Genomic DNA, 57,671 nt, shown 5'->3' on the forward strand with positions numbered 1-57,671 from the left:
ACTCGACACCGCTGCCCTGCGCCGCCCCGGCGCCGAACCCCACCCGCTGCTACGCGGTTTGGCGCCCGCCGTACGACGGCGTGCCGCAGCCGGCGCCGGGAGCGACTCCTCCCTCGCCGAGCGGCTCGCGCAGCTGCCCGCAGCCGACCGTGAGCGCATGGTCCTGGATCTGGTGCGCACCAACGTCGCCGAAGTACTCGGCTACGCCGCCCACGACACCGTGGACGACGACCGTGCGTTCAAGACACTCGGCTTCGATTCGCTGATGTCCGTCGAACTCCGCAACCGCCTCAACGCCGCGACCGGACTGAGCCTTCCCGCCACCCTGGTCTTCGACCATCCCAGTCCCGCGGTTCTCGCGGCCCACCTGGCGACGGAGATCTCGGGCACGGCGAGCGACCGGCTCCCGGCCCCGCGCGCCGCCGCCGTCGGCACCACCACGGAACCGATCGCGATTGTCGGAATGGCGTGCCGTTACCCCGGCGGGGTGAGGTCCGCGGACGACCTGTGGCGGCTGGTGGCCGACGGATCGGACGCCGTCACAGGCTTTCCCACGGATCGTGGCTGGGACCTGGCCGGCCTCTACGACCCCGACCAGGACCGGCCCGGCAAGACCTATGCCCGCGAAGGCGGGTTCATCGACGACCCCGCCGGATTCGACGCGGACTTCTTCGGCATCCCGCCGCGCGAGGCGCTGGCGATGGACCCCCAGCAGCGGCTCTTCCTGGAGACCGCCTGGCAGGCCGTCGAGCACGGCGGCATCGACCCGGAGTCCCTGCGCGGCAGCCGTACCGGCGTGTTCGCGGGCACGATGTACAACGACTACTACTCCCGGCTCAACGCCATCCCGGACGGCCTTGAGGGCATCCTCGGCATCGCCAACAGCAACAGCGTCATGTCCGGCCGGATCTCCTACCTTCTCGGCCTGGAGGGCCCGGCGGTCACGGTGGACACGGCCTGCTCGTCCTCCCTGGTCACGCTCCACCTCGCCTGCCAGGCACTGCGGCAGGGCGAGTGCGACCTCGCGCTGGCGGGAGGGGCCACCGTGATGGCGTCGCCGAACATCTTCGTCGAGTTCAGCCGTCAGGGCGGGATCGCCCGGGACGGCCGCTCCAAGCCGTTCTCCGCCGATGCGGACGGCACCGGCTGGTCCGAAGGCGTCGGCGTACTCCTCGTGGAACGGCTCTCCGACGCCCGGCGCCTGGGGCACGAGGTGCTCGCCGTCGTACGCGGTTCCGCCGTCAACCAGGACGGTGCGTCGAACGGCCTGACCGCGCCCAACGGCCCCGCACAGCAACGCGTCATCCAGGCTGCCCTCAGCCAGGCCGGGGTCCCGGCGTCCGACGTCGACGCCGTCGAAGCTCACGGCACCGGCACCAGGCTCGGTGACCCGATCGAGGCGCAGGCCCTCATCGCCACCTACGGCGAGCGGCGCGAGGAGGGCAGGCCGCTGTACCTCGGCGCGCTCAAGTCGAACCTCGGGCACGCCCAGGCGGCGGCTGGTGTCGCCGGCGTGATCAAGATGGTGCAGGCCCTGCGGCACGAGGTGCTGCCGAGGACCCTGCACGCGGACACCCCGTCCCACGAGGTGGACTGGTCGGCGGGAACGGTCGCCCTGCTGACCGAGGAACGCGAATGGCCGCGCGGCGAACGACCGCGCCTTGCTGGAGTGTCGTCGTTCGGCATCAGCGGCACCAACGCGCACATCGTCCTGGAGGAGGGCGACTCCGCGCGCGGACACGAGAGCGATACCGATGCCCACGTCGTCCCGGACGAGGGCGCCCTCCTGCGCGGGCACGAGCCCGCACCGGACGCGGAGCCCATGCCGTTCGTGCTCGCCGCCCGGACGCCCGCCGGACTTCCCGCGCAGGCACAGGCGCTCCGCGCCCACCTGCTCGCCCGTCCCGAACTCGCCCTGTCCGATGTGGCGTGGTCACTGGCCACGACTCGCTCCGCCTTCGACCACCGGGCCGTCGTGGTCACCGGGAACCGGGAGGAACTACTCTACGGGCTCGAAGCACTGGGCACCGCGGACGCGGTCAGGCCCGCGTCGGCGGTCGCCGACACGGTGCGCCGCGGCCGCGTGGCGCTGCTGTTCCCCGGCCAGGGATCGCAGTGGCTCGGCATGGCCCGTCGGATGCTCGCCGAGAGCGAGGAGTTCGCTACCGCCATGCGGGAGTGCGAGGAGGCGCTGGCACCGTGGGTCGACTGGTCCTTGTCGGAGGTCCTGTCCGGCGAGGATGACACCGCGCTGGCCCGCGTGGACGTGGTCCAACCCGCTCTGTTCGCCGTGATGGTCTCGCTGGCCAGGGTGTGGCAGCACTGGGGCGTGCCGGTGGAGGCGGTGGTCGGCCACTCGCAGGGTGAGATCGCCGCCGCGTGCGTCTCCGGCGCACTCTCGCTGGCCGACGCGGCACGCGTGGTCGCGACCCGCTCCCGGCTCCTGGGCGACCTGTCCGGGACCGGCGGGATGGCCTTCGTGGGCATGTCCGTGGACGCGATACGCGACCGGCTGGACGACCGGCTGTCGGTCGCCGCGGTCAACGGGCCCGGATCGGTCGTGGTGTCCGGCCCCGACGACGCACTTGACGAACTGGTCCAATCCCCGCCAGCGGACGGTGTCCAGGTCCGCCGGGTCGATGTGGACTATGCCTCGCACTCGGCTGCGGTGGAGGCGGTCCGGGAACGGCTGATCGCCGAACTGGAGGGCATCACCCCGCGCGAAGGGTCGATACCGCTCTACTCGACGGTGACCGGAACCCGGCTGTCCGGGCGCGAACTGGACGCGGAGTACTGGTACCGGAACCTGCGGGAAACCGTGCTGCTGCAGACCGCGGTCGAGGCGCTGACCGCCGACGGGTTCACGTTCTTCGGCGAGAGCAGTCCGCACCCCGTGCTGACGGTCGGCGTCCGGGAGACCCTGGACGCCCTGGGCACCGACGGAGTGGTCTTCGGCTCGCTGCGGCGCGACCACGGCGGCATCGACCGCATGCTGCTGTCGTTGGCCGAGGGGTACGCCTGCGGGCTGCCGGTCGACTGGGACCGGGTACTGGAGCCGGGCTGCCGGGTCGCCCTGCCCACCTACGCCTTCCAGCGGCAGCGATTCTGGCTCGACGTCGAGCAGGCGCAGGACCCGCTGCCCCTGGCCGAGGCGGACGCCTGGTTCTGGGAGGCGGTCGAGCGCGGGGACGTCGAAGGGCTCTCCGCCGAGATCGGCCGCGCGGACGGGCTCGCCGAGGTGCTCCCCGCGCTGGCGGCCTGGCGGCGCAAGAGCACGCTCCAGTCCGAACTGGACTCCCTGCGCTACCGGATCGACTGGCATGAGAGCCCCCTCGACGAGGGTGCGATCCCCTCGGGCCGATGGCTCCTGCTGACCGCCGACACACCGGAGGCCGAGCAGCTGCGGGCCCTCCTGGAGTCGCAAGGGCTCGACCTGGTGCCGCTGGCACTCGATACGGACGACGCCGACCGCACCATCATGGCCTCCCGCATCGCCGAAACCGTCGGCGACCGACGGAGCGAGTACCAGGGTGTCCTGTCCCTGCTGGGCCTCGACGAGCGGCCGCATCCGTCGTCGCCTGGGCTGACCAGCGGCCTCGCGCTGACCGTCGTCGCCGTCCAAGCACTCGGTGACCTGGGCCTGGACGCCCCCCTGTGGGTCGTCACCAGCGGCGCGGTCGGGATCGAGGAGGCCCCCGCGAACCCGGTGCAGAACCAACTGTGGGGGCTGGGCCGGGTGGTGGCACTGGAACACCCCAAGCGGTGGGGAGGACTGGTCGACATCCCCGAGAGCCTCGACGCCCGCACCGCCGCCGACCTGCTGCGCGTCCTCGCCGGGGACCACGGCGAGGACCAGTGGGCGATCCGGGGGTCCGGGACACGAGTGCGCCGGCTCGTCCGCGACGTTCTGCCGGCCGCGGCCACGGCGGCGGACAGCGCGTGGCAGCCGACGGGCACCGTCCTGATCACGGGGGCCAGCGGTTCACTGGGGCCGCACCTCGCCCGGTCGGTGGCCGAACGCGGGGCCAAGAGCGTGGTCCTGCTGAGCAGGCGCGGCCCGGAGTCGCCCGGCATGGCGGAACTGGTCGCCGAACTCGGAGAACTGGGCTGCGCGGCCACCGTGCACGCGTGCGACGTACGCGACCGCGACCGGCTGGGCACGGTGCTGCGAGAACTGGAGGAGGAGGGGCGTCCGGTGACGACTGCGGTGCACGCCGCCGCGTACCTGAACATCGCGCCCATGGAGACCGCGTCCCTGGACCACTTCTCCCAAGTACTGGACGCGAAGATCGCGGGCGCGGTCAACCTGGTCGACCTGCTCGACCGTGAACACCTGCACGAACTTGTTCTCTTCTCCTCCATAGCCGGGGTGTGGGGCAGCGGTGACCACGGTGCGTACGGGGCGGCCAACGCCTTCCTCGACGCGTACGCGGAGCGCTGCCGTGCCGATGGTCTCCCGGTCGCCTCGGTGGCCTGGAGCATCTGGGACGAGCAGATCACCAAGGAGCGCACGGACGCCGAGATCATCGTCCGCCGGGGCCTGCCGTTCCTCACCCTGTCCACCGCCTTCGAGGGCCTCTACCAGGCCATGGCGACCGACCAGGCGTTTCACGTGATCGCCGAAGTGGACTGGCCGCGCTTCGTGCCCGTGTTCACCTCCGTACGTGACAACCCGCTGATCGCCGACTTCGCCGAGGTCGAGGACGCACGCGAAGCACGGCCCGCGGACACGTCAGGCGAGAGTGCCGACGGCGGGGGGCTCCGCGACCGCCTGGCCGCCATGTCCCCCGCGGACCGGGAGCGCACCCTGCTGGAAGTGGTGCAGGTCAACGGCGCGGTGGTGCTGGGACGCGGTGCGGACGGCACACTCCCGCCGGACCAGGAGTTCCGCCAGGCCGGTTTCGACTCCCTTCTCTCCGTGGACCTGCGTAACCGGCTCGGCCGCGTCACCGGCCTCAGTCTGCCGCCCACCCTCCTGTTCGACTACACCACCCCGGCCCGGCTCGCGAAGCAGCTGCTCGCCGAACTCTTCGGCGAGGAGACCTTCTCGCCCGAGTCGGTCATCACCGAACTCGACCGGATCGAGGCGGACATCCAGGGCCTGGTGACCGCCGACGACTCGGCACGGCTGCGACTGGCGTCCCGCGTCGAGTCGCTCCTGCGGGCCGTCCGCAGTACGAGCGGCGCGGCGGACCGGACGCCGAGCCCGGAGTCCGCCGGCAGCACCGAGGAACTGCTGGACCTGCTCGACAGCGAGTTCGGTGAGATGTGAGCGGCGCGAGAGTCCGCGTCCCCGCCGCGGACCGCTTCGGCCTCGCTGTCATCCGCGGCGGCGAGGCGAGCGGCCAGAAGGTGTGCCCGACGGCGCGTCGAACGGGGTGAACGCACCGGACGAGCCACCCCGCGTCCCGGGCCACGCCGCACCCGGGCCCCGCCCACCGGCAGCCCCCAGCACTGACACCCCGAGGAGAGACACATGTTCCGTTCACTGCGAGGGCTGTCGGGGGTGCCGCGCCTGCGCGGCCTGCTGTTGCTGTCGTTGCTCGCCCGTATCCACATGAGCGTGCTGCCGGTGGCGCTGCCGTTCCTTATCTCCGGCTGGACGGGCACGTACGCGAGTGCCGGTGTGCTGTCGGGCGCGATGGCGGTCGGCCAGGCCGTGGCGGGGCCGGTACGGGGGCGGCTCGCCGACCGTGGCTCCGCGACCAGAGTCCTCTTCGTGGCCGGCGCGGGCTACACAGTCGGGCTCGGTCTGCTGATCGTGCTGGTCGAGCTGCTGCCGTCGGAGCTCTGGCCGGTCGCCGCGGTCGTCACGTTCTGCACGGGACTCATGCTGCCGCCGGTCTCCCAGATAGCGCGGTCGGTCTGGCCGCGGCTGGTGCAGGACGAGCAGCGCGAGACCCTGTACACACTAGACTCCACCGGGTACGAACTGGTCGCCGCGGTAGGCCCGTTGCTGGCGACCGCCCTGGTGACACTGTCGAGCGGTGCGGTGGCCGTGGCGGTGTGCGCGGTGCTCGCGGCTTGCGGCGCGGCGACCTTCGGTCTGGTGCTGCGGGCGGCCGGACTCGGCCGCGCGCAGCCGCGTGCCGGGGCGGGATCGGGTGAGCCGGTGGACCAGCGCTCGCTGTTGCGCGACTTCACCTTCCTGCGTGCCGTTCTCGTGCCGTTCTTCCTGATGGCGGCGCTGTTCTCGGTGAACCTCTCGCTCGTCGCCTGGGGCCGCGACCACGATGAGTCGGGGGCCGCCGCAGTGCTCATCGCCCTGTTCAGCCTGGGCGGGGTCATCGGCGGTCTGGTGTCGATCGGCCGCGGTCGCAGACGGAACGGCGGGCGGATCGCCGTCGGGCTGGCGGCCGGACTGGCCGTACTGGCCCTGCTGCTCCCGCCGTTCAGCGACCGCACCCCGCTGTGGATTCTCATCGTGGTGACAGTGGTGACCGGCACGGCGGTGGCCCCCAGCCTCGGTGTGGGCAATGCGCGCATCGGCGAACTCACCTCGCCCGCGCGGCGCGCGGAGGCCTTCGGCTGGCTTGCCACGGCGACCACGACCGGTGCCGCCCTCATGCTGCCGCTGACCGGTTGGCTGCTCGACCTGAGCGGGCCGACGGCGTCGATCGGGGTCGGCGTGGCCGCCGCGCTGCTCTCCGCGTTGTTGGCGTTCAGCCTGCCCGCCCGGACCGAGGAGAGCGGCGGGAGCGACGACGCCACCGCCTCCACGACCGCCGCAGAGGTGAAGTGACCGTGCGGGTGATGATCTTAGGCATCACGACCGGTCTCGGCGCCCGGCTCGCCGAGTCCCTGCTGGACTACGGCATGACACCGGTCGGGCTGGTCCGCAAGGCCGAGCAGGCGCCGGAGCTGAAGGCGGCCGGGGTCGAACCCGTCGTGCTCGACCCCGACAGCGGCGAGGTGGGTTCCGTCGTCATGCGGGCCATGAGCGGCGCGGGAGCGGTCGTCCTGGCCGCCGGCACCGGCACCGGTCCTGGTTCGCTCGGCGCGGCCACGGCCACGGCCTCTCCCGCCGCCCTGCTCAGCGCCGCCGCGGAAGGGGCGGGCGTCCGCCGCTTCGTGCTGGTGAGCGCCCTGCTGCTCGGCGAGGCCGAGCGAACCGCGCTTGGCGACGACCTGCCCTCCTACCTGCGGGAGAAGGCGAAGGCCGAACACGTCGTGTGCCAGCGGGACCTGGACTGGTGTGTGCTGCGGCCCGGACTGCTGGGCGACACACCACCCACCGGCCGGATCCTGCTGCGTTCCGGTGCGGATCCCGCCCCCGAGGGCCACATCGGCCGTACGGACCTGGCCCGGACCATCACGCAGGTGCTGTCCGCGCCAGGGGTGGTGCGCCGTGTCCTGGCGGTCTCCGCGGGCCCGCACGAGATCCCGGCCGCGCTGGCGGCGCAGGCGATCTGAATCTCCGAGACGAAGTAAATCCTCGTTCATCTCGGAGATCACCCCGGAAACCACCGTCCCTATTACCGCAGTCGGGGGGTGGAGAAAAATTAGAGGGCTTTAGGGGGATGGTCGGGGTGACGTAATGCAAGGGGGTTCTGTTGTAGTGAACAAAAGCGCTTTCGCGCGACGCAATCGTCCTGCTCGGCCAGCCTCCTCGGTGGTGAACGGGCGGCCGAAATCAAGTTGGCAGCCATCGAGGACGCGGCGGTATCGGCACGGCCCCGGCGTACGCAGATGCGGGGCTGCACGAGGACGCACGAGCTCTCCTGTCTGACAGCGAAATCGGTGAGTCGTGGCGGGCGTGACCCGCCCTGCCGTACCGAGGAACCGACCCCCGTGGAGTGAGAAGTGGCCAATGACCAGCCCGCCGACCAGGTCGGCACCGAGGAGCGTCTCGCCCGGCACCTGCGCAGGATGTCAGGCGCACTGCGGGAGAGCAGGGCGCGGGTGGCGGAACTGGAGGACCGGCAGCGCGAACCGATTGCCGTGGTGGGCATCGGCTGCCGCTTTCCCGGCGGTGTGAACAGCGTCGACGACCTCTGGCGCGTCGTCCATGACCGTCAGGACGCGATCTCGGGGCTGCCGGTCAACCGAGGCTGGGACATCGCCCGCCTGTACAGCCCAGACCCGGACGCTCCCGGGCGCAGTTACACCAAGTCGGGCGGGTTCCTTCACGACGCGGACCGCTTCGACGCGGAGTTCTTCGACATCTCGCCGCGCGAGGCCGCGACCATGGATCCTCAGCAGCGACTGCTCCTCGAGACCTCCTGGGAAGCGGTGGAGAACGCCGCGATCGACCCACGCTCGCTACGCGACAGCCAGACGGGGGTGTTCGTCGGATCGAACGTCCAGGACTACTCCGAGGTGCTCGCCACAGCACCCGAAGCGGCCGAGGGATACGTCGTCACGGGCACCACCGGGTCCATGGTCTCCGGCCGGATCTCCTACACGCTGGGGCTGCACGGCCCGTCCCAGATGATCGACACAGCCTGCTCCGCCTCGCTGGTCGCCCTGCACCTGGCCGTGCAGTCGCTGCGCAACCGGGAGTGCGTGGCGGCGCTCGCGGGCGGTGCCACCGTGCTCAGCACCACCCGGGCGTTGAGCGAGTTCAGCAGACAACGCGCCCTGGCACCGGACGGCCGCTGCAAGGCGTTCGGCGCGGGCGCCGACGGCTTCGGCTTCGGTGAGGGCGCGGCGATGCTGTACCTGGAGCGGCTCTCCGACGCGCTCCGGCACGGACACCCGGTTCTCGCCGTCATCCGCGGCTCCGCGGTCAACCAGGACGGCGCGTCCAATGGCATCACAGCGCCCAACGGTCCCTCGCAGGAACGGGTCATCAGGGACGCGCTGGCGGCCGCCGGGGTGACCGCGGGCGAGGTCGACCTCGTGGAGGCGCACGGCACCGGCACGAAGCTCGGTGACCCGATCGAGGCCCGTGCGCTGATATCGGTGTACGGATCGGCTCGGGATGCGGGCTCACCGCTGTGGGTGGGATCGGTCAAGTCCAACATCGGACACACCCAGGCCGCCGCCGGTGTCGCCGGAGTCATCAAGGTAGTCATGGCGCTGCGGCGCGGGACGCTCCCGCCCACGCTGCACGCCGACGAACCCACCCCCGAGGTCGATTGGTCCGCGGGCACCGTGCTGCCCCTCACCGCCGCCCGCCCCTGGGCCCCCGGCGAGCGTCCCCGGCGGGCCGGCGTCTCCGCCTTCGGTATCAGTGGCACCAACGCCCACATGGTCCTCGAAGAGGCCCCGCCCGCGCAGCCGGCCGATGAAGAGCCGGCCCGGTCGCACGCCTCGCCGCTCGTGCCGTGGCTGCTCTCCGGCCGCTCCGCGCAGGCGCTGAGGGCTCAGGCCGGAGCACTCCTGCAGCACACGGACGGCCTGTCGCAGGCCCGGGCCCCGGAGATCGCGCGGGCGTTGGCCGACACCCGCAGCCGGTTCGAGCACCGCGCGGTCGTCCTCGGCGAGGACGTCACCGCGCTGCGTACGGCGCTGGCCGCCGTGGCCGCGGGGGAGGAGCACCCGGACGCGGTCCTGGGCGAGGTCGCGGTGCCCGGCCGGGTCGCCTTCCTGTTCTCCGGTCAGGGCAGCCAGCGGCCACGCATGGGCGCCGAACTGTACGAGGCGTTCCCGGCGTACGTGACGGCCTTCGACGCGGTGTGCGCGGAGCTGGACCGGCACCTGCCGCAGCCGCTGCGCGAGGTCGTGCTGGCGGAGCCGGGAACACCGCAGGCGGCGCTGCTGGACACCACGGAGTTCACCCAGCCGGCGCTGTTCGCGGTGGAGGTCGCGATGTCCGCCCTGCTGGACTCCTGGGGCGTGAGGGCGGACCGGCTGCTCGGCCATTCGATCGGTGAACTCGTCGCCGCCCACGTCAGCGGGGTGCTGTCGCTGGAGGATGCCTGCGCGGTGGTGGCCGCCCGGGCCCGGCTGATGCAGGCGCTGCCACCGGGCGGCGCGATGGCCGCACTGCAGGCCGAGGAGGCCGAGGTCGCGGAACTGTTGCGGGGCCGCGAGGATCAGGCGGGCATCGCCGCTGTCAACGGACCGTGCTCCGTGGTGGTCTCGGGCGACGAGGACACCGTGGCGGAACTGACCGAACGCTGGCAGGCGCGGGGTCGGCCCGCCAAGCGGCTGAACGTCAGCCACGCCTTCCACTCGCCCCGCATGGACGCCATGCTGGCGGACTTCCTGACGGTCACCTCGTCGGTCGGCTACGGCACGCCGTCGATCCCGATCGTCTCCAACGCCACCGGCACGATCGCGACCGCGGAGCAGCTGAGCGATCCGGGCTACTGGGTCGACCATGTGCGCGGCACGGTCCGCTTCGCCGAGGGGATCCGCACCCTCCAGGAGGACGGTGTGACAGTCTTCCTGGAGATCGGCCCCGACGGCGTACTGACAGGCATGACCGCCGACTGCGCGGAGGGCCACGACGTGCTCACCGTGCCCTTGCTGCGCCGCAACCAGCCCGAGGCCCGGGCGGCGCTCGGGACCCTGGCCCGGCTGCACTGCCACGGAACGCCCGTCGACTTCGGCGCGCTGTTCCCCGCCCGTGGATCCCAGGCAGCGCTGCCGACCTATCGGTTCCAGCGCGAGCGGTACTGGATGGACCCCGAACCGCGGGTGAGCACCGAGCAGGACGCCCGTTTCTGGGCGCTGGTGTCCAGCGCCGGAGTCCCCGCGGTCGCCGGTGAACTCGGTGTCGGCGAGGACGCCGGCCTGGCCGAGGTGCTGCCGGCTCTGGCCCGATGGCGTGAGCGCGCCGTGCACGGAGTGCCGCAGGACGCGTGGCGGCACCGCGTCGTATGGCGGCCGGTGCCGGCCGAGGCCCGGCAGATCACCGGGTCCTGGCTGCTGGTGGGCGAGGACCACGGGCTGGCGGCGGTGTTGGCGGGGCTCGGCGCGAAGGTGACCCACGTGCCGGTCGTCCCGGGCACGGGCCGGGCCGGGATGGCCCGGCTGCTCCAGGACGCCCCGGCTGCGGACGGCGTGTTGTGCACGCTGGCGCTCGGCATCGGGGACGACGCTTCGGCCACGGCTCTCGACGTGGTCCTGGCGCTGGTGCAGGCACTGGGCGACGCGGACGTCACCGCGCCGCTGTGGTGCCTGACCCGGGGCGCGGTCGCCGTCGACGGCGAGGCCCCCGATCCGCGGACGGCGGCCGTCTGGGGGCTGGGCAGAGTCGTCGCCCTGGAGCACCCCGACCGCTGGGGTGGCCTGGCCGATCTGCCGCCGGACCCCGGTGCGGACTCCGCACCGCTGCTGGCCGCCGCGCTGGGCGACAGCGGCGAGGACCAACTCGCCCTGCGCGGCGGCACGGTGCTGGCCCGTCGCGTCGTCGGCATGCCGCCGCCTGCGGGACAGCCGCTCGACTTGTCCGGGACCGTGCTGATCACCGGCGGGACCGGCGGACTGGGGTCCCAGGCCGCGCTGTCGCTGGCCGCCCGAGAGGGCGTGCACCTGTTGCTGGTGAGTCGGCGTGGCGAGCAGGCCCCCGGGGCGGAGTCGCTGCGGGAGCGACTGGAGGAGCTGGGGGCGCAGGTGACCATGGCCGCCTGCGACGTCTCCGACCGGGCGCAGGTCGCCGCACTGCTGGCGTCGGTCCCGGCCGACCGGCCGCTGCGTGCCGTCGTGCACACCGCCGGTGTGCTGGACGACGGCCTGCTGGACGGACAGACCCCGGACCGGTTCGCCGCGGTGCTGGCCGCCAAGGCGTGGTCGGCGGAGCACCTGGACGAACTGACCCGGGAGATGGACCTGTCGGCGTTCGTGCTGTTCTCCTCGCTGTCGGGCGCACTGGGTAACGCCGGCCAGGGCAGCTACGCCGCCGCCAATGCCCACCTTGACGCCCTGGCCGAGCGGCGGCATGCGCTGGGGCTGCCGGCGACCTCGGTGGCCTGGGGGCCGTGGGCCGGAGCCGGCATGGCGCACGGTCTGGGCACCGACCACCTGCGCCAAGGCGGTCTGACACCGATGGACCCGGACCAGGCAGTCGAGGCGATGTGGCGGGCCGCGGGCGACGACGTGGCGACGGTGCTGATCGCCGATGTGGAATGGGCGGAGTTCGCCAGGAAGGTGATCACGGGCCGACCGGTTCCGCAACTGGCCGAACTGGTCGGCGACGCCGACCGGTCCACCTCACCGGACGCCGAGCCGCTGGCCCGTACCCTGCTGGGACTGACCGAGGAGGAGCAGCGCGAGTGCCTGCTGGACATCGTCCGCCGACAGGTGGCCCTCACCCTCGGACACCGCGAGGACCGGCGGTTCGACCCCCACCAGTCGTTCCAGAGCCTGGGCTTTGAGTCGCTGACCGCGGTGGAGCTGCGTAACCGCCTGCACGGCGTCACCGGAGTGACCCTGCCGGCCACCCTGGTCTTCGACCACCCCACCCCGGCCGCGCTGACGGAGTACCTCCGGGGTGCGCTGCACAGCGGGTTCGCCGCCGGACCGGAGCCCGCCCTGGCGGAGATCGACCGGCTTGACGCACTGGTCAGCGCACTGGCGCTGGACGAACAAGGCCGCGCCGTGGTCGAGGCACGGCTGCGCGAGCTGACCCGGTCGCTGGCACCCGCGCCGACCGACGGCGCCCCACCGGTCGAGCTGGCGGACGCCGACGCCGACTCGGTCATCAACTTCATCACCAGCCAACTCGGCATTGGATCCGAACCGAAAGCGGAATGATCATGGCCAGTGAGAGTGAGCTGCTCAGTTACCTGAAGAAGGTCAGTTCGGAGTTGCACGAGACCCGCGAACGACTTCGGGTCGCCGAGGAGAAGGCCGCGGAACCGATCGCCGTCGTCGCCATGAGCTGCCGCCTGCCCGGCGGGGTCGCTGACGCCGAGGACCTTTGGCGAGTGGTCGACGAGGGGCGGGACGTCATCGGCGACTTCCCCTCCGACCGGGGCTGGGACATCGAAGCGGTCTACAACCCCGACCCCACCCACCCGGACACCTCGTATGTGCGCACCGGAGGATTCCTCACCGACGCCCCCGGATTCGACGCCGAGTTCTTCGGTCTGTCGCCCCGCGAGGCCCTGGCGATGGACCCACAGCAGCGGCTGCTGCTGGAGACCTCCTGGGAGGTGCTCGAGGGCTTGGGGGCCGACCCGGCCACGCTGCGCGGTTCGCGCACCGGGGTGTTCATGGGCGTGGGCGCACAGGACTACATCAGTACCGCCGCGCTGTCAGCGGAGGAGGTGCGAGGCCATCTGGCCACCGGCAACGCGATGTCGGTCGCGTCCGGCCGCATCGCGTACACGTTCGGGCTGGAAGGCCCCACCATGACCATCGACACGGCCTGCTCCTCGTCGATGGTGGCGCTGCACCTGGCCGTGCAGTCGCTACGCAAGGGCGAGTGCGCGCTCGCGCTGGTCGGTGGCGCCACGGTGATCGCGAGCCCGCTGGTGTTCGTGGAGTTCAGCCGACAGCGCGGACTGGCACCCGACGGACGGTGCAAGCCCTTCGCGGCCAGCGCCGACGGCACCTGCTGGGCGGAGGGCATCGGGATGATCGCCGTTGAGCGGCTGTCGGACGCCCGGCGCAACGGCCACCCGGTGCTGGCCCTGATCCGCGGCTCCGCGGTCAACTCCGACGGCGCCTCCAACGGCCTCACCGCCCCCAACGGTCCCGCGCAGCAGCGGGTCATCCGGCAGGCGCTTGCGGACGCCGGCCTGTCACCCGGGCAGGTCGACGCCGTGGAGGCACACGGCACCGGCACCGCGCTCGGCGACCCGGTGGAGGCGCAGGCGCTGCTGGCCACCTACGGTCACCGCCCGGAGGGACAGCCGCTGTGGGTGGGCTCGCTGAAGTCGAACTTCGGCCACACCCAGGCCGCCGCCGGCATGGTCGGGCTCATCAAGATGGTGCAGGCGATGCGCCACGGCAGGCTGCCGCGCACCCTGAACGTCGACCGCCCAACCCCGCACGTCGACTGGAGTGCCGGCGACGTGCGGCTGCTGACCGAGGCCCAGCCGTGGCCCGCCTGTGACAGGACCCGCCGCGCCGCGATCTCCTCGTTCGGTATCAGCGGCACCAACACGCACGTCGTCGTCGAGGAAGCACCCGCACAGGACGCCCCCGCGCCCGTCGGTGAACCCGCCGCCGAGCCGGTGGCCTGGGTGGTCTCGGCGCGCACCGCGGCCGCCTTGCGGGAACAGTGCGCCCGGATCGCGCGGGCGGTGACCGAGGGAGCGGCGGCCGGCGCGGCCGCGGCCGATGTCGCCGCCACACTGGCGGGCCGGTCCACCCGGTTCGCACACCGAGCGGTCGTCCTGGGCGACGACCCGCGCACCCTCGCCACCCGGCTGGCCACGGCCCCCGACACCGGGATGGTCCTGGAACCGGCCGCGGTGACCCTACGGCTGGTCTGCGAGGGCCCGGTCGGCGTGTCCGAACTACGGGCGCTGGGCTACGAACTGCCGCCGTTCGCCGCCGCGTTGGAGGAGGTGACCGCCGAACTCGCCGAGGCGACCGGCCAGGAGACGGCCGAGGTGCTCGGCAAGGCGGCCCACGAGCGGCTGGTCTCCCTCGCGGGATGTCTCGCGGTGGCCCGGATGTGCCGCCACCACGGTGTGGAACCGGCCGCCGTCTCCGGCACCGGCGTCGGCGCCTTCGCCGCCTCCTACCTCAACGGCGACCTCACCCTCGCCGAGGCCCTCGCGGACGGCACACCGCAGCCCGAGCCCCCCGCCGACAAGGGCGAGGTGCTGGAGAGCGGATTCGGTACGCGGACACCGCTGGGGCGGGCGGGGTTCCTGGCCGACCTGGCCCGGCTGTGGACCAGCGGCGTGCCGGTGGACTGGACGCGTACGGCCACCGGGCGGACAGCGCGCCCGGTCCCGCTGCCGCCGTACCCCTTCCAGCACACGAGGTTCTGGCCGGACGAGGTGATCGCGGGCGACATCGCCTCCGCGGGCCTCGAACCCGCAGGGCATCCGCTGCTGGGCGCGCTGACCACGGCCGTCGACGGCACGGCCCGCTCAGCGTTCGGCCGACTGTCTCTGTCCGCGCAGCCCTGGCTGGCGGAGCATGTGGTGGGCAGCCGCGTCCTCCTGCCGGGCACCGCGTTCGTCGAACTCGCGCTGTACCTGGGCCGGGTGAGCGGCGCTCCGGGCGTCGCTGAACTCGTGCTGCAGAGCCCGCTGGTGCTCAACCCGGGCGACGCGCGGTTGCTGCGGGCCGAGGTGGGCGAACCAGACGAGCGGGGGGACCGTGCGATTGCGGTGTACTCGCGAGCCGAGGATGCCGGGGACACAGACGCCGACACCTGGACCACACATGCCACCGGCACCCTCACGGCCTCGCCCGCGCCCGCGCCCGCCCGGTCGCAGTGGCCCGCGCCGGGCGCCCAGCCGGTGGACCTGACCGGGCACTACGACCGGCTGTCGGCCGCCGGGCTCGACTACGGCCCGCGCTTTCGCGGGCTGACGGCGGCCTGGTCGGACGGCGACGTGCTGTACGCGCAGGTGGAGCTCCCCGAGGAGGCGCACGCCCAGGCCCTGCGGTTCGGCCTGCACCCGGCGCTGTTCGACGCCGCGCTGCACACCCTGGCGGTCCGGGGCGGGGACGAGGGCGTGCTGCCGTTCCTTTGGGAGGGAGTCAGTCTGCACTCCACCGCCGCCACCAAGCTGTGGGTACGGCTGCGGGGCGGCGTGGACGAACCCTGCACGCTGGAACTGGCCGACGGCGACGGTACGCCTGTGGCGACCGTGACCGGTTTGACGGTGCGCCCGATCGGGGCAGTGGACGCCGCCGAGTCCGTCGTGCGCGACAATCTGTTCAAGGTGGCCTGGGTTCCGGCCGGGGACGTGCCCGAGTGGGAACACCGGCGCTGGACGGTGGTCGGCGCCTCCGGCACCCCGGGCCGCTGGCGCGACGCGGTGCCGGAACTGCGCACCGCCACGTCGCCGGGCGAGGCGCTCGGCGCCGGTGAGCCTGTCGGTGAGGCCGTCGTCGTGTGGTGGCAGTCGGGGGAGGGGGAGCTGCCCGCAGCGGCGCACGAGGCGACCGGACACGCGCTGGAACTCGTACAGGAGTGGCTCGCCGACGAGCGCACGGGCGACAGCCGCCTGGTCGTCCTCACCCGGGGTGCGGTGGCGGCGACGCCGCAAGAGCAGCCCGACCCGACGCAGGCCGCTGTGTGGGGTCTGTTGCGGTCCGCGCAGTCCGAGCACCCCGGCCGGTTCGTCCTGGTGGACCTCGATGGGAGGGAGGCGTCGGCCGCCGTACTGCCCACCGTGCTGGCGCACGGGGAGTCGCAGTACGCGGTGCGGGATGGCGACGTATGGGTGCCGCGCCTGGTCGCCGCCGACCCGGCCGTTCCGCACGACGACGTGCCGCCGTCCGTGGCAGGTGACGACGTACTGGTCGCGGTACGGGCCGTCACGGGCGGCGGCGCGGCAGGTGTGGTGCTGGCCGTCGGCGTCGACGTCACCGGGTTCGTACCCGGCGACCGTGTGCTGACCGGTGAGCGGGTGGCGGACGAGCGTAAGGTCGTGCTCTCCGCGGACGCGCTGCGCGCCATGCCCTCCGGCTGGTCCTACGACCGGGCCGCGTCAGCCGCGGCCTACCTGCGGGCGGCCGGAATGCTGGCGCAGGCGCCCGCGGACCGGCCCGTGCTGGTCCACGACGCCGCCACTCTCACGGAGTTGGCCGTTGTCGCGCTTGCCCGGCACCGGGGAACGGAGGTCTTCGCCACTGCGGCGCCCGCCGTGCGCGGCGCGCTGCGGGCGCTGGGCCTGGACGCCGCGCACCTGGCCTCCTCGCGTACGGAGGAGTTCGGGCGGACCTTCGCCGAGACGCTCGCGGGCCGCCGGATTGGACTGGTCACCACGGGTGTCGGGGACGGCGACGCCGACGGGGCGCGGGCCGTGTCGGTGCGGGACGAGGAGATCTGTGCGCACGCGCTGTTCACCGACCCGGCTCAGGCCGGAGCCGGACCGCTGGCAGAGGCCCTGGAGGAACTGCCGGAGCTGCCGCGTCCCGAGGCCGGCCAGGAAAGCGTCGTCGACGGCGACCGGGTGCGCGCCGTCGCCACCGACTGGGACCCGAACGGCACCGTACTGATCACGGGCGGCACCGGCGGCCTCGGGCTGCGCGTGGCCCGGCACCTGGTCACCGAGCGCGGCATGCGCCATCTGCTGCTACTCAGCCGCCGCGGCACGGATGCCCCCGGCGCGGCGGAGGCCTGCGAAGAACTCACCTCGCTCGGCGCCGACGTACGCGTGCACGCGGGCGACCTCACCGACCCCGCGACCGTCACGGCGGCGCTCGCCTCGGTGCCTTCCGAGCATCCGCTGACCGCTGTCGTGCATGCGGCCGGTGTGATCGATGACGGTGTGGTGGCCGCGCTGACGCCGGAGCGTATGGCGACGGTACTGCGCCCCAAGGCGGACGCGGCGTGGGCGCTGCACGAGGCGACCCGGGAACTCGACCTCGCGGCCTTCGTGCTGTTCTCCTCGGCCGCCGGTGTTCTCGGGGCACCGGGGCAGGGCAACTACGCGGCGGCCAACGCTTTCCTGGACGCTCTGGCCCAGCACCGCCGCGCGACGGGGCTGCCGGCCGTGTCGCTGGCGTGGGGGCTGTGGCAGGAGACCAGCGGGTTGACCGCGGGTGTCACCGAGGTTGACATCCGGCGCATGGAACGTGCCGGGCTCGGGGCGCTGCCCACGCGCACCGGCTTGGGTCTCTTCGACGTCGCGACCACCTCCGACCGCGACGCGCTGCTGATCGCCGCGCCGTTCAACCTGCGCCTGCTGCGCGCCCGGGTGGACCAGCCGGGTCTACCGACCCTGCTGCACCGGCTGGCAGGCAAGCAGGACGGCCCCGGCACCGGACAGACCCCCGAACTGGCTGCCGAACTCGGGGGCCTGTCCGAGGCCGACCGGCGGATACGGCTCCTCGCGACGGTCCGGCAGCTGGCGGCGGCCGTGCTCGGATACGGCTCGGCCGGCGCGGTCCCGCCCGACCAGGCCTTCACCGAACTGGGCCTGGATTCGCTGGGCGCGGTGGAGTTGCGGACCCGACTGACGGCGGCCACCGGTCTGACCCTGCCGGCGACGCTGGTCTTCGACTTCCCCACCCCGGCCGCGCTCGCGGGCCGGCTGCTGGAACTCCTGGAGCCCGCCGAGGTCCACTCCCCGGTGCACGCCGGGATCGACCGGCTGGGCGAGCTGCTGTCGGCGCAAGAGCCCGACGACGCCGAACGGCAGCGCATCACCTCGCGCCTCCAGGCCCTGCTGTGGCGGTGGACCGACGGCCGCGACAACACCATGGGACAGCAGTCGGCGCCCGACATCGAAGACGTCTTCCAGAGGGAGAGCGACGACGACATCTTCGCGCTCGTCGACCGCGAGCTGGGCAGCGACTGACCTCCTCTCCCGGTCCGCCCCACAGCCCCCGGTCCGCCCCTCGCCCCCACACCGCACCAGGAGCCCACTGCTATGTCCAACGAAGACAGGTACCGCGACTATCTCAAGCGGGTCACCGCCGACCTGCGCTCCGCCAAGCAGAGCCTCCAGGAGGTGCGCGACCAGGCGAACGAGCCCATCGCGATCGTCGGGATGGGCTGCCGGTTCCCCGGTGGCGCCGATTCGCCCGAGCAGCTGTGGAACCTGGTGGCCGACGAGGTGGACGCGATCGGACCGATGCCCACTGACCGGGGATGGCCGGTCGACACGCTCTTCGACCCGGACCCGGACGCGCCCGGCAAGAGCTATGTCGCCGAAAGCGGGTTCCTGCGTGACGCCGCCGAGTTCGACGCTCCGTTCTTCGGCATCTCGCCGCGGGAGGCCCTGGCGATGGACCCCCAGCAACGACTGCTGCTGGAGACGTCCTGGGAGGCGGTGGAGAACGCCGGCATCGTGCCGACGGCCCTGAGGGGCAGCGATACCGGCGTGTTCGTCGGAGCCTCCGCGCACAGCTACGGCGCCGGACTGTCCGTCCCCTCACAGGTGGAAGGGCACATAGCCACTGGCGTCGCGCCCGCTGTCGCCTCCGGCCGCATTTCCTACACCCTGGGGCTGGAAGGGCCGGCCCTGACCGTGGACACCGCCTGCTCTTCGGCGCTGGTCGCGCTGCACCTGGCCTGCGAGTCGCTGCGCCGCCGGGAGACGGGGCTTGCGCTGGCCGGCGGTGTCGCGGTGATCGCCAGCGCGGCGGTCTTCAGTGAGTACAGCAGGCAGGGCGCGCTCGCCCCGGACGGCCGCTGCAAGGCGTTCTCCGCGGACGCGGACGGTACAAGCTGGTCGGAGGGCGCCGGCATGCTCGTCCTGGAACGGCTGTCGGACGCGCGGCGCAACGGGCACGACGTCCTCGCCGTCGTGCGTGGCACCGCGCTGAACCAGGATGGCGCCTCCAACGGCCTCACCGCACCCAACGGCCCGTCCCAGCGCAGGGTGATCGAGGCCGCGCTGCGGGCCGCCCAGGTCGCCCCGGACCAGATCGACATGGTCGAGGCGCACGGCACCGCAACCCCGCTCGGCGACCCCATCGAGGCGCAGACGCTGATCGACGTCTATGGCCGAGGCCGCGACGCCGGGCTGCCGCTGTGGTTCGGCTCGCTCAAGTCCAACATCGGCCACACCCAGGCCGCGGCGGGCGTCGGCGGGGTCATCAAGGCGGTGCTCGCGATGCGGCAGGGCATGATGCCCAGGACCCTGCACGTCACCACACCGACCCGCGAAGTCGACTGGGGCGAGGGGCAGGTGCGCCTGCTCACCGAGGCGCTGCCGTGGCCGGAGGTGGATCGCCCGCGCCGCGCGGCGGTGTCCGCGTTCGGCATGAGCGGCACCAACGCGCACGTGATCCTGGAACACGACGCCCGCCCAGCGCCCGACCGGACCGACCGGAGGGACGGGGCCGCGGTGGAAGCTGAGCCAAGGGCTGTTGCGGCGCCTGTGCCCGTGGTGCTGTCCGCCAAGTCCCCTGCCGCGCTGACCGCGCAGGCCGACCGGTTGCGAACCTTCCTGCGTACGACGCCGCAGGCGCACCCCGCCGACGTGGCGTGGTCGCTGGCGACCACGCGGGCGCTGTTCCATCACCGGGCCGCGGTGCTGGCCGCCGACCGTGACACGCTGCTGGCCGGTCTGGACGCGCTCGCGGAAGGACGCAGCCTGCCGCTCGGCACCGTCTCGGATGTGGCGGGCGAGGGCGGCGTGGTCCTGATGTTCCCCGGGCAGGGCGGCCAGTGGGCCGGCATGGCACGGGACCTGATGGCCCGGTCGCCGGTCTTCGCGGCCGCGCTGCGCGAATGCGCCGAGGTGATCTCCGGGCTCGTCGACTGGGATCTGCTGGAGGCGGTTACGGACCCCGACGGCGAGCTGCTGGACCGCATCGACGTGGTGCAGCCCGCGCTGTTCGCGGTCATGGTGTCCCTGGCCAGGCTCTGGCAGTCGTGGGGGGTGCGGATCGACGCGGTGGTCGGCCACTCGCAGGGCGAACTCGCCGCCGCCTGCGTCTCGGGCGCCCTCACCCTGGCGGACGCCGCGCTGGTCGCGGTCACCCGCTCCCGGCTGCTGGCCAAGCTGTCCGGCCGGGGCCGGGCGCTGTCCGTGGGGATGTCCGCGGCCCGCGCCCGGGAAGCGATCACTGCGTGGGACGGCGACCTGTCGCTCGCCGTGGTCAACGGACCCGACTCCGTCGTGGTCTCCGGCGAGGCGGAGCCGCTGCGTGCCTTCGCCAAGCAGTGCAAGGCCGACAAGGTGTGGGCCTGGTGGGTCGACGTCGACTTCGCCACCCACTCCCCGGCTATGGAGGACGTACGCGATGAACTGCTCGAACAGATCGCCGGAATCAGCCCGACGGACGGCGCCGTCCCGCTGTACTCGACGGTCACCGGGACCCGGCTCGCAGGGCACGAGTTGGACGCCGGGTACTGGTACCGCAACCTGCGGCAGACCGTGCTGTTCCAGGACGCGATCGAGGCGCTGGCCGCCGACGGGTTTCGGCTCTTCGTGGAGGCGAGCCCTCACCCGATGCTGGCGGTCGGCGTCCAGCAGACCTTGGAGGCGGTCGGCGCCGCGGGTGTGCCGGTCGGCACTCTGCGCCGCGACATCGGCGGACGGGACCGCGCTCTGCTGTCGCTGCTGGAGGCGCATGTCGCGGGCCTGGAGGTCGACTGGACCACGGTACTGACCCCGTGCGACCGGCTCCCGCTGCCCACGTACGCCTTCCAGCGCGAGCACTACTGGCTGGTGCCGGACGCCACCACCGCGACCGTGCCGCGGACCGAGGCGGACGGCCGGTTCTGGGACGCGGTGGAACGCGAGGACCTCGAACAACTCGGCAGTGAACTCGGCACCAGCGAGGGCCTGGACACTCTGGTGCCCGTCCTGGCGCGCTGGCGGCGCGAGAGCACGTTGCGGTCCGAGCTGGACGGCTGGCGCTACCGGATCGGCTGGGTGGCACCTGCCGACCCGCGGCGCGCCCCGAGGGTGGCCGGCCGCTGGCTGGTTGCGGCAGACGATGGGACGGACGCCTTCGACGGGCTGTTCGACCAGGCGGTTCCGGTGTCCCTGCGGGGCGCGGACCGCGCGGCACTCGCCACCGAACTGGGCGCGGCGGGCCAGGTGGACGGCGTACTGTGCCGCTCCCACCGCGCGGCTGATGTGCTGGTGCTCGTCCAAGCCCTCGCCGACGCCGGGATCGATGCCCCGCTGTGGTGCGTGACCAGCGGAGCTGTCGACACGGGCACCGACGACGCGCTCGTCGACCCGAACGGCGCCGCCGTATGGGGTTTCGGCCGGGTCGTCAGCCTGGAGCACCCGGACCGCTGGGGCGGCCTGATCGACCTTCCGTCCTCATGGGACACCGAGACCGGCGAACTGCTCGCCGGGGCCCTGGCCGCCCCGGGCCGAGAGGAGCAACTAGCCATCAGGAACGGCACTTTGTGGGTACGTCGGCTGCTACCCGCCCCGGCAGCCGTGCCAGGGACGCGGTCGTGGAAGCCCTCAGGCACGGTGCTGATCACAGGAGGCACGGGCGCCATCGGCGGCCATGTGGCCCGCTGGCTCGCCCGGCACGGGGACTGTTCGATCGTGCTGCTGTCGCGCCGGGGTGCCGACGCGCCCGGCGCCGCGGAGCTGCTGGCCGAACTGAACGCGGAGGGCGTGCCGGCCCGGGCCGTCGCCGCCGATGTCGCTGACAAGGCGGCGGTCGCCGAACTGCTCGCGAAGCTGGAGCGTGAGGGCACGCCGGTCCGGTCGGTCTTCCACGCGGCAGGTGTCACACAGGCCACCGCCGTGGACGCGATGAGCACCGAGGAGTTCGCCTCGGTGGCGTCGGCGAAGATCGACGGCGCCCGGGTGCTTGACGAACTGCTTGGCGCGGAACTGGACGCGTTCGTGGTCTTCTCCTCCATCTCGGCGACCTGGGGAAGCGCCCTCGGCGGCGCCTACGCCGCCGGCAACGCCTACCTCGACGGCCTCGTGAAGCGGCGCAGGGCGCGCGGAGCAGCAGGCACGTCGGTGGCCTGGGGCGTCTGGGCCGACGACGGCATGGTCGACCAGGACACCGCGCGGCAACTGCGCCGGATCGGTCTCGCGGCCCTCCGGCCGGCACACGCGATCGCCTCGCTCCAGCGGACGCTCGACAACGACGAGGCCACGGTCACCGTCGCCGACGTCGACTGGGCGCCCTTCCATGCCAGTTACACTGCGGCCCGACCGCGGCCGTTGCTCGACGACCTGCCGGAGGTGAGGGCCCTCCTGGCTGCCGGCGCCCAGTCCGACGCCGCCGCGCAGCCGGACACCGGGACCGCTGACGCGTTCCGCCGGGAGCTGCTGGAGCTGGACCCGGCCGCGCAGCACGCGACCCTGCTGGACCTGGTGCTCACCGAGACGGCGGCCGAACTCGGCTACGCCGACCGTTCGCAGGTCGAGGCGGACCGCCCCTTCCGTGACCTGGGACTCGACTCGCTGGCCTCTGTCGGCCTGCGCAGGCGGCTGAACACCCTGACCGGACTGAGTACCCCGGTGACGCTCATGTTCGACCATCCGTCCCCGACAGAGGTGGTCCAGTTCCTGCTGGAGTCCCTGCGCGCCGGGACCGATCCGGTCGGCTCGGCCGAGGAGGAACTCGACCGGCTGGCGGCCACGCTGGCCGGTCTGGAGACCGACTCGGTAGGCCGGTCGCGGATCACCATGCGTCTGAGCGCCATCCTCGCGCGCTGGAAGGCGGGCGGGGCGGCGGACACTTTGGCGCCCGAGGTCACCGAGGACGAAATCGACGGCGCGACGGACGACGAACTGCTGTCCATGCTGGGCCGCGAATTCGACATCTCGTGAACCGGCGCGTCTCTCCCTCGTGAACCGGCGCAGCCGTGCCCCGTGACCTTGTGAACCGGCGGCGCCCGCCCTGATTCCGCTTCATGAGCCCGAACTTCCCCGAAAGGTCCACCAGTGTCCGTACCCACATCAGACGGCTCGGCGTCGCCGGAGAACCGGACGAGGCATTTCCTCAAGCAGCTCAGCAACGAGCTGCGGCTCGCCAGACAGCAGCTGCGCGAGTACGAGGACCGGGACAAGGCCGATCCGATCGCCATTGTCGGTATGGCCTGCCGGCTGCCCGGCGGGGTACGCAACCCCGACGAGCTGTGGCAGCTCGTGTCCTCCGGCACCGACGCGATCTCGCTGTTCCCCGCCGACCGGGGCTGGGACACCGAGCGGATCCACGATCCGAGCGGCGTTCGGCCCGGCACCACTCTGACGTGTGAGGGCGGCTTCCTCTATGGGGCAGCGGAGTTCGACGCCCCGTTCTTCGGCATCTCGCCGCGGGAGGCCCTGGCGATGGACCCCCAGCAGCGGCTGCTCCTGGAGACGTCGTGGGAGGCGCTGGAGCACGCGGCGATCGATCCGGCCGGGCTGAGGGGCAGCCGTACCGCCGTCTATGTCGGCGCGTCCCCGCAGGGCTACGGCTTCGACGTGCAGGGCGGCGGCGTGGGCGTGGAAGGCTACGGGATCACCGGAGTCTCCACGTCGTTGATGTCGGGGCGGATCGCCTACACCCTGGGGCTCGAAGGGGCGGCGCTGACCATCGACACGGCTTGTTCCTCCTCATTGGTTGCGCTGCACCTGGCGGTTCAGGCGCTGCGGCAGGGCGAGTGCGATCTGGCCCTGGCGGGTGGGGTGACGGTGATGGCGTCGCCCAGCGGTTTCGTCGAGTTCAGCCGCCAGGGGGGCCTGGCCCCGGACGGGCGCTGCAAGTCGTTCTCCGCTGACGCCGAGGGCACTGGCTGGTCCGAGGGCGTGGGCATGCTGGTGGTCGAGCGGCTGTCCGACGCCCTGCGCCACGACCACGAGGTGCTGGCGGTCGTCCGCGGCTCCGCGGTCAACCAGGACGGCGCCTCCAACGGTCTCACCGCGCCCAACGGCAGGTCGCAGCAGCGGGTGATCCTGGACGCGCTGGCCAGCGGCGGCCTCACCACCGCCGACGTCGGCGTCGTGGAGGGGCACGGCACGGGGACCCGGCTGGGTGACCCCATCGAGGTGCAGGCGCTGTTCGCGACTTACGGCCGGGACCGGGCGGCCGAAGACCCGCTGTACCTGGGATCGTTGAAAGCGAACATCGGCCACACCCAGGGTGCGGCCGGGGTCTCGGGTGTCATCAAGATGGTGATGTCGATGCGGCACGGTGTCATGCCGCGCACCCTCTACGCCGATCGCCCCACAGGTGAAGTGGAGTGGGCCGGCTCCGGTGTGCGGCTGCTGGACCGTGAGCGCCCGTGGGCGAGCGAGGACGGTCCGCGCCGCGCGGGGGTGTCGTCGTTCGGCATCAGCGGCACCAACGCCCATGTGATTCTTGAGGAGTTCGCTTCGGAGCCCGCGACGGCGGACGAGGGCGACGCCTCCGCGGCGCCGGGTCCCGTGGTGCCGGATTCCGCGGTGCCGCTTGTGTTGTCGGCGAAGTCGGACGAGGCGCTGTCGGGCCAGGCGGCCGCCTTGCGCGATCACCTGACCGGGCACCCCGACCTCTCCCTGACCGACGTCGCCCGTTCGCTGGTGACCACACGGTCGTCGTTCGAGCACCGTGCGGTGCTGGTCGGTGACCGCGCCGAGATCCTCGCCGCCCTGGACCAGCTCGCTGCGACGCCGCCGGTCACCCCCAACGCCGGCGGGTCCTGCCGTGTGGCCGCCGTCTTCTCCGGACAGGGTTCTCAGCGCTGCGGGATGGGCCGGCGACTCGCCGCGGACTTCCCGGTCTTCGCCGACGCCCTCGACGAGATCTGCGCGGTTGTCGATCCCCTGCTGGGCCGCGGACTGAAGGAGATCATGTGGTCCGACGCCGATGACGCCGAACGGACGCTGGCCCGTACCGAGTACGCGCAACCCGCCCTGTTCGCCTTCCAGTTCGCCCTTGCCCGGCTGTGGCAGTCCTGGGGCATCCGCTTCACCGCCGTCACGGGCCACTCCGTCGGCGAGATCGCCGCCGCCGCCGTCGCGGGTGTGCTGACCCCCGAGGACGCCGCGCGTCTGGCTGTCACCCGGGGCCGACTGGTGCAACAACTCCCCAATGGCGGAGCCATGCTCGCCGTCAACACCACCGAGACCGAGGTCGCCACCGTGGTGGCCGGGGTGCCGGCCGTGGCGATCGCCGCTGTCAACGCGCCCGACTCCCTGGTCGTCTCCGGACCCGCCGAGGAGATCGACGGGCTGAACGACTTCTGGCGCGACAACGGTGTTCGCACCTCACGGCTCAACGTCAGCCACGCCTTCCACTCGCCGCTGATGGAACCCATGCTCGACGAGTTCCGCACCGCCCTTGAGCAACTCGACTTCCACGAACCCACCCTCGACGTCAGCCCCGCCGCCGACAGCGGCCACCCCATCCACACCCCCGCGTACTGGATCGACCACGCGCGTAACGCCGTCCGCTTCCACGACGCCGTCACCCAGCTGCCCCCCGCCGACGTCCTGGTGGAGCTGGGACCCGACGCCGTCCTCACGCCGCTGCTGGCGCAGCGCTACGCCGTCACCGCGAGCTGCCGACGCGGACGCCCTGAGGCCCGTACCGTCCTCGAAGCACTCGGCCACACCCATACCCTGGGCACCACCCCCGACTGGGCCGCCGTCCTCGGCACCGGCCGCCCCGTACACCTGCCCACCTACGCGTTCCAGCGCCAGTCCTACTGGCTGACGGCATCGCCGGTGGCCCGGACGGTTCGCGGCGACGGCGACGACCAGGCGTTCTGGGAGGCGGTGGAGAAGGAGGACCTGAGCACCCTGGCCGGAACGCTGGGTGCGCCGGCCGAGCTGGAGCCGGTGCTGCCGGCCCTGGCGCAGTGGCACCGGGACAGCAGGCGTCGGCACATGATGGACTCGTGGCGCTACCGCGTGGTCTGGAAGCCCGTCGACCGTGCCCCGGCCGCCCAGGTGCCGGGCTGCTGGCTGCTGGTGCTTCCGCGGGGCGGCGGTGATCCGGGTGCGCGGCGCGCGCTGACCCGGGTGCTGGCCGACGTGGTGACCGTCGAACTGGGAGAGGACCGGCCCGGCAGGCAGGCGGTGGCCGAACTGCTGACCGACTCGGTCAAGGGCGTGCCGCCGCTGGCGGGCGTCATCAGCCTCGTACAGGGTCCGGAGGAACTCCTCGTACTCGTCCAGGCCCTCGGCGACGTGGGGGTGACAGCGCGGCTGTGGTCCCTGACCAGCGGTGCGGTGGCCACCGTGGGGACCGAGCAACCGGACCCGGTACGGGCCGCGATCTGGGGTGTCGGTCTCGTCGCCGGCCTCGAACGCCCGGAGCGCTGGGGCGGGTTGATCGATCTGCCCGGCACGCTCGACGAGCGGTCCGTCGGCCTGCTCGCCGGGACTTTGATGGCCGACGACGAGGAGGACCAGATCGCCATCCGGCCCGCGGGCGTGCTGCGCCGCCGACTCGTACCGGCCCCCGCCGCGCCGGAACCGGAGCAACCGTGGCGGCCGGACGGCACGGTACTGATCACTGGCGGGACCGGGGTGATCGGAGCTCATGTCGCACGCTGGCTGACCTCGTTGGGCCCCTGCTCCCTGGTCCTGGTCTCGCGTCGTGGCCCGCAGGCGCCCGGAGCCGAGCGGTTGCGCGCCGAGTTGGAGTCACGGGGCGCGCGCGTACGTGTGGTGCCGGCCGACGTGGCCGACCGCGACCAGATGGTGGCGCTCGTCGCCGAGGCCGCCGCCGAAGAGGGACCGGTGCGCGCGGTCTTCCACGCGGCGGGCGTCGGCCAGAACACCCCGATCGACGCGATGACCCTTGAGGAGTTCCGCGCGGTCTACGGCGGCAAGGCGGACGGCGCACGCGTCCTGGACGAACTGTTCTGCCACGACGATCTCGGCGCGTTCGTGCTGTTCTCGTCCGCCTCCGCGACCTGGGGGAGTGCCCACTACGCCGCCTACGCGGCGGGCAACGCCCACCTGGACGCGCTCGCCGAACGCCGCCGCGCCCGTGGACTGGCCGCGACCTCGGTGGCGTGGGGCGTGTGGGCCGAGTCCGGCATGGTCGACCCGGACGGGGAGGCGCACATGCGCCGCCACGGCCTGATACCCATGGCGCCGGCGGACTGCCTCGCCGCGCTCGCGCAGGTGCTGGGCCGGGACGAGACTCGGATCACCGTCGCCGCCATGGACTGGGAGCCGTTCCTGGCCGGGTACACGGCGGTCCGGGCGCGGCCGCTGATCTCCGACCTGCCGCAGGCCCGCGCGCTGCCCACCGATGGCCCGTCCGATGCGCCCGCCGGCCAGGGCGACGTCCGCCGTCGGCTGGCGGGGTTGGCCGTGGCCGACCAGCGGGTCGTGTTGACCGATCTGGTGAGTGCCACGGTCGCCGAGGTGCTGGGGCACACCCACGCCTCGTCGCTCGACGTCGAACAGCCCTTCGTGGAGCTGGGCATGGACTCGCTGTCTGCTGTGGAGATCCGCAACAGGCTCACGGGCGCCACAGGTCTGGCGCTGTCGACGATGCTGGTGTTCGACCATCCGACGGTGACCGCTGTCTGCGAGTTCCTGCTGACCGCGCTCGCCGACGGAACGTCGGCGGCCGATCCGGCGGCCACGCGGGAACCGGTCGAGTCGGCGGAGTCGTTCGCGGCGATCTACCGCCGGGTCGCGCTGCGCGGCCGGATGACGGAGGTGGAAGCGCTGTTGAGCGGTGCGGCGGGCTTGCGTGACCACTTCACCGACCCCGGCCAGATCCCCGGCGGGCTCGGCTTCGTGCGGCTGGCCACCGGTGATGAGGGACCGGCGGTCATCTGCTTCCCGCCCTTCGCCCCGGTTGAGCAGTCATTGCAGTTCGCCCGGCTGGCCACGTTCTTCCGCGGCCGACGCGACCTGTCGATGGTCATGGTGCCGGGCTTCCTGCCGGACGAGCCGATCGCCGCGACGCGCGAGGCGCTCGTGGCGGCTCTGGCCCAGGCGACGCTGCGCTGCGCAGACGGCAAGCCGTTCGCCCTGTTGGGATACTCTTCCAGCGGCTGGCTCGCGCACTCGGTCGCGGAGAAGGTACAGCTGGACGGCTCCCCGGCCCGCGGCGTCGTCCTGCTCGACACCTATCTGCCCGACAGCATGTCGCTGAGCATGCGCCAGGCGATGACCTACGAGGTCAATGAGCGGCGGTCCCGGTTCACGACGATGAACCTCACCTCGCTGACGGCCCTCGGCTCGTACCGCAAACTGTTCCGCGACTGGAAGCCGGAGCCGGTGGACGCGCCGACCCTGTTCGTCCGCCCGGAGGAGTGCGTCCCGGGTGACCCGTCCGCGCCGCCGATGACCGAGGACTGGCGTGCGTACTGGCCGTTGTCGCACAGCGAGGCGACCGTCCCGGGCGACCACTGCACCATCGTCGCTGAGAACGCCGACGCCGTCGCCACCGAGGTGCACGCCTGGCTCGCCCGGCGCTGACCCACCTCGAAACGGTGGGGCGATTGACACCGCGGACAAGCGCCTGGGTTTCCACATGTGCCACGGCGTTACGACCGTGGCGAAAACGGAAGGGGCATGAACATGACCGTGAACACAGCCGACGAGATCGAGCGGGCCGTCCGCACGTTCCTGGCGACCGAGGATAGCGGCCCGCCGCCGGAGACCGACGAGGATCTCTTCGAGTCCGGCCGGATCGACTCGCTGTTCGCGATCCAGCTGATCACCTACATCGAGGGCGCCTTCCACATCGAGGTCGATGTGGACGAACTGAATCTGGCCCAATTCGCCACCATTGCCAAGATCACACGGTTTGTGGCGAGCAAGCAGCTCGAAGCGATTCAGTAGGTGATTCCAGAAATCGTCGTTGCGTAGCTATTTCCTCGGATCGAAGTCCGAGGAAAACGGTGAAATAGGGGGGAATGGCGTTCGCGGTACGCGGACTAGGGGGTTGAATCGCACCCTGTGCGAATGCGATTCTCGGCGTGCCCTGTCCAGGGACGTGCTCTTCCGTGGAGGCGGTCCGGGTGGGCAGGAAAAGACCGTTTTGCGAAAAAGTGGATCGGTCGGTGAGAAAGAGAAACAGAGGCGATGTGATCGTGGAATCAGTGACCGAATCCGACCTGTGGATCCGCCGCTACCGCTCGGGACCATCGTCCGCGACCCAGCTCGTCTTTTTTCCCCATGCAGGCGGTTCCGCCAGTTTCTATCGGCCCTACTGCATGGCCCTGTCCGATCGGTTCAACACGCTCGCCGTGCAGTATCCGGGTCGTCAGGACCGGCGCACCGAGCCGTGCGTGGCCGACCTGCACGTGCTGGCCGAGCTGCTGTTCGTCCAGTTACGGAAGCTCGCGGACCGGCCGATCGCGTTCTTCGGCCACAGTATGGGAGCGCTTCTGGCCTTCGAGGTGGCACGTCATTTCGAACAGCGGCTCGGTACCTCGCCCGTCCGGCTCTTCGTCTCCGGCCGGCGAGCCCCGTCGCGCCCGCGGGACGAGAGATGGCAACTGACCGGAGACGAGGGTCTGATCGCTGAGATCCGGGAACTGAGCGGCACCGATCCCACACTGCTGGGGGACGACGAGATGCTCACCATGATCCTGGATCCGCTGCGCGCCGACTACCGGGCCGTCGAGCACTACCGGTTCTCCCCTGAACCGAGCCTGCGCTGCCCGGTCACCGCCCTGACGGGCGCGTCCGACCCTCGTACGTCCTACGACGAGGCGTCGAGCTGGCGCGACCACACGACCGGTGACTTCGGCATACAGGTGTTCCCGGGCGGTCACTTCTTCATCAACGAGAACCTCGATGCCATCAGTGGTCTCGTCACCGAGCAGTTGTCCGCCGTGCGCCACTCCGGCTGAAGGCGGGTGACCGATGCGTTTGACGACCCCTGCCGACGACGCCCGCGGCCAGGTCGCGCAGCTCCGTGCCATCCGGGAGGCGGTACGGCGGGGACCGAGCGAGAAGGCGACCGCGGCTCAGCACGCCAAGGGCAAGCTGACAGCCAGGGAGCGGATCGAACTCCTCCTGGACGAGGGTTCCTTCACCGAGACCGAGTCGTTGCGGCGGCACCGCGCCACCGGCTTCGGTCTGGAGGCGAACCGGCCGTACACCGACGGCGTGATCACCGGCTGGGGCACCGTCCACGGCCGTACGGTCTTCGTCTACGCGCACGACTTCCGGATCTTCGGCGGAGCGCTGGGTGAGGCACACGCCGGCAAGATCCACAAGCTCATGGACATGGCCCTTACCGCCGGCGCGCCCCTGGTCTCCCTGAACGACGGCGCCGGAGCCCGAATCCAGGAGGGCGTCTCCGCGCTGGCCGGTTACGGCGGCATCTTCCAGCGCAACACCCGAGCCTCCGGCGTCATCCCGCAGATCAGCGTGATGCTCGGCCCGTGCGCGGGCGGCGCCGCCTACTCCCCGGCCCTGACCGACTTCGTCTTCATGGTCCGTGAGACCTCCCAGATGTTCATCACCGGGCCGGACGTCGTCCGGGCCGTGACCGGCGAGTGCATCAGCCAGAACGGCCTCGGTGGCGCCGACATACACTCCGAGGTCTCCGGTGTCTCGCACTTCGCCCACGACGACGAGCGCGCCTGTATCGAAGAGGTCCGCTACCTGCTGTCGCTGCTCCCGGGGAACAATCGCGAGATCCCTCCGGCGGTGCACTGCGATGACCCCGTCGACCGGCGGGGGGACGCGCTGCTGGACCTGGTCCCCGCGGAGGGCAACCGCTCGTACGACATGCGCCGGGTGATCGAGGAGATCGTCGATGAGGGCGAGTACCTGGAGGTCCACGAACGCTGGGCGCGCAACGTCATCGTCGCTCTGTCCCGCCTGGACGGCCAGGTCGTCGGCATCGTCGCCAACCAGCCGCAGACCCTGGCCGGCGTTCTGGACATCGAGGCCAGTGAAAAGGCCGCACGCTTCGTGCAGATGTGCGACGCGTTCAACATCCCCCTCGTCACCCTGTTGGATGTGCCCGGCTTCCTGCCAGGCGTGGGCCAGGAGCACGGCGGCATCATCCGACACGGCGCCAAACTGCTGTACGCGTACTGCAACGCCACCGTGCCCCGGATCTCCCTGATCCTGCGCAAGGCCTACGGAGGCGCCTACATCGTGATGGACAGCCGGTCCATCGGCGCCGACCTCACCTACGCCTGGCCCACCAACGAGATTGCCGTGATGGGCGCCGAGGCCGCTGCGGGCGTCATCTTCCGCAAGCAGATCGCCGGGGCCGACGACCCCGAAGCCATGCGTGCGCACTTGGTCAAGGAGTACAAGGCGGAACTCATGCACCCGTACTACGCGGCGGAGCGCGGCCTGGTCGACGACGTCATCGATCCGGCTGAGACCCGCGAGGTGCTGATCCGGTCGCTGGCGATGCTGCGCACCAAGCATGCCGACCTTCCCTACCGCAAACACGGCAACCCGCCCCAGTGAGGAGCCCGTCGGCATGCACGGACTCACCGCGGATCAATGCATCCCGTCAGCCGTAGTCATCCCCTTTAGGGGACGGTAGGGGCTGAAGAATTTCCTCGGTTCCGGGATCATGGAATGAAGGGCTTCGTGGACCGTCGTAAAAGCCTCGCGGATGCAGCAGCGAGCGCGGTGTCGGATTTCGGAGAATGTGGTGAATCACCGAACCTGCGGCTTGTTCTGGAAGCGTGGCAGGTCGGGTTTCGAACTCTTGTTCATGCAGGGATAAATCGGATCGCTCTCTGATCTTTTTCCGCCGTGCCGTCAACGCCTAGGAGCAACCAGTCCCATGCATCTTCTCGTCAAGGGAATCCAGCACCGGGTGACCGGTGAGGTCCTGGTGCCGAATTCCAAATACCACGCGCACCGCGCCCTGATCCTCGCCTCTCTCGCAGACGGCGAGAGCCGCATCCACGGGCTCACCGATGCCCGGCACGTCGAGTACACCGTGCGGTTACTGCGCGGACTCGGTGTGCGGATCACCCGCGACGGCGACACCTTCGTCGTGCGGGGGCTCGGTGGCCGGTACCGGCCACCGAGCGAGACTGTCTCGGCCGGCAGCTCCGGCACCACCCTCTACTTCATGATCGGGCTCGCCTCGCTCGCGGACCGCGCGGTCTCGATCACAGGTCAGAAGTACTTCAGGCGCCGTCCCGTGGGGCCGCTGCTGCGGGCCCTGGAACAGATGGGTGTCCGGTTGGAGTCGGCTGACGACTGCCCGCCCGTCCGTGTCCAGGGCAGGCGGCCCGCCGGGGGACACGTGACCATACCGGGCACCCTGTCCCAGTGGATTTCCGGAGTGCTCCTGCTGGCGCCCTTCGCCACCGGGCCCACCACCGTCGAGGTGCAGGGGGAGCTGAACGAGCGCACCTACCTGGAGCTGACCGTCGCGATGATGCGGCAGTTCGGCCTCGAAGTGACCGTGTCCCCAGACTGGCGGCGCTTCGACGTGGCCCCCGGTCAGGCCGCACGTCCTCTCGAACTGACGCTGCCCCCGGACGTCGGCTCCGCGGCCTTCAGCATCGCCACCGCCGCACTGCACCCCTCCGACGTACTGCTGCGCGGAATGACGAACCTCGAGGGCGGACCCAGCGACCATCCGGAATTCCACTTCCTCGACGTGGCCCGCGCCATGGGGGTGCCCATGGAGGTGGACACGGCGGCAGGCGGCGTACGTATCCAGCAGGACGCTCCGCTTCTCAAGGCCGTCGACCTCGACTGCCGTGACGTTCCGGACATGCTGCCGATCCTCTCCGTGCTCGGCACCTTCGCCCACGGCGAGTCGGTCTTTCGCAACATCGCGCACACCCGGCTCAAGGAGTCCGACCGGGCCGCCGCGATGCTCCAGCTCAACTCCATGGGCGGCGACCTTGAACTGACCGAGGACACCCTGAGGGTCAACGGTGTCGAGGATCTGGTGGGCGCGAAGCTGTCGTCGTACAACGACCACCGCGTCCTGATGTCGCTGTCCGTCGCCTCCTCACGGGCACGCGGTCACTCCACGCTGACCTATCCCAACGCGTATCGCATCTCGTACCCGGAATTCCTCGACACGATGAACGGCATCAGTGTGCCCATGTCGGTGGAGGAGGGAACCGGGCGGGTCACGAAGTCCGGCGACCGGCGGTCTCCAGATGCAGCGGAACCGGACACGGCCTGTCTCAGCCCCCTGCCCGCATGGCTGTCCTCACACGCCGCGTCCCGACCCGACGCCACCGCCGTCGTGGACGTGCGCCCCGACGGCGACCACATCGTCAGCTGGCGCGAACTGGCCGACCGGGTCGAGCGTGCCGCGGCGCTGCTGTTGCGCCTGGGCGTGCGGCCAGGGGAGAACGTGGCCTACCAGGTGCCGAACCGCCTGGAGTTCGTGGTGCTGTCGCTGGCGGCCCTGCGCATCGGCGCCGTCTGCTGCCCGGTCATCCCTTTCTTCCGTGAGCGTGAACTCGCCTTCGTGCTCCAGCGCTCCGAGGCGCGCGTCTTGGTGGTCATGGACGAGTACCGCTCACGGCGCCCCGCACAGGAAGCGCTGGACCTGGCCGCCCGGCTGGATCCGGAGTCGGGTCGGCCGCGGCATGTCGTCGCGCTGGCCCGGTCAGGTGGCCCCGCCCGGCTGCCGCGGGCATCCGTGGACGGGGTCTCCGTACACGACTGGGCGGCGGCCCTGGAGGCGACGGAGGTCGATCGCGCGGCGCTCGAGGCCATTCGACCGACGGCCGACATGACGGCTCAACTGCTGTTCACCTCCGGCACCACCGGCGAGCCCAAAGGCGTCACGCAGCCGTCTGCGAACCTCGTCAGAGCCGCTTCGATGGAGATCAGGCATCTCGGCCTCGGCGCCACGGACGTGATCTGGGTACCGTCGCCGCTCGCCCACCAGACCGGATTCCTGTACGGGATGGTGCTGGCGGCCGTGCTCGGGGTGCCGCAGATCCTTCAGTCCGAGTGGGACCCGAAGCGCGCCCTCATGTCCCTGAACACCCACAGGGCGACGTTCGTGCAGGCCGCCACGCCGTTTCTGTCCGACCTGGTGAAGGCCGTCGAGGACACGAGAGAGGTACCCCGCCACCTGCGGATTTTCGTGGCCACCGGCGCCACCGTGCCACGCCGCCTGGCGGAACGCGCGAGCCTGGTGCTCGGCGCAGAGGTGTGCGGCGCCTTCGGCACCACCGAGACCTGCCTCGGCGCACTCTCCGCGCCGACCGACGAGCCGGAGCAGCGCCGGAGCACCGATGGACGCGCGCTCGACGGCATCCGGCTGCGGGTCACCGACGACAGCGGCGATGAGTTGCCCGCGGGTACCGAGGGCAACTTCGAAATACATTCGCCCACGGTGTTCGACGGCTATCTGGGTCGGCCCGACCTCACGGCCGAAGCCTTCACTCCGGACGGCTGGTACCGCACCGGCGATCTGGCCGTGATCGACCAGGCCGGCTTCGTGCGGATCACCGGCCGGGTCAAGGACGTGATCAACCGCGGCGGCGAGAAGATCCCGGTCGCCGAGGTGGAGCAGCTGCTGTTCGCCCACCCCTCCGTCGACGACGTGGCCGTCGTGGCCATGCCCGATGACCGGCTCGGCGAACGGGCCTGCGCGTTCGTCGTGCTCAAGGACGGCGCGAGGCTCGGCTTCGACGCCATGCGCCGCTACCTGGATGAACACCAGGTGGCGAAGCAGTACTGGCCGGAACGTCTCGAATACCTCGACGCGCTGCCGCGCAACCCCGTGGGCAAAGTCCAGAAGTTCGAACTGCGCGCCCGGGCCGGCGCCCTGCGGCCGCACGACGAGGAGGCCGGGTGAACCCCGGCCGCCTCTCGCAGACGAAGGAAGAAGGCAGAAACGGCAGATGATGGACGAGCAGCAGTTTGACGGGCTCCGCCGCCAGGTCGAGCGGTGGGTGGCAGGGCCGGGTGAGCGCTGGGCCGAGCGCATCGAGGAGAGCGGGGAGGTGCCGGAGGAACTGTGGACCGAGTTGAACGAGCTCGGGTACCTGCGGATGACCGCTCCCGAGGAGTATGGCGGCCAAGGCGTCGGTTTCACACGGTGGATGGAGCTGATGGAGATCTTCTCCCGCTCCCACGGATCCATACGCATGATCGTGCACGTCGTCAACGGCATCTGGCGGGCGATGGACGGACACGCCTCCGACGAGCAGCGCAAACGGTTCGTCGTCCCCGCCGTCACGGGCGAGATCAAGATCGCCTTCACCCTGACCGAACCGGGCAACGGCACGGGAGCCGACATCACGACTTCCGTGGTCCGCGAGGGCGACACCTACTACCTGTCCGGCCGTAAACACCTGATCACGTTCGGCATGCGCTGCGACTACTACCTGCTCGCCGCGCGCGTCGAGGGCACCACCGGGCACGAGGGCACGGTCGCCCTGCTCGTGCCCCGTGACGCGCCCGGGGTGCGGGCCGAGGACACCTCCAACACGATGGGTGTCACCGGAACCGACCACGCGTCGCTCCACTTCGACCGTACGCCGGTCCCGGTGGATCACCGGCTCGGCGCGGAGGGCGAGGGGCTGGGGGTCTTCCTTGGCGGATTCCTCACCCCCTCGCGGATCTCCGTCGCGATGAGCTGCGTCGGGCTGGCCCAGCGCGCACAGCAGCTCGCCATCGGCTACGCGCGCGAGCGGGTCACCTTCGGCAAGGCTCTGACCCAGCGTCAGGCCATCCAGTTCATGCTCGCCGAGAACGCCGCGGACATCGAGGCGGCCAGGCAGCTGGTGCTGCACGCCGCCCGCCGCTTCGAGGAGGGTGCCGACGACGCGTCGATGCAGTCCTCGATGGCGAAGATGCACGCGGTGACGATGCTGACCGCGGTCACCGACAAGGCACTGCAGATCCACGGCGGTCTCGGCTACTGGAAGTCCCAGAAGATCGAGCGTGTCTACCGGGACGCTCGCGCGCAGCGCTTTGAGGAAGGCACCAACGAGGTGCAGAAGGCTGTGGTCTTCCGCGAACTGCTGCGACAGGCCGAGACCACCGTCCAGGAAGAGGCGGCGCGATGAGAGACAACCGGCGAGACACACGCACCGGACCCGCACAGGTCTCCCTGATCACCGGAGCCTCGCGCGGCATCGGCCGGTCGCTGGCGCTCACCCTCGCCCGCCGGGGCGGCACCGTGGTGGTCAACTACAAGAAGAACGCCGACCTGGCGGAGAAGACCGTCGTGGACATCGAGGAAGCCGGCGGCCAGGGCTTCGCCGTCCAGGCCGACGTCGAGACCTCTGAGGGCGTCACGGCGCTCTTCGACGAGGTGGCGCGACGTTGCGGGCGCCTCGACCACTTCGTGTCGAACGCCGCGGCCAGCGCCTTCAAGAACATTCTCGACCTCGGCCCGCATCACCTCGACCGGTCGTACGCGATGAACCTGCGGCCCTTCGTGCTCGGCGCCCAGCAGGCGGTCAGGCTGATGGACAACGGCGGGCGGATCGTCGCGCTGTCGTCCTACGGCTCGATGCGGGCCTACCCGACGTACGCCACGCTCGGCGCGATGAAGGCGGCGATCGAGGCGTGGGTGAGGTACATGGCGGTGGAGTTCGCGCCGTACGGCATCAATGTCAACGCGGTGAACGGCGGTCTGATCGACTCCGACTCACTGGCCTACTTCTACGGGGTCAAGGGCATGCCGGACATGCGGAGCGTGCTCGACCGGATCCCCGCGGGGCGCCCGGGCACGGTGCAGGAAGTCGCCGACACCATCGCCTTTCTGCTGGGCGAGGGGGCCGGATACATCACGGGCCAGACGCTGGTGATCGACGGGGGTCTCAGTGTCGTCGCACCGCCGTTCTTCGCGGACGCCGGCGACGAGCTCCGGCTGCCGCCCCGCCCGACCAGGGAATCCTGACGGAGAGGGCGCGGCATGTTCGACCACGTCTTTCGGCCTGGCGCCATCGGTACGCTCACGCTGCCGCACCGCATCGTCATGGGCGCCATGCACCTCAACCTCGAGACCGCGGACGACGGCGGCGAGGCCTTGGCCGCGTTCTACGCGGAGCGCGTGGAGGCCGGAGCGGCCCTGATCGTGACCGGCGGAACCGCGGTCAGCCCGGCCGGTGTGGGCGGCCCCGGATACGCGGTGATCGGAGACCGCACGGACATGGCGGCGTTGTCAGCAGCCGTGCGGGCGGTGCACGAGCGCGGAGGACGGATCGCCCTCCAGCTCTTCCACGCCGGGCGGTACGCGCCGCCGGGCGAGGACGGCGAGTCGCCCATGGCGCCGTCTCCCGTCCACAGCCGTTTCTCCCGCAGCACCCCACGGGAGATGACGTCCGACGACATCGCCGCGACGATCGGCCACTTCGCCGACGGCGCACGGACGGCGTGTGAACTGGGTTTCGACGCGGTCGAAGTAATGGGCTCCGAGGGCTATCTGATCAACCAGTTCACGGCGCCGTGGACCAATCGGCGCGAGGACGCGTGGGGAGGCGACGCCGAGCGGAGGCGCCGGTTCCCCTTGGAGGTGATGCGCGCGGTCAGGGCCGCCGTCGGCCCGGACTTCCCGGTGCTGTTCCGGATCTCCGGCGCCGACCTGGTAGACGGCGGCACTCCGCCCGAGGACGTCGCCGCGCTCGCGGTCGCGCTCGCCGGGGCGGGCGCCGACGCCCTGTCCGTCGGCATCGGGTGGCACGAATCGTCGGTGCCCACCGTTCAGTCCCAGGTCCCCGTGGGCACCTGGGCGGGCCGCGCCGGCGCCGTGAAGGGAGCGCTGCGGGCCGCCGGCCGGGACGACATCCCGGTCATCACGTCCAATCGCTTCAACCGGCTCGCGCAGGCCGAGGAGGTGCTGGCGGACGGCGAGGCGGACTACGTGGCCATGGCACGGCCGTTCCTCGCCGATCCGGAGATCGTCGCCAAGTCGGCCTCGGGCCGTCATGAGTCGGTGAACCTGTGCATTGCCTGCAACGAGGCCTGCATCGACCGCTCGTTCGGCGCCGAGAGGGTGTCCTGTCTCGTCAACCCCAGGGCCGGGTACGAACGGGAATTCCGGCGCCGGCCGGTGTACGGCGCCGATCGGCCGACACCCGGACGCTACGCGGTGATCGGTGCGGGAATCGCCGGGCTGGAGGCCGCACGTACGCTCGCGGGGCTCGGCCACCATGTCGAGGTGTACGAGGCGGGCGCCGAGCCCGGCGGCCAGTTCCGGCTGGCCGCGCGGGTTCCCGGGAAGGCGGACTTCGCGGAGACCGTCCGCCACCATGTCGGCGAACTACGGGAATTGGGCGCGGTGCTGCACACCGGCCACTGTGTCGGCCACGAGGACATCCCGGCCTTGCGGGTACTCGACGGCATCGTGCTGGCCACCGGCGTGGTTCCCGCCCGCCCTGAACTGCCCGGAGTCACACTGCCTCATGTCCTGGACTACGCACAGGCATTCGAGGATCACATGGCCCTCGGACCGCGGATCGCCGTCATCGGCGGCGGAGGCATAGCGGTCGACCTGGCGCACCTGCTCACCGCCGAGCGGGACGCGAAGTCCACACCGGAGGAGTTCCTCGCCGCGTACGCCGTGACCACGGGCGTCCCGTCGACGGCCGCGGCGGGCCCCGCAGCCGGCCGGTCCGCCCGGCGGGGCACCCGTGACGTGACACTGATCCGGCGTGGAAGCCTGATCGGCCAAGGCATCGGCCCCAGCACACGCTGGGTCGTGATGCGGGAACTGAGATCCGCCGGTGTGCGGATGCTTACCGGCGTGACGTACCGGGAAATCACGCCTGGCGGGGTCGTGGTGGCCGACGCGGAAGGGGACTGGCTCGTTGCCGCAGACCATGTCGTCCTCGCCGTGGGCCAGCGGCCCGCGCAGGACCTCGGTCCTCTTCTGCGCGCCGCCGATGTGCCCTTCGTGACCGCCGGCGGCGCCGCCGGCGCCCAGGGTCTGAACGCCGTGCGGGCCGCCGCGGAAGGACTGCGGGCCGCACACCGCATCGTGGGGATGCGGGCGCTGCAAGAGCCGAAGCGGGGATAGGCCTGCTCTCCGGCCCACCCCGCGAAGGTCTGCGGACCGAGCTCGTCTCCGGCCTCACATGGGGCAGTCGGCCCCCACGAACACCGAGGAGAACCGGTTCTCGAGATCATCCCGGCGCTGGACCCTCAGCTTCCGGTAGATCCGTGTCAGATGCTGCTCCACCGTGCTGGGGGTGATGAAGAGTTTCGCCGAGATCTCCCGGTTCGTGTGCCCTTGGATGGCCAGGAGCGCAACCCGCCGTTCGGCGGAGCTGAGTTTGTCTAACTCGGTATGGCTCTCGACGGGTCCCTCGTCCCGGGCGGTACTGCTGGCGGTGTCCACGGTGATCAGTTGCTGTAGCCTGCCCGCATCACACTGCTGTGCCATACGCTGCGCTCGCCTCATCGCCATCCGGGCCAGGTTGAGGCGTGAGATCTCCCGGTAGGCGAAGGCGAGCTCGGTCAAGGTGTGGGCGAGTTCCAGTCGGCTTCCGCAGGCCTCCAACTCGTCCGCCGACATCTTGAGGAGGCAGATCCGTTGGTCGGCCTCATGGGTCCTGGCGAGCAGGCGCAGCGTCGCTCCGTGAATGGCCGTTTCCCCCTCGGGGAGCAGACTGAGCTGCTCGTCGAGGAGGGCCCGGGCCCCTTGGACGTTCCCCATCTTCAGGTACGCCTCCGCCATGTCGCATCGCCAGGGCACGACCAAGGGCAGTTCGACATTCAGGTAAGCGGACGCGTCCCGGCAGCTCTCGAAGTCGGCCACCGCGGCGTGCAGTCGGCCGAGCGCCAGATGATGCCGACCGCGGGCGCGTACGTAGTGCAAGCTGCACAGTCCCTGGAAAACCGACGGATGGAGCGGACGGTCGAGCACGTCCGCTGCTTCCTCGTACCTTCCCATTTCGGTGAGGATCCCCACCAGCACCCCACCGATCAGCCCGGTCAGGGCCCCCCACTTGTCCCAGGGCTTGTGCGCCAGTGCCTCCTGGAGCAGCCGGTACGCATCGGCGAGGTCACCCAGGGCCGCTGAGGTCATGGCCTGGACAGCGGAGAGGAGAGCTTTCCAGACGGGGGAGGGGTGATCAACGAGTGCCTCGGACAGCCTGATGCACCATTTCCGGGCCAGGGGGAGTGCGTTCACGGATTCCAGCACCCAACAGGCCACAAGAAAGGGCTCCACCCCGGACCTCTTGAGCTGGACGCCTTCGAGGATCTGCTCCGCCACGAAGATCGCCCCGGCCCGGTCTCCCGACTTCAGCAGGTCGGGAACTTTGTACTGGACCGTCTGCAGCCATGCGTGCTGGCACATGGCCAGGACGTCGCTCTGCTTGGCGGATGCCCACGGACTAGGCGGTTCGGCCGGAACGTGGAGATCGGTGCGGGGATGACGGGGCAGAACACTGTGCCAGAAGCTGTACAGCACCTCTGCGAGCATCACCTCGCTCTGCGCCCCCGGCTCGGAGGGCCGCTCGCGCAGCATAGACATCAACTCCGAGGCGTGGTCCGGGAACCCGAGCAGAGCCGTTGCCCGGACCAGGAACGCCAGGTCGGCCAGCCCGAGGGTGCCACGGCGCGCGGCCGCGACCAGCGGCGACACAAGAGTGGCCGCCAGCGCCGGATCTTTCAGCCATACGTTGCGCAGAAGGAGCATCTCCACCGCCGAGCACTCGTCGGCTGTGAGTGTGGAGGCCTGAGTAAGCGTCAGCAGGTCGTCGACCACGTCGGTGGTGTCCTCTTCCAACGTGCGGCCGATGAGTGCCAGGACGAGTGGAAGGTCCCACGGCTTCTCGATTTTTCCGGCGGCTGTCAGATTCTGTGCCACGTACTCCACTGAAACGCCGTCGTTGAACAGGATGTGCGCTGCCTTGAGGTGTAACTCGGTGAGCTCAGGGAAGTTCTGGTCGTCGATAAGCGCCAGGCCTATCTGCTCTCGAAGACGTGTTCCGTGCATCATGCCCAGGTCCTCGAGCCCACGAAGAACGCACTCGGCCGACACGGGGTCCCCGTTGAGTAAACGGGCCAGGCGCTGCGGAGAGCAGAAGCGGCCCAGGACAGCGGCCGCCCGTGCCCCGCGGCTGATTCCGGGGATGCCGCTGCCGTCGATCATGATGCGGACGGTCTCGTAGAAATCACCGTCGACGGTCGGCTCGTTCCCGCCACGGCCGGCTGCCGCGAGGTATTTGGCCGAGAGGAGCCCAGCCAGGAGGACGTTGCCGCCGGTGAGGTCGTGGATGTGGGCGGCGATCCGCTCCGTGGCTGTCCTTGCCGCGGGATCACGGGTGACGTCGGCATGCTCCCCGATCCGTTTGGCGAGCTGCTCGCGGGACAGCAGTCCCAGCCGGACCACCTGGGTGTATGGCAGTCGCATCACGTCCGTACGAAGACCGGAGCTGTGGCATACGGTTTGACCCGTCTGTTCGGCCAGTACGAGTTTGATGCGCGTTCCCTTCAGGCGCCGTGCGAGGAAGCGCAGGAAATCCTGTGAGGGAAGGTCGACATGATTGATGTCGTCGACCGCTATGAGGAGGGGACGCCTCGCCGCCACATCCAGAAGCCGGCGGTACACCTGCTCATGGACGATCGTGACGGCCCATCGGCTGTCTTCCTCGCGATTCGTCGTGTGGAGGATCTCGGCCGGGGTCATGGCCGCCTCGCCCGCCTCCTCTAGCTGGTCCAGTACCTGGCGCAGCACATAGAAGGGCAGTTCGTGTTCACTTGGCCAGCAGGTCGCCCACAGGATAAGTGCTCCGGAGCCGGCGGCCGAATCACTGATCCTGCTGAGAAACGTGGTCTTTCCTGAGCACTTCGGCCCTCGGACGAGCAGGAGGCCGTTCTCTTCATGCTGCGACGTGAACCTGGGGATCAGCACAGGCAGGGATGGTGGCTTCTTGTAGAAGGGTGTCACTGCGGGGGTATTCCTCTCGTAAGAGAAATTCGCAGCCGGGAGGGCCAATGTGATCGAACGTGACGCTGACCGTGTAGTCTGATCCAGACGATATGCAAGACGGCACGTCGGACGAGTCTGTTGAGAAGCGTCTTCCGGCTTTGATTGGCGATTGTGTGTGGGGGGCCTGCGACTGGTTCTGTGGAAATAAGCCGCGTGCCACGCCATGTTTTTTGCACTACCGCCCGGGCGCTTCAGTTTATTTCCTTGTCCAGATGATTCTTGGGGATTCTGCGCACCGAGCCCGTTCACGCTCAGGGCGATCGGTGAAACAGCGCCCCTGCCTTGCGGGTATTCCCGTATGTTGCGGCGTGCGGTGATCGTCGTCAAGTCTCCGTCTTTGGCTGTTGAGGCGTAGTCTCGGCTGAGAACCTGAATGCACAGGAGGCGGGCAACTGATGGGAATGGTGAACGAGATCCGTCCACCCGAAGAAAGTGATGAGCGGTTCGAATTCGCGGATCAGAAGGGGCTGCAAACCGCCCCGTCGCGGTTGCAGTCCCATGGTGCGTCGGCTTGCGTACTTTTGTCTGCCGTCGGGGCGGTGACGATGATTACGCAGGTAGCGGCGATCACGGCGAGTCCTGTGGTGAGCCACGTGAAGAAGTGAGATTTATTACTTCGAACGGAATTCATGGAGGTCCTTGTCTGTTAATGGTGTGCATCGAGCCACGGGAGTGAGAGTCTTTTCGGGGTCCATCCCATTCTAGGAGTGGTTCCCCAGGCGCCTCCTGTACCCCGGAAGTGAATTGGGAGGCGGCGATTGCTACTGGAGTACTGCCGGTCCTCATCCGGAGGTTTCGGGGGTCTCTCGTGTGTCGTGGACGCGGGAGTCGGTATAAGGCGATTGCAAAGTCCTTAGTGATCGCTTATCGGCGCAGGTCAGTTGAGGCCGAGGAGGGCCAGTGGCCGCCCGTAGGGACGGAAGGCTGTGGCAGGCCCCGGCATTTGAGCGACTTGTCCGGTTTGATCACTTGCGATCCGTTCGGGGGGCGCCTGGCGGCTGGTCAGGTCGACCCGGGTCTCCTTACGGCCGGGGCCCTTCGGTGCGGTCGTAGAACTTCGCCGTCGCTTTCCTCCAGGGCATGGTCCGCATCCGTTCGTAGAGGTTCTCGATTCCGCTTCACGCACACCCGACCAGCATCGTCATACCGCCGTGACCTGCGCATTCGAGAGATCACCGCGACTTCGCAATCTCCCTGGGAGTCGGTATTGGCGAACGACCGTCTGGCGTCGTTAATGAGTCTTTGTAAAAGTAGTGAATGGCTGAAACGTTACCCAAGGATTCATCTGTGTGTACTCGGTGATCTGGGTTGCTGCAGCGGTCGGTTCATGCCGCAAGTAATCGGTGAGGCTGGCTTCGCTTCATGCGTGGGACGCTGCCGGGCTGATGGATCGGGCCCTGGTCGGGTGGAGGGAAAGGTTTCGGTTGCGCGCGTCACACATCGGTCAGCGGGGTTCGGTGGCTGACTTGCTCGGCAGTTCGCCCGTAATGTCCTCGGGCCGTTCGAGGTGGACCGTAGCGTGACACCGCGGGTGCGCCGGGTTCCACGGGCCCGGAGTCCTGCCGGTTTGTCTCCTTCCTGGTCCTTGTCGCGGCGGTGCCCGGCCGTCAGGTGACAGCCGGGAGGGCGGTGAGCCGCTGCCAGCAGGTCGTGAACGCTTTTGCTCAGGGCCAGGTCGCGTCGATGCGCAACCATCGGTTCGAAGCCCTCATCGGCGGCGAAGCCGACCCACAGGTCCTCGCGGACCTGGCCAAACGCAAACTTCGCAACAAGATCCCCGAACTCACCGAGACCCTCGCCGGACGCTTCCGGCGAACACCACGCGTTCCTGACCCGCCTGCATCTGGACCACTACCACCAGCTCACCACGATGATCGACCAGCTCACCGGACACATCGAAGAGGCGATGGCACCCTTTCGCGGCGCCCTCGACCTAACCCGGTTCGTCTCCGCCAAACACCTCGCGTCCTGGGCCGGGGTCTGCCCCGGCCACCACGAGTCCGCCGACCGCACCAAGAATACGAAAGTCCGACCCGGCAACCCCTACCTCAAGGGCGCCCTCGGCATCGCCGCGTTCGGCGCAGCCAGAACCAAGGACACCTATCTGCAAGCCCGTTACAAGCGGCTGACCGCCGGCCGCGGCCCACTCGAAGCCCTGGTCGCCGTCGAGCACTCGATCATCACCGCGATCTGGCACATCCTCACCGACAACGTCGCCTACCAAGGAACTCGGCGGCGCCTACTTCACCCAACGAGACCCCGAACGCGCCACCCGCCGGGCCATCACCACGCTTAACCAACTCGGCTGCACCGTCACCCTCAACCCGAGGGAGAACACCACCTGACCAGCAACCCTGAACACCTTGAGCCTCCACGGCCACCGGGCACCCAACCCTGCCCACACCCACCCTGACCATGCACTATTTACGCGTCAGAGGCACCTTTCTGCTATCGGAGCGTCAGATCGCCCAATTCCGTTGAATACCCAGGGTTAATCCAAATGAGGATGCTGTCGGCGTGAGACTCGGATCCCTGGTTCAGTGCCGTGTCGGCCTGGTGGGGTGAAGCAAAGGCTGGGGCTGCTAGGGGATGTCTAGGGGTTGAGGGGAGGTCTGGGCGAATGAAAATCTTAGACAGATCCTTGGGGCCTGGGTTCCTTGCGTAACGGCTGATGGTGCCGGAGGCTGAGAATTATGATCAGCAATTCACGGAAGTGAAAATTTCCCACGAAGTTGGTGGGAGTGTGACTTTCCTGTCCAGTCCCTTCCGGTGTCCGGAAGGGACTGTATGAGGGTTTCCCTACAGCCCTCCTGCGCTCACAGCCATTCTTTTATCAATATCTCGCTGGAGGTCGTCTTGGGAAGCTCCGCCACTCAGGTTCACAAGCCGGCCCGGCAGCAGCCCGAATGGGCCGATCCGTCACAGGTCGAGCGTGTACGGGCGATTCTCGCCGGCCGACCGCCGCTGGTCCGGATCGAGGATGTGCGCAGACTGCTTGGACTTTTGGCGCGGGTCGCCCGGGGTGAGGCCCATGTGGTGCAGGCTGGGGATTGTGCGGAGAATCCGGAGGAGTGCACGGCGGAACACGTATGGCGCAAGTGCGCTTTGATGGATTTGCTGGCGGCCACGCTGAAAATGACCACCCAGAAGCCGGTGGTACGAGTCGGCCGCATAGCGGGCCAGTTCGCCAAGCCGCGCTCGGAGCCGGTGGAGCGGGTCGGAGGCCTGGACCTGCCCGTCTACCGGGGCCACATGGTCAATGGCCCGGAGGCCGATCCGGAGAGCCGCCGTCATGATCTCTTGCGTCTCCTGACGGCTTATATGACGGCCAACGACATCATGGGCCACCTGGGGTGGGGCGCGCCGACCAGCTACGCGGACCGGCCGCGTATCGAACCCGCGATGTGGACGAGTCATGAGGCGCTCATCCTCGACTACGAACTGCCGATGGTCCGTGACCTGAGCGATGGCCGCTGTCTGCTCGGCTCCACCCACTGGCCGTGGATCGGCGAGCGGACCCGGCAACTGGACGGCGCCCACGTGGACTTGATGGCCGACGTCATCAATCCCGTTGCCGTGAAGGTCGGTCCCACCATGACCGAGAGCGAGATCACCGCCCTGTGCGAGCGGCTCGACCCTCTCCGGGAGCCCGGTCGGCTCACCTTGATCGCACGCATGGGTGCAGAGGCGGTCTCCGAGTGTCTGCCCCCCCCTAGTCGAGGCGGTCCGACTGGCGGGTCATCCGGTGATCTGGCTCTGTGACCCCATGCACGGAAACACCATCATCGCTCCGGACGGCCACAAGACCCGTCTGCTGCACATCCTGGTGGAGGAAATCAGGGCGTTCCGACAGGCCGTTTCCGCCGTTGGCGGAGTGGCGGGCGGGCTGCACTTGGAGACCACACCGGATGACGTCGTCGAGTGTGTGGCTGACCTATCGGTCTTCGATACCGGCCGCGCTCGGCGAACGAGCCTGTGTGACCCCCGGCTCAACCGCGAGCAGGCCGTCGAACTGGTCTCTGCATGGTCCGATCCGGATCACTGAGACGTCATCCGCTTTCCGGGCGTGATCGTTCGGTTCGGGCTGGGTGGCAAATGAACTCCGCTCGGAGGCGGGTGAGGCGGGAGTGCTCAACTCCTCTCCACGTGTATGCGTTTGAGGCGGGTGCGGGCCGGCGCGGCGAGGTCGTCGATGCCGCTCGGGGGCACGGTGGGCTTCCCACACGGGCGGGTCGAGTGCCCACAGATGAAGATCGAGCGTGCCGGGCTCCGGATCGATGTCGTCCGGCGGATCGGCGATGTATCGGGTCAGGTACACCTGCAGGACACCGTCAGCCCCATGACCGGGTGCGTGTCCACGCGGGCCGCGGCAACCTGCGCGCGGGTAGAGAGCCTCTACGCCTCGTCCTGCCTTCCTCACTCCATCGCCGGAGCGCCGGAGCTCTCGACTCGGCCTCGGCGCCGGTCACGTGGCCGCGAGGCGGGACATGGCGACCGAGCTCAAGGTTGATCCGCGCGACGGCGTCCAGCATCGTGGCGCAGTGGTCACGTATCAGCCACCCCGGTCGTCGCCCACTTCGGGTCCAGGGCGTCAAGGCCGTCGTTCAGACGGCGGAATCCCAGTAGACCCAGCCCAGATTCTGCAGAGTCAGGCTGTGGTCGCTACAGACGATCTCCGTGCTTGACTCGATTCAACGCGGCGTCACGATCAGCTGCTGTTTCCTCCATCTGCGCTCGCTCCCGCGCATAATCCCGAAGGAGCTCATGGAAACGGTATCGACCCACCGTCACAGGTTCAATTACATGGGCGGCTGCCAAGGAACCGACCAGGCGGCGGGCCTGCGACAACGGCGCGTCCAGGAGGGATGCTGCCGTTTCGGCAGTGAACTCCGGCCCGGGGAAGAGACCAAGCAGGCGGAACAGTCGGCGCGCGGCAGGCGACAGCACTCGGTACGACGCGAAAAGGGCCCCACGCAATGAGGAGTTGTCGTCACCGTCCGGCTCCAGCGCCTCCAACCGGTTGCCCTCGGTCATCTCGGTGATGAGGTCGGCCAGACTCAGACTTGGATCGCCAGCCAGCCTTGCGGCGGCTGCGCGCAGCGCCAGCGGAAGGCTGCCGCAGAGCCGGATCAGTTCGTCGGCCGCTTGCGGTTCGGCGGATAGCCGGTCCGCGCCGAGAGCCCGGCTCAACAGGGCGCGGGCCTCGGCCGGCAGGAGGAGTTCCAGCGGGAGCGCGTGGGCGCCGTCGCGAGCCACGAGATCGCCGAGCCGGTTGCGGCTGGTGACAACGACGCAGCAGGACGGGCTACTCGGGAGCAGCGGACGAACCTGCTCGGCCGAGGCCGCGTTGTCCAGCAGGACGAGCAGGCGTCGGCCCGCCAGCAAGGTCCGGTATACGCGGCCCCGGGCTTCGGCACTCACGGGGATCTCCGACGCCACGAGCCCTAGGCTGCGCAGCAGCAACTCCAGGGCTTCGCCTGACTCGAGCGGCGGCCGATCGTGGTCGAAACCGTGCAGGTTCACGTACAACTGGCCGTCCGGGAAACGGTCCCGCACCTGATGTGCCCAGTGCACGGCCAGCGTAGTCTTGCCGATGCCGGCGGCGCCGCCGATGGTGAAGATGGCCACGACGTTTGCGGGCTCTTGGCCTTGTTCCGGGGGCAACAGGGCGTGCAGTCGGGCGAGTATGTCGGTGCGGCCAGCGAATCCGGCGGCGTCGCGGGGGAGTTCTTCGGGCACCTACGGAGCACGAGCGGACTCCGCAAGTGCTCTCGGGCGTACCGGCGAGGCCGCTGCCTGACGAAGGAGAAACGCGTCGTCCTGGCGCAGCACCGCTTCGTGCACCCGGCGAAGCTCCTCACCTGGATCGACACCGAGTTCGTCACGCAGCCGTACGCGCATCTCCTCATAGACTTTGAGCGCTTCGGCCTGACGTTGGCGGCCGTACAGAGCCCGCATGCGCAAGGCCAAGATCGACTCGTCGTACCGTTCATACTCGGACGCTGGCGTGCCGCCGATATCGTCCAGGACTTCGCCGAACCGGTGCAACAGGACCAGGCACTCGAGCCACTCCCGCCGTAGCGACCGTCGGCGCTCCAGCAGCCGCGCCCGCTCGTCCTGCGCGAACGGCCCCGGCAGGCCGGCCAGGGGCTCGCCCCGGAACAGCCCGATGGCCGCGGACAACTGGTCGGCGGCGGTGGCCAGGTCGCCGGACGCCCTGGTGCGCATCGCCTCGTCGCTCAGGTGGGCCAGGTCTGCCGTATCGAGCCGGACTCCCTCGACGACGAAGCGGTACCAGCCCTTGCCGCTGCGGATTACCGACTCCGTGGGCTGGATGCCTGCTGTGTCGAGCGCCCTGCGAAGTGGGTTGATGTAACTCGACAGCACCTTGGGACCACTGGCGGGTGGCTGTGCCCCCCACACCGAGTCGAGTAGCTGCTGATGGCCCACCACGGCCCCTTGCCGGAGCAGTAACGCGGTCAGCACCGCCTGCCGCCTAGGAGGCCCCAGATCCAAAGGTGTTCCGCTACGCCAGGCCTGGACTGGGCCAAGGATGCTGAAGCGGAGCGCATCACCCTGGCCTGCGGGTTCCGGCAGCGACATATGCTGCCCGGTGGATCGCTTCTGGAGCCCGGGCTCGGGCTCTGCTTCAGGCTGCGTGGCCGGGGGCCGCACCCCCAGCCGTGTCATCAGCCTGCTGTCCAACCAGCCGAAGGGCCGACTGCCGTCGCTCAGATGGTCCGGCCCTTGCGTATGGCTGAGCCAGGCAGGGAAGCCGGGCGATCGGCCGGACAGTTGGCCGAGCCGGTCTGCAATCGCACGGGTCGTGCGCAGCAGCTCGTGGCCGGGCACGGTCCCCAGAAGGATGCGCCGGGCCTCCTCGGGGAAGTCGAAGAAGCCGTGCCCGGCCGGCCAGGTGGGGCCGGCCAGCTCGGCGCGCTGCATCAGACCGCCCAGGAAGACTTCTGCCAGGTGCCCGGTGTCCGTCGGCGGACCCAAGGCCGCCTGCACCAGGTGCATGACCGGCACTGACACAGGCGCGACGGCTGCGAGGTGGGCTGCCAGTCGGTAAGCCTCCGGGGACGCAGCGTGCCGGAACCGCAGCACGGCTTCCTGCATGTCGGTCTGCCGTGTGGCGGCGTACGGACGTGAGGGCTGCGCTCCGCCGTCCGCCAGCAGGGGCAGCACGGCTGTGGTGCCTGGCGACGCGACCACGCGCGCCCACGTCCCCAAGGCCGCGGGCTCCGGCTCCAGGACCGGCACCGGATCGCCTTCGAAGGCCACCAGGTCCGGGGGGAGCACCGGGTCCGAGACCTGCCAGGTACTGGATGGGCCGCCACGCCGCCGCGTGGTCACCTGCCACTGCTGGGCCCGGATACCCGACCCTTGCCACAGACGGGCGGGCAGCGCATGGACGATCGCTGTCGGGCCCTGTCGAGCCCAGGCCCCCAGCGTTGCCCACATCCGGCCGTCCCGCCAGGCCGAGCCGACGCCGTCGCTTACGACGAGGATTAGGGTGTTTCCCGCGGGATCGTTCAACATGGCCGGCGGCAGGGGCACGCCGTTGCCCTCGTACGGGCGACGGAGTATGGGGCCCTGCGGGCTCCGGCTGTCCAGCCCGTACACACGGAGGCTGCGGAACGCCCCAGTGCGCTCCATCAGAGCCCGCACCTCCGAGGCCAGACGCTGCCACGGCAGCATGGAGACGCTGTCGTCCACCAACAGGGCGAGGGCGAGCCAGCGGGTGGGTGACGCCCGCAGTACGACGTCGGGCAGCCCCGTCTCGGCCATGGCGGTGACGGTCCGTGCTTCGTCGAGCTCTTGTTTGCCGTGATCCGGCAGCCACCGCTTCAACGGCCGCAGGGCTCGGCCGAGTCGGAGCTCATGCGCCTCCAGAGACTTCGCTCCAGGCGCCCGCACGGGCAAGGCTCGCGGGCCTGGGCGGTCCTGGGCTCCGGGACCGGACGCACCGGGTATCGCTGCAGCGTGCAGCGGCTCGCCGTACTTCCGTGCTCCTCGCTTCGATGGCGAACTGGACGGAGGGGTCGGCGAAATCGCCTCGTCCTCCGCGGACGGAACAGGATCCTCAGGGAAGGTGGAGGGCGGAGGGACGGAGTGCCGCACCGCACGTGTCAGGGGGGCTTCCCGGTCCTGTGGAAGGCGTTCGGCCAGCCACAGTATGTCGAGAAGCTCTTCGTCGGAGAGGTCTACCCCGCTGTCAGCCAGTACGCGCCGGAGGCGGCCGGGCACGTTGCTACACCGTCCCGCCAAGTCGGTGCAATACAGCGTCGAGGAGGTCGTCAGCGTCGAGATCCACCCCACCCTTGCGGAGGAAGACCGCGTTGAGCAACTGGTCTGTGGCCAGCTCGCCCCGTGCCCGCCGCCCCAGGAACTCCCGAAGCAAGCCGTCGATGTCATCAACGGCGTCGGCGCCCAGATGTGATTCGATGATGTCGCGCAGTCTCTGCTCGTCGGGCTCGGGCAGTTCGAGCCGGATGCAGCGCCTGAGGAATGCCGGAGGGAAGTCTCGCTCACCGTTGCTGGTGATGACCACGATAGGGAACTCCGTACAGCCGATCCGGCCTCGCGTGACCGGGACACGTTCGTCGGGGTCGTCGGTCAGGACCTCGACGATGGAATCGTCCTCGCGCAGCCGGGCGAGTTCCGGCACCTCGAATTCGCCCTCCTCGAAGACAGTCAGCAGGTCATTGGGCAGGTCAACATCGCCCTTGTCCAGTTCGTCGACGAGCAACACCCTTGGCCGGTCGCGGGGGACGAGGGCGGTGCCCACGGGGCCCAGCCTGACGTAATCGCCAATCCCGGGGTCGGCGTCAATGCGGTCGCGGCGCAGGTTCGCCTCTCGCAGTCGGCCGACGGCGTCGTACCGATACAATGCCTCCTGCAGAGTCGAACGACTGTTGACCGGCCAGTGCAGCACTCGGCCAAGGTCCAGCTCGTGCGCGACGGCATGCGCCAGCGAGGACTTGCCGGTGCCCGGATACCCCGTCACCAGCAACGGCCGACGCAGGTGAAGGGCGGCGTTCACGATATCGGCCTCGGCGGCCCCGATCAGGTAAGGCGCTGGGTGGGCGGCGCCTTCCCGGGACGGGGCAAACCGACGCCATGGTGGGGCCTGGGGGAACTCCTCACGGCGGGTCGTCCCGTCGCCGCGGAAGAGCCTCCATCCGCCATCCGACGCGCTCATTCCGGTGTCTGTCGTTGTCATGAGGGAGCGTCTCCTTCCAGGGGGGTCGGCTCCAGTAATTGCAGCCCGCCCATCGGGGCGGGGGCCATGTCCTCCCACACCAGCGAAGGCCGGGCCGGGTACTGTACGGGGGCGCCGCAGGCACGACCTCGGTAACGATGGACACGGTCAGGCAGGTCATGAAGCTGCCTCGTGGGCTCCAACGGCTCAAGCCGGGACGCGTGCTCGTACGTTTCGGCCGCCCGGTCCCACAGCACCACCGGAACGCCCAGGGCGAGGCACAGTCCCAGCAGCCGGGCGCGCTGAGCAGGGGCCCGTGCAACACGACCTGCCGGGTGGCGTGGTGGTCGTGCTGCAGCAGGCGGTCGACTTCGTAATCGGTGGTGCAATTCTGATCGATAACCAACGGTGTATCGTTCCCGTCCTCCCATCGGCGACGGCGATGGTTCTCCCGGGACGGAACCTTTTCGCTTATCTCGGGGCAGCTAAGCGTGAGTGGGAAATGCGCCCCCAGGGGCTTGGCGGGAAAGAATTCATTCAGTTGGCCCGGAATCCATTCGTCGACGGGCAAGTCCAGGTCCTTCAAGGACACCACGACGTTCACGTGTGGTACGTGGTGCTTCTGGCCGGGTTCGGATTGGATACTCTCGACCGCGTCCCGTACGAGCATTGCCACCTCCTCCGCTGTCCGCAATGAGTCTGTGGTGGAGAGGAGTGGGATCGGAGAGCTGTCCTTACGGAGGAGCGAGACCGTGCATCGGCACTGGCCTTCGGGATCACCGGTGTCGCGGCTCAACTGCACCTGGATCCGGGACACCGGCGCGGGAAGACAGGCCGCCCAGCGATGTGCGTCATTTCGGCGCTCCCCGAGCGCCGAGTCATGTATGCCGAGCCGGAAGGCCACGCGCTTGTTCCATTCCTGCAGCGCATCCCTGGGTACGTCGTCCACGGTTGCTGCGACGTATTCGACTAGACGCAGCAAGGCTGGCACCTGCGGCGTTCCGTCGGGAACTGCGGCGCTGTCCGAAATGGCCTCTAATTCCTCCACGGCGAGTTCGAGATCATCGGCATGCAGCTTGCCCCGCTGCAAGACCTCGGGTAGAGGAGTGAACCGCAGTGCCTCGCGGGCGGCACGCGGTACCAGCGTGGGGTCGGTCTCAACGATCCCACGCAACTCGGCCATGAGCCGCTTGTGTTCGCCGACCGACAACAACAAGCTGTTTCCACAGACGCGGCCACGTATGAGAGGGCGTTAAGTCCCGTTCCTGATGATGTAGTGTCGCTCGTTCGTGGGTGATGGGACGGTTCCACGCTCGCGTCGTGTCGTGTCGTGTGCATGATGGAGTCCCGGGCATGGAACGGATGCCGTACGCAACCGACTTGTCCGATGAGCAGTGGGCGTTGATCGAGCCGCTGGTCACCGCGTGGAAGCAGGAGCGGGTGGCGCGGTCGGCGACCGGGGATCCGGGCTCCTGCGACCTGCGCGAGGTCGTGAACGCGCTGCTCTACCAGAACCGGACGGGCTGTCAGTGGCGGCTCCTGCCACACGACCTCCCGGCCTGGTCTGCGGTGTTCTACTACTTCACCCTGTGGCGCCAGGACGGCCTTGACCAGCGGATCCAGGAGATCCTGCGCTGCCAGGTGCGGGAGCGGTCCAGACGATTAGAGGACCCGTCCCTGGTGATCATCGACACCCAGTCCGTCCGCGTGGCGGCCGGCGTGCCGAAGAAGACGACGGGACTGGACGCGAACAAGAAGACACCCGGCAGGAAGCGCGGGCTCGCCGTGGACGTGCTGGGCCTGATCATCGGCGTGGTGGTCCTGCCCGCCTCCGCGCACGACAACGAGGCCGGCATCGCCCTGCTGGACCAGGCGGTGGAGCGGTGCGGGCTGCGCCTGGAGAAGGCCCTGGTCGACCAGGGCTTCAAAGACGCCGTGATCATCCATGGCGCGGTGAACGACGTCACCGTCGAGGTGGTCCGGCGCAACCCCGCCGACGAGGGCAAGGGCTTCGTCCCGCAACCGAAGCGGTGGGTGGTCGAGCAGGCCAACGGCACCCTCATGCTGCACCGGCATCTGGCCCGCGACTACGACCACAGGCCCGACAACGCGGCCTCCCGCGTCTACTGGGCCTCCACCGCCGGCATGCTTCGGCGCCTGACCGTCCCGAGCCCCGCCTGGCGGGACGACATGGAGCTGGCCGCGTGAACGTCTCCGAACTCCTGCGGCTGCTGCAGGCCGAGCACGACGAGACCGCCGCCCGCGCCGACCAACTGCGCGAACAGATCGAACAGTTCACCACCGCCCTCACCGAGACCGAGGCCCGCCTGGCCGAACTGGCCGCCACCCGCAAAGTCATCGACGGCCTCGCCCCACCCGACCACGAACCCGCCCCCGCGGAGAACGCCACCGTCTACCAGCGCATCGTGACCGCGTTCAACGAGCACCCCCACAAGGTGTTCCGCGTCCGCGATCTGCACGAACACCTTGGCCTGCCTATCGACGAGCCCTCGATCAACGTCACCCGCTCCCGCCTGGGCCGACTCGTCCGCCAGGGGCTCCTTGAGCAACCCGGACGCGGCCAATATCAGAAACGGACTTAACGCCCTCTGAGAAGACTGGTCAGCTCCGTTCGCGCTACGTCGCTTCCCAAGCCCGAGGCCAGCGACTCACTGAGAGTTGCCAGTGCCCGGCGGTGCCTCGACAGCAGATGTGCGACTTCCAGAACGGACGGTGCATAGTCGTCAGGCACGCCGTATCCAAGCCGCTGCCCCAGTTCCCGTACGCTGTCCGCACGCGCGACAGGGTCGCCGAGCAGATTCCTAAGGAAGGGCACGAGGTCTTCTTCGGCCGCCGTGAGTGCCGACAAGGTGGTCGGCCTGTCGCAGGGGATGTCCCCCTCGGATTCGGCGTTCGCCGCTGATGACGGTGGTGCGCTGATGTCGACCAGTTGAGGACGGGCACCGTCGTATCCCTGCAAGAGATCGACGAAATAGGGGTCGCTGGTGAAGGAGCGGGCCGGACAGGCGCGTAGGCGGCGGTTCTCGAACGCGTCATCATCGTGGATGACCACGCCGATGAGATGGCCCTCGCAAAAGACCGCGCTGCCGGAAGCTCCGGACCACGCTTGCTGACCATCCGGACGCATCCCCGGGGCCAGGCGTTGGTCCAGGACATACAGGTCTTGGGGGCCAGCTCCGCCGGCCAGGGGAGGCAACTCTCCCCTCAGGTGTTCGACGTTGCGATGCCCGTTTTTGACAGTTGCTAGCGGGTACCCGAGAGCGTCGTAGCGCAGCGGAGCCTTGCCGACCGGGCGGCCCCATGTCACCGTCCCAGACACCTTGACCGGATGTCTCAGCAGCAACAAAGCGACATCGCGGTTTTCGGGGTACCACAGCACCGTTGCTTTGCAGCGCGATTCGATGGACTCTCGGGGGTGTCCTACACGTATGTCGATCCGCGGCCATGGCTTACCGTCACTCTTGTCCACTACAACATGTCTGGCAGTGAGCACCAGACGGGGTGTGATCAGGTAACCGGTGCCGACGCGGTGGTACGTACCAACGTCGCCGCCGCGGATGAGCGCTAGTCTTCGCTCGTCCAACTCAATCCTCGTCGTCCCAGGATCCCGACTCGCCCTGACCGATCTCGGGGCTGGTTCCACCTGCGGCGCGGTCCTTGACCTGCAGCTTCAGCGTCAGCCTGTGCGTACGAGCAGTTGAGTGCTCGCCACCCCCACCTACAGTTGCCACGCCGAACTTCAGCTTGCCATCACCATGAACCCCATTGCGTAGCTCGAGCAGCAGCTCTAGCTGGGCTTCCTCAATCTGGAAGGCGAACTGCTGCTGGGCACCCTGAGCCTGAGCTTGGTAGAGCTCTTCCCGAAGCTCCTCGATGGCCGCGGCCAACCCAATGGTCCCCAACTCCACTCCCCGTTGCCGCTGCCGCTCGGCTCACCCGAACGACGCAGAGCAGCAGTGTGTCAACCCTCCCCGGAATCGGCAAAACGTATGCAGCTCGGGTGTGTTAGCCGCCAATGGTCGCTCAGCGGATGATGCACAGAGGGGCAGGAGAACCCGATCCAACTCGGAAATGAGGGCGCTGCGCGGAGCGCCGCTGCGAGAAGCCGGGCACGGACGTCTGGAGCAGAGATGCCGGGTCCAAGCACCGGCCGGACAAGGACTTCCGACCGCTGCACGAACAGCCCTCAACATCGAGTTGCCGTGACCCGAAGGGCCCGGCCCTCGGCCCAACTTCGCCGACCGTGAGGGACATCGCTCGTCCTCGCAACATCAGGGCAAGTGTCCTTCGACCTGCTTTCCGATCATGCCGCTTTCACGGCATGCCGATGCTGCCGCCCTCGCCAGCGCCGGGGCCTACCGGTGGCGCTGTGCTCAGGTGGTACCGCCGGGATACGAGTCGTACCGGCCGATGGTCGCCGCCTGCCAGGAGGTCCGGGCCAGGCCCGGATGGGAACGGATACTCGAACATTTCGCCATTCGCCATGGGGCGAGTTCGGCCAACCTCACATGCGTTGTTGATCTTCGCGATGCGATCAGCGGCCTGTACGGCCCGGTGCAGGACTACCTCGACGGAGTCTTGGGCGGCTGACGCGTTCCTGAAGTGTGGCTGCTGCTGGTGCGTCGGTTACATGCGCTTCGCTGTGCGGTCGCGCAGCAGCAGCCACTGGCTCGCGTCGGCGTCGCCTGAGCGTGCAGCCGGTCCATGCAGCAGCACGGCGTAAGCCGTCCTCTCCGTCTTGCTCGGGGCGGCATGCTGGCCTGGCGCCTCCGGGGCTCTGGCAGCGATCACGGAGAGCCGTCACGGTCGGTGAAGGGACTGTTCGATTCCTGCTTGGGAGCCTCCTTCACCCACCTGCGCGCCGCCGCACCCGTGCCAGCCTCCTCCGGCCGCACCGACCGCCACCGACTCAACCGCGGCGGCGACCGGCAGGCCAACCGCGCACTGCACACCATCGTGCTGGTCCGGATGCGTCACGACCCACGCACCCGCGACTACGTCGCACGACGCACCCTCGAAGGGCTCAAGACGAAGGACATCCTCAGATGCCTCAAGCGCTTCGTCGCGCGCGAGGTCTACCGCCACCTCACCAGCGCCTTCAGGAGCGGACCACCGGCATCCCCAGCCGCTTGACGATCTATAGGAGCTTCAGAACCAAGCTGAGTGGCCGTCGGTTTACCACTCCAGCGGATGTGACCTCCGGCGTTGAACCGCCCCTGTGCCCACACCATATGCAGCACAATGGTCTTCAGCCCGGAGGGGGGCAAAGGCATATCCGGGGCTTTCATGCAGGCACACGGTGAGCGAGGCGGGGTAAGGCGTGCGGACAATACCGGTCGTTGGCGTGCACGGAATCGGGCAGTCGAAGACCTCCCAGCATCAGCTGACCGCCGACTGGGGCCGGGCGCTGCAGCGCGGCATCGACTCGCTGCCCGACGTAGCAGCCTGTGGGACGTCCCTCGAAGTGCCGCACTGGACGGCGCTCCTGGCGAGGGGAGCGGACCGTCTTGGCCCCGAGGACGACCTCTTCGGCGAGTCCGTGCCGATGGAGCCAACGGAAGAGGAGTTCGTCGCCGAGGCCTTCGCCGACCTTGTACGGCCCGAGGACGTAGCCTTCGCCGAGATCCAACCCATGGCAACCCTGGGACTGCCCAAGCTGTGGTCACCGCGGTTGACCCGGCTGGCGATGGCCTATGACCGCCGTTATCCGGGTGGTGGCGTGCAGTTCTTCGTCCGGCGCATGCGGGAGGTGCGCTATTACCTCACCAAGCCGGCCTTAGCTGCCGAGGTGCGGGCATTCGTCCGGGACGGGTTCACGCTGGATACCGCCGTGGTCATCGGCCATTCGCTCGGCAGCGTCATCGCCTACGATCTGCTCCGCCGCAAGGAGGTCAGTGCTGCCGACACGCCCGGCTCTGCCCTGCACACGCTGGTGACCTGCGGATCGCCGTTGGGCATTCCCGCCGTGCGGCGGCTTATGGGAATCACCGACGGCACGCCCCTCCAACTCGACTCGAACATCAGATGGGTTAATGTCTTCGACCCCAACGACTTCATCACCGGAGGCACAAGCCTTTCCGCCGGCGCGCGGAAGCTCACCGAAGCCCAGGTGAACAACGGCATCGGCGACCCGCACAGCGCCCTGAGGTATCTCCGCAGTGTGCCGGTGGCCCGTGCCGTGACGGGCGGCCGACCGTGACACGCGCGCCAGCCCCGGATACCT

General features: G+C 69.8%; 27 protein-coding genes and 3 pseudogenes (1 of these 30 running past the window's edge). 23 read left to right on the top strand and 7 right to left on the bottom strand.

Translation table 11 applies throughout. The features are described 5' to 3' along the window. Positions 1-199: 199 nt before the first annotated feature. The 14 genes and pseudogenes from ACZ4UU_RS15895 to ACZ4UU_RS15960 form a co-directional block, all read left to right on the top strand. A pseudogene (locus ACZ4UU_RS15895) lies at positions 200-5,272 on the top strand (type I polyketide synthase); the annotation flags it as partial. Between the two features lie 204 nt (positions 5,273-5,476). Beyond that, the gene (locus ACZ4UU_RS15900; RefSeq protein WP_468040255.1) at positions 5,477-6,742 is read left to right on the top strand and encodes an MFS transporter; all 1,266 of its coding nucleotides are present in this window, start codon (positions 5,477-5,479) and stop codon (positions 6,740-6,742) included. An 11-nt stretch (positions 6,743-6,753) separates the two neighbouring features. Then, positions 6,754-7,413 (top strand): NAD(P)-binding oxidoreductase, encoded by a 660-nt coding sequence (locus tag ACZ4UU_RS15905; protein ID WP_468040257.1) that lies wholly within the window; start codon positions 6,754-6,756, stop codon positions 7,411-7,413. A 390-nt stretch (positions 7,414-7,803) separates the two neighbouring features. Next, positions 7,804-12,645 (top strand): type I polyketide synthase, encoded by a 4,842-nt coding sequence (locus ACZ4UU_RS15910; RefSeq protein ID WP_468040259.1) that lies wholly within the window; start codon positions 7,804-7,806, stop codon positions 12,643-12,645. 2 nt (positions 12,646-12,647) lie between these two features. Beyond that, positions 12,648-18,332, top strand: coding sequence for a type I polyketide synthase (locus tag ACZ4UU_RS15915; protein ID WP_468040261.1), 5,685 nt, complete (start codon positions 12,648-12,650; stop codon positions 18,330-18,332). A gap of 72 nt (positions 18,333-18,404) precedes the next feature. Beyond that, complete coding sequence (locus tag ACZ4UU_RS15920) at positions 18,405-23,246, top strand: type I polyketide synthase (protein WP_468040263.1); 4,842 nt, start codon at positions 18,405-18,407, stop codon at positions 23,244-23,246. Positions 23,247-23,360: 114 nt separating this feature from the next. Next, entirely contained in the window at positions 23,361-28,829 is a 5,469-nt protein-coding gene (locus ACZ4UU_RS15925) for a type I polyketide synthase (RefSeq protein WP_468040265.1), read from the top strand. A gap of 96 nt (positions 28,830-28,925) precedes the next feature. Next, positions 28,926-29,195, top strand: a complete 270-nt coding sequence (locus tag ACZ4UU_RS15930) for an acyl carrier protein (RefSeq protein ID WP_468040267.1) — start codon at positions 28,926-28,928, stop codon at positions 29,193-29,195. 251 nt (positions 29,196-29,446) lie between these two features. Further along, positions 29,447-30,211 carry a thioesterase II family protein gene (locus tag ACZ4UU_RS15935; protein WP_468041107.1) on the top strand — a complete coding sequence of 255 codons (765 nt, stop codon included), beginning with the start codon at positions 29,447-29,449 and terminating at the stop codon, positions 30,209-30,211. A gap of 13 nt (positions 30,212-30,224) precedes the next feature. Further along, a complete protein-coding gene (locus ACZ4UU_RS15940; protein ID WP_468040269.1) occupies positions 30,225-31,796 on the top strand; it encodes an acyl-CoA carboxylase subunit beta in 1,572 nt (523 codons plus the stop codon). A gap of 325 nt (positions 31,797-32,121) precedes the next feature. After that, positions 32,122-35,127 carry a 3-phosphoshikimate 1-carboxyvinyltransferase gene (aroA, locus tag ACZ4UU_RS15945; protein WP_468040271.1) on the top strand — a complete coding sequence of 1,002 codons (3,006 nt, stop codon included), beginning with the start codon at positions 32,122-32,124 and terminating at the stop codon, positions 35,125-35,127. 46 nt (positions 35,128-35,173) lie between these two features. Beyond that, entirely contained in the window at positions 35,174-36,343 is a 1,170-nt protein-coding gene (locus tag ACZ4UU_RS15950) for an acyl-CoA dehydrogenase family protein (protein WP_468040273.1), read from the top strand. Then, the gene (chcA, locus tag ACZ4UU_RS15955) at positions 36,340-37,182 is read left to right on the top strand and encodes a 1-cyclohexenylcarbonyl-CoA reductase (protein ID WP_468040275.1); all 843 of its coding nucleotides are present in this window, start codon (positions 36,340-36,342) and stop codon (positions 37,180-37,182) included. Before ACZ4UU_RS15950 ends, chcA begins: the two co-directional genes overlap by 4 nt. 15 nt (positions 37,183-37,197) lie before the next feature. After that, the gene (locus ACZ4UU_RS15960) at positions 37,198-39,300 is read left to right on the top strand and encodes an oxidoreductase (RefSeq protein ID WP_468040277.1); all 2,103 of its coding nucleotides are present in this window, start codon (positions 37,198-37,200) and stop codon (positions 39,298-39,300) included. Between the two features lie 54 nt (positions 39,301-39,354). On the opposite strand, the gene ACZ4UU_RS15965 is transcribed toward ACZ4UU_RS15960, so the two are convergent. After that, a complete protein-coding gene (locus ACZ4UU_RS15965; RefSeq protein ID WP_468040279.1) occupies positions 39,355-42,180 on the bottom strand; it encodes a helix-turn-helix transcriptional regulator in 2,826 nt (941 codons plus the stop codon). Between the two features lie 437 nt (positions 42,181-42,617). Here ACZ4UU_RS15965 and ACZ4UU_RS15970 point away from each other — a divergent pair, with 437 nt between their 5' ends. The 3 genes and pseudogenes from ACZ4UU_RS15970 to ACZ4UU_RS15980 all read left to right on the top strand — a co-directional run bounded on the left by ACZ4UU_RS15970 (position 42,618) and on the right by ACZ4UU_RS15980 (position 46,267). Beyond that, positions 42,618-42,827: a hypothetical protein gene (locus ACZ4UU_RS15970; protein WP_468040281.1), complete on the top strand. Its 210-nt coding sequence runs from the start codon at positions 42,618-42,620 to the stop codon at positions 42,825-42,827. Between the two features lie 1,265 nt (positions 42,828-44,092). Next, positions 44,093-44,518: a transposase gene (locus ACZ4UU_RS15975; RefSeq protein WP_468040283.1), complete on the top strand. Its 426-nt coding sequence runs from the start codon at positions 44,093-44,095 to the stop codon at positions 44,516-44,518. 560 nt (positions 44,519-45,078) lie between these two features. Then, positions 45,079-46,267, top strand: a pseudogene (locus ACZ4UU_RS15980) (3-deoxy-7-phosphoheptulonate synthase). A gap of 617 nt (positions 46,268-46,884) precedes the next feature. Here the strand turns inward: ACZ4UU_RS15980 and ACZ4UU_RS15985 are convergent. The 4 genes from ACZ4UU_RS15985 to ACZ4UU_RS16000 are packed head-to-tail and all read right to left on the bottom strand — an operon-like array spanning position 46,885 to position 51,858. Further along, positions 46,885-47,961 (bottom strand): NB-ARC domain-containing protein, encoded by a 1,077-nt coding sequence (locus tag ACZ4UU_RS15985; RefSeq protein ID WP_468040285.1) that lies wholly within the window; start codon positions 47,959-47,961, stop codon positions 46,885-46,887. Beyond that, positions 47,962-50,544, bottom strand: coding sequence for an SAV_2336 N-terminal domain-related protein (locus tag ACZ4UU_RS15990; RefSeq protein ID WP_468040287.1), 2,583 nt, complete (start codon positions 50,542-50,544; stop codon positions 47,962-47,964). It lies immediately after the preceding gene. After that, complete coding sequence (locus tag ACZ4UU_RS15995) at positions 50,477-51,448, bottom strand: AAA family ATPase (protein ID WP_468040289.1); 972 nt, start codon at positions 51,446-51,448, stop codon at positions 50,477-50,479. The genes ACZ4UU_RS15990 and ACZ4UU_RS15995 overlap by 68 nt, the downstream gene beginning before the upstream one ends. Further along, positions 51,445-51,858, bottom strand: a complete 414-nt coding sequence (locus ACZ4UU_RS16000; protein ID WP_468040291.1) for a VMAP-C domain-containing protein — start codon at positions 51,856-51,858, stop codon at positions 51,445-51,447. Before ACZ4UU_RS16000 ends, ACZ4UU_RS15995 begins: the two co-directional genes overlap by 4 nt. On the opposite strand from ACZ4UU_RS16000, the gene ACZ4UU_RS16005 reads away from it, so the two are divergent. The 3 genes from ACZ4UU_RS16005 (at position 51,744) to ACZ4UU_RS16015 (ending at position 54,030) form a co-directional block, all read left to right on the top strand. Continuing rightward, the gene (locus tag ACZ4UU_RS16005) at positions 51,744-52,124 is read left to right on the top strand and encodes a hypothetical protein (RefSeq protein WP_468041151.1); all 381 of its coding nucleotides are present in this window, start codon (positions 51,744-51,746) and stop codon (positions 52,122-52,124) included. The two genes, ACZ4UU_RS16000 and ACZ4UU_RS16005, sit on opposite strands and share 115 nt — an antisense overlap. Positions 52,125-52,780: 656 nt before the next feature. Next, positions 52,781-53,635: an IS5 family transposase gene (locus tag ACZ4UU_RS16010; protein ID WP_468040293.1), complete on the top strand. Its 855-nt coding sequence runs from the start codon at positions 52,781-52,783 to the stop codon at positions 53,633-53,635. Next, positions 53,632-54,030, top strand: coding sequence for a hypothetical protein (locus ACZ4UU_RS16015; protein WP_468040295.1), 399 nt, complete (start codon positions 53,632-53,634; stop codon positions 54,028-54,030). The genes ACZ4UU_RS16010 and ACZ4UU_RS16015 overlap by 4 nt, the downstream gene beginning before the upstream one ends. On the opposite strand, the gene ACZ4UU_RS16020 is transcribed toward ACZ4UU_RS16015, so the two are convergent. Continuing rightward, the gene (locus tag ACZ4UU_RS16020) at positions 54,027-55,031 is read right to left on the bottom strand and encodes a trypsin-like serine peptidase (RefSeq protein WP_468040297.1); all 1,005 of its coding nucleotides are present in this window, start codon (positions 55,029-55,031) and stop codon (positions 54,027-54,029) included. The two genes, ACZ4UU_RS16015 and ACZ4UU_RS16020, sit on opposite strands and share 4 nt — an antisense overlap. A 1-nt stretch (position 55,032) precedes the next feature. Beyond that, positions 55,033-55,335, bottom strand: a complete 303-nt coding sequence (locus ACZ4UU_RS16025) for a trypco2 family protein (RefSeq protein WP_468040299.1) — start codon at positions 55,333-55,335, stop codon at positions 55,033-55,035. A 967-nt stretch (positions 55,336-56,302) separates the two neighbouring features. Here ACZ4UU_RS16025 and ACZ4UU_RS16030 point away from each other — a divergent pair. From ACZ4UU_RS16030 to ACZ4UU_RS16040, 3 genes and pseudogenes are all read left to right on the top strand, one after another. Next, a pseudogene (locus ACZ4UU_RS16030) lies at positions 56,303-56,581 on the top strand (transposase); the annotation flags it as partial. 211 nt (positions 56,582-56,792) lie between these two features. After that, positions 56,793-57,647, top strand: coding sequence for a hypothetical protein (locus ACZ4UU_RS16035; RefSeq protein WP_468040301.1), 855 nt, complete (start codon positions 56,793-56,795; stop codon positions 57,645-57,647). Then, positions 57,644-57,671 carry the beginning of an AAA family ATPase gene (locus ACZ4UU_RS16040; RefSeq protein WP_468040303.1) on the top strand. It continues 4,541 nt past the right edge of the window, so 28 of the gene's 4,569 nt are visible here — the first part of the coding sequence; it begins with the start codon at positions 57,644-57,646; the stop codon falls past the right edge of the window. Before ACZ4UU_RS16035 ends, ACZ4UU_RS16040 begins: the two co-directional genes overlap by 4 nt.

Source organism: Streptomyces sp. NPDC028907 (genome assembly GCF_055564995.1).

Bases quoted from the DNA above. Each gene is read 5' to 3' on its own strand.
- ACZ4UU_RS15900 (WP_468040255.1), top strand. From the start codon at position 5,477: ATGTTCCGTTCACTGCGAGGGCTGTCGGGGGTGCCGCGCCTGCGCGGC.
- ACZ4UU_RS15905 (WP_468040257.1), top strand. From the start codon at position 6,754: ATGATCTTAGGCATCACGACCGGTCTCGGCGCCCGGCTCGCCGAGTCC.
- ACZ4UU_RS15915 (WP_468040261.1), top strand. From the start codon at position 12,648: ATGGCCAGTGAGAGTGAGCTGCTCAGTTACCTGAAGAAGGTCAGTTCG.
- ACZ4UU_RS15920 (WP_468040263.1), top strand. From the start codon at position 18,405: ATGTCCAACGAAGACAGGTACCGCGACTATCTCAAGCGGGTCACCGCC.
- ACZ4UU_RS15930 (WP_468040267.1), top strand. From the start codon at position 28,926: ATGAACATGACCGTGAACACAGCCGACGAGATCGAGCGGGCCGTCCGC.
- ACZ4UU_RS15940 (WP_468040269.1), top strand. From the start codon at position 30,225: ATGCGTTTGACGACCCCTGCCGACGACGCCCGCGGCCAGGTCGCGCAG.
- aroA (WP_468040271.1), top strand. From the start codon at position 32,122: ATGCATCTTCTCGTCAAGGGAATCCAGCACCGGGTGACCGGTGAGGTC.
- ACZ4UU_RS15950 (WP_468040273.1), top strand. From the start codon at position 35,174: ATGATGGACGAGCAGCAGTTTGACGGGCTCCGCCGCCAGGTCGAGCGG.
- chcA (WP_468040275.1), top strand. From the start codon at position 36,340: ATGAGAGACAACCGGCGAGACACACGCACCGGACCCGCACAGGTCTCC.
- ACZ4UU_RS15960 (WP_468040277.1), top strand. From the start codon at position 37,198: ATGTTCGACCACGTCTTTCGGCCTGGCGCCATCGGTACGCTCACGCTG.
- ACZ4UU_RS15970 (WP_468040281.1), top strand. From the start codon at position 42,618: ATGGGAATGGTGAACGAGATCCGTCCACCCGAAGAAAGTGATGAGCGG.
- ACZ4UU_RS15975 (WP_468040283.1), top strand. From the start codon at position 44,093: ATGATCGACCAGCTCACCGGACACATCGAAGAGGCGATGGCACCCTTT.
- ACZ4UU_RS15995 (WP_468040289.1), bottom strand. From the start codon at position 51,448: ATGACAACGACAGACACCGGAATGAGCGCGTCGGATGGCGGATGGAGG.
- ACZ4UU_RS16000 (WP_468040291.1), bottom strand. From the start codon at position 51,858: ATGGGAGGACGGGAACGATACACCGTTGGTTATCGATCAGAATTGCAC.
- ACZ4UU_RS16010 (WP_468040293.1), top strand. From the start codon at position 52,781: ATGGAACGGATGCCGTACGCAACCGACTTGTCCGATGAGCAGTGGGCG.